The sequence below is a fragment of the Acinetobacter sp. 24-47-66 genome (assembly GCF_056779755.1).
This window is the reverse complement of sequence record NZ_JBWYIL010000001.1, coordinates 173,014-230,684: the sequence shown is the minus strand read 5'-3', so window position 1 is coordinate 230,684 and position 57,671 is coordinate 173,014. Positions and strand designations below refer to the sequence as shown.

At 38.4% G+C, this 57,671-nt stretch carries 49 protein-coding genes and 1 pseudogene (2 of these 50 only partly in view); 25 read left to right on the top strand and 25 right to left on the bottom strand.

The annotated features are described in order from the left end of the window. The 4 genes from AC1M84_RS01055 to AC1M84_RS01040 all read right to left on the bottom strand — a co-directional run. Window positions 1–412, bottom strand: partial view of an aromatic/alkene/methane monooxygenase hydroxylase/oxygenase subunit alpha gene (locus tag AC1M84_RS01055; protein WP_481594233.1) — the 5' end (the start) only. It extends 1,112 nt beyond the left edge of the window; 412 of the gene's 1,524 nt are visible here — the first part of the coding sequence; the start codon lies at window positions 410–412; its stop codon lies beyond the left edge, outside the window. Window positions 413–474: 62 nt separating this feature from the next. Next, window positions 475–741, bottom strand: a complete 267-nt coding sequence (locus AC1M84_RS01050) for an MmoB/DmpM family protein (protein ID WP_179998393.1) — start codon at window positions 739–741, stop codon at window positions 475–477. Window positions 742–752: 11 nt separating this feature from the next. Next, the gene (locus AC1M84_RS01045) at window positions 753–1,757 is read right to left on the bottom strand and encodes an aromatic/alkene monooxygenase hydroxylase subunit beta (RefSeq protein WP_481594232.1); all 1,005 of its coding nucleotides are present in this window, start codon (window positions 1,755–1,757) and stop codon (window positions 753–755) included. Between the two features lie 21 nt (window positions 1,758–1,778). Then, window positions 1,779–2,066: a phenol hydroxylase subunit gene (locus tag AC1M84_RS01040; protein ID WP_481588464.1), complete on the bottom strand. Its 288-nt coding sequence runs from the start codon at window positions 2,064–2,066 to the stop codon at window positions 1,779–1,781. Window positions 2,067–2,405: 339 nt separating this feature from the next. Here AC1M84_RS01040 and mobR point away from each other — a divergent pair, with 339 nt between their 5' ends. Next, a complete protein-coding gene (gene mobR / locus AC1M84_RS01035) occupies window positions 2,406–4,082 on the top strand; it encodes a phenol degradation transcriptional regulator MobR (RefSeq protein ID WP_481594231.1) in 1,677 nt (558 codons plus the stop codon). Window positions 4,083–4,114: 32 nt separating this feature from the next. Here mobR and AC1M84_RS01030 read toward each other — a convergent pair whose 3' ends face one another. From AC1M84_RS01030 to AC1M84_RS01015, 4 genes are all read right to left on the bottom strand, one after another. Further along, on the bottom strand, window positions 4,115–5,740 hold the full coding sequence (locus tag AC1M84_RS01030; RefSeq protein ID WP_481594230.1) for a sigma 54-interacting transcriptional regulator: 1,626 nt from the start codon (window positions 5,738–5,740) through the stop codon (window positions 4,115–4,117). Window positions 5,741–6,008: 268 nt separating this feature from the next. After that, entirely contained in the window at window positions 6,009–6,917 is a 909-nt protein-coding gene (locus AC1M84_RS01025) for an alpha/beta hydrolase (protein ID WP_481590052.1), read from the bottom strand. 12 nt (window positions 6,918–6,929) lie between these two features. Continuing rightward, window positions 6,930–8,591, bottom strand: coding sequence for a flavin-containing monooxygenase (locus AC1M84_RS01020; RefSeq protein ID WP_481594229.1), 1,662 nt, complete (start codon window positions 8,589–8,591; stop codon window positions 6,930–6,932). A 283-nt stretch (window positions 8,592–8,874) separates the two neighbouring features. Further along, window positions 8,875–10,101 carry an acetamidase/formamidase family protein gene (locus tag AC1M84_RS01015; protein ID WP_481594228.1) on the bottom strand — a complete coding sequence of 409 codons (1,227 nt, stop codon included), beginning with the start codon at window positions 10,099–10,101 and terminating at the stop codon, window positions 8,875–8,877. A 262-nt stretch (window positions 10,102–10,363) separates the two neighbouring features. On the opposite strand from AC1M84_RS01015, the gene ybgC reads away from it, so the two are divergent. The 6 genes from ybgC (at window position 10,364) to pal (ending at window position 15,138) form a co-directional block, all read left to right on the top strand. Continuing rightward, on the top strand, window positions 10,364–10,771 hold the full coding sequence (gene ybgC, locus AC1M84_RS01010) for a tol-pal system-associated acyl-CoA thioesterase (RefSeq protein WP_035265725.1): 408 nt from the start codon (window positions 10,364–10,366) through the stop codon (window positions 10,769–10,771). A 23-nt stretch (window positions 10,772–10,794) separates the two neighbouring features. After that, complete coding sequence (gene tolQ / locus AC1M84_RS01005) at window positions 10,795–11,493, top strand: protein TolQ (RefSeq protein ID WP_179998400.1); 699 nt, start codon at window positions 10,795–10,797, stop codon at window positions 11,491–11,493. Further along, entirely contained in the window at window positions 11,494–11,943 is a 450-nt protein-coding gene (gene tolR, locus AC1M84_RS01000; RefSeq protein WP_481594227.1) for a protein TolR, read from the top strand. Between the two features lie 3 nt (window positions 11,944–11,946). Beyond that, a complete protein-coding gene (tolA, locus tag AC1M84_RS00995) occupies window positions 11,947–13,116 on the top strand; it encodes a cell envelope integrity protein TolA (RefSeq protein ID WP_481594226.1) in 1,170 nt (389 codons plus the stop codon). A 137-nt stretch (window positions 13,117–13,253) separates the two neighbouring features. Beyond that, window positions 13,254–14,537, top strand: coding sequence for a Tol-Pal system beta propeller repeat protein TolB (gene tolB, locus AC1M84_RS00990; RefSeq protein ID WP_481594225.1), 1,284 nt, complete (start codon window positions 13,254–13,256; stop codon window positions 14,535–14,537). Window positions 14,538–14,565: 28 nt separating this feature from the next. Continuing rightward, window positions 14,566–15,138, top strand: a complete 573-nt coding sequence (pal, locus tag AC1M84_RS00985) for a peptidoglycan-associated lipoprotein Pal (protein WP_035265718.1) — start codon at window positions 14,566–14,568, stop codon at window positions 15,136–15,138. Window positions 15,139–15,185: 47 nt separating this feature from the next. Here pal and AC1M84_RS00980 read toward each other — a convergent pair whose 3' ends face one another. Beyond that, window positions 15,186–15,371 (bottom strand): NF038105 family protein, encoded by a 186-nt coding sequence (locus AC1M84_RS00980; protein ID WP_035265716.1) that lies wholly within the window; start codon window positions 15,369–15,371, stop codon window positions 15,186–15,188. Window positions 15,372–15,543: 172 nt separating this feature from the next. On the opposite strand from AC1M84_RS00980, the gene AC1M84_RS00975 reads away from it, so the two are divergent. The 5 genes from AC1M84_RS00975 to AC1M84_RS00955 all read left to right on the top strand — a co-directional run bounded on the left by AC1M84_RS00975 (window position 15,544) and on the right by AC1M84_RS00955 (window position 18,838). Continuing rightward, on the top strand, window positions 15,544–16,518 hold the full coding sequence (locus AC1M84_RS00975; protein ID WP_180027536.1) for a class 1 fructose-bisphosphatase: 975 nt from the start codon (window positions 15,544–15,546) through the stop codon (window positions 16,516–16,518). Between the two features lie 49 nt (window positions 16,519–16,567). Next, window positions 16,568–17,344 (top strand): TrmH family RNA methyltransferase, encoded by a 777-nt coding sequence (locus AC1M84_RS00970; protein WP_035265712.1) that lies wholly within the window; start codon window positions 16,568–16,570, stop codon window positions 17,342–17,344. A gap of 160 nt (window positions 17,345–17,504) precedes the next feature. Then, the gene (locus AC1M84_RS00965; RefSeq protein ID WP_481594347.1) at window positions 17,505–18,125 is read left to right on the top strand and encodes an RNA polymerase sigma factor; all 621 of its coding nucleotides are present in this window, start codon (window positions 17,505–17,507) and stop codon (window positions 18,123–18,125) included. Then, window positions 18,115–18,441 (top strand): hypothetical protein, encoded by a 327-nt coding sequence (locus tag AC1M84_RS00960; RefSeq protein WP_481594224.1) that lies wholly within the window; start codon window positions 18,115–18,117, stop codon window positions 18,439–18,441. Before AC1M84_RS00965 ends, AC1M84_RS00960 begins: the two co-directional genes overlap by 11 nt. Next, window positions 18,431–18,838, top strand: coding sequence for a DUF3106 domain-containing protein (locus tag AC1M84_RS00955; protein ID WP_092766069.1), 408 nt, complete (start codon window positions 18,431–18,433; stop codon window positions 18,836–18,838). The genes AC1M84_RS00960 and AC1M84_RS00955 overlap by 11 nt, the downstream gene beginning before the upstream one ends. Before the next feature lie 37 nt (window positions 18,839–18,875). Here the strand turns inward: AC1M84_RS00955 and rnk are convergent, their stop codons facing one another. Both rnk and glyA read right to left on the bottom strand, forming a co-directional pair. After that, entirely contained in the window at window positions 18,876–19,280 is a 405-nt protein-coding gene (rnk, locus tag AC1M84_RS00950) for a nucleoside diphosphate kinase regulator (RefSeq protein WP_481592890.1), read from the bottom strand. 144 nt (window positions 19,281–19,424) lie between these two features. After that, window positions 19,425–20,678 carry a serine hydroxymethyltransferase gene (glyA, locus tag AC1M84_RS00945; RefSeq protein WP_180027534.1) on the bottom strand — a complete coding sequence of 418 codons (1,254 nt, stop codon included), beginning with the start codon at window positions 20,676–20,678 and terminating at the stop codon, window positions 19,425–19,427. 403 nt (window positions 20,679–21,081) lie between these two features. Here glyA and AC1M84_RS00940 point away from each other — a divergent pair, with 403 nt between their 5' ends. Beyond that, window positions 21,082–21,783, top strand: a complete 702-nt coding sequence (locus AC1M84_RS00940) for a putative quorum-sensing-regulated virulence factor (RefSeq protein WP_035265703.1) — start codon at window positions 21,082–21,084, stop codon at window positions 21,781–21,783. 258 nt (window positions 21,784–22,041) lie between these two features. Further along, on the top strand, window positions 22,042–22,398 hold the full coding sequence (locus AC1M84_RS00935; RefSeq protein ID WP_035265701.1) for a hypothetical protein: 357 nt from the start codon (window positions 22,042–22,044) through the stop codon (window positions 22,396–22,398). Window positions 22,399–22,739: 341 nt separating this feature from the next. On the opposite strand, the gene AC1M84_RS00930 is transcribed toward AC1M84_RS00935, so the two are convergent. After that, the gene (locus AC1M84_RS00930) at window positions 22,740–23,741 is read right to left on the bottom strand and encodes a hypothetical protein (RefSeq protein ID WP_035265699.1); all 1,002 of its coding nucleotides are present in this window, start codon (window positions 23,739–23,741) and stop codon (window positions 22,740–22,742) included. Window positions 23,742–24,338: 597 nt separating this feature from the next. On the opposite strand from AC1M84_RS00930, the gene AC1M84_RS00925 reads away from it, so the two are divergent. Further along, the gene (locus AC1M84_RS00925) at window positions 24,339–25,070 is read left to right on the top strand and encodes a Fic family protein (protein ID WP_481592885.1); all 732 of its coding nucleotides are present in this window, start codon (window positions 24,339–24,341) and stop codon (window positions 25,068–25,070) included. A 573-nt stretch (window positions 25,071–25,643) separates the two neighbouring features. On the opposite strand, the pseudogene AC1M84_RS00920 reads toward AC1M84_RS00925, so the two are convergent. The 4 genes and pseudogenes from AC1M84_RS00920 to AC1M84_RS00905 all read right to left on the bottom strand — a co-directional run bounded on the left by AC1M84_RS00920 (window position 25,644) and on the right by AC1M84_RS00905 (window position 35,692). Further along, window positions 25,644–26,340: pseudogene (locus AC1M84_RS00920) on the bottom strand (IS5 family transposase). A 78-nt stretch (window positions 26,341–26,418) separates the two neighbouring features. Continuing rightward, on the bottom strand, window positions 26,419–27,819 hold the full coding sequence (locus tag AC1M84_RS00915) for a hypothetical protein (protein ID WP_481593112.1): 1,401 nt from the start codon (window positions 27,817–27,819) through the stop codon (window positions 26,419–26,421). An 11-nt stretch (window positions 27,820–27,830) separates the two neighbouring features. Continuing rightward, window positions 27,831–33,959: a DUF637 domain-containing protein gene (locus AC1M84_RS00910; protein ID WP_481594223.1), complete on the bottom strand. Its 6,129-nt coding sequence runs from the start codon at window positions 33,957–33,959 to the stop codon at window positions 27,831–27,833. 44 nt (window positions 33,960–34,003) lie between these two features. Continuing rightward, a complete protein-coding gene (locus AC1M84_RS00905) occupies window positions 34,004–35,692 on the bottom strand; it encodes a ShlB/FhaC/HecB family hemolysin secretion/activation protein (RefSeq protein WP_481594222.1) in 1,689 nt (562 codons plus the stop codon). A gap of 589 nt (window positions 35,693–36,281) precedes the next feature. Here AC1M84_RS00905 and AC1M84_RS00900 point away from each other — a divergent pair. The 6 genes from AC1M84_RS00900 to AC1M84_RS00875 all read left to right on the top strand — a co-directional run bounded on the left by AC1M84_RS00900 (window position 36,282) and on the right by AC1M84_RS00875 (window position 45,821). Then, window positions 36,282–37,118, top strand: coding sequence for a TIGR02391 family protein (locus AC1M84_RS00900; protein WP_481594221.1), 837 nt, complete (start codon window positions 36,282–36,284; stop codon window positions 37,116–37,118). A gap of 75 nt (window positions 37,119–37,193) precedes the next feature. After that, window positions 37,194–39,980, top strand: a complete 2,787-nt coding sequence (locus tag AC1M84_RS00895) for a type I restriction endonuclease subunit R (RefSeq protein WP_481594220.1) — start codon at window positions 37,194–37,196, stop codon at window positions 39,978–39,980. Then, window positions 39,977–41,680, top strand: coding sequence for a restriction endonuclease subunit S (locus tag AC1M84_RS00890; RefSeq protein ID WP_481594219.1), 1,704 nt, complete (start codon window positions 39,977–39,979; stop codon window positions 41,678–41,680). Before AC1M84_RS00895 ends, AC1M84_RS00890 begins: the two co-directional genes overlap by 4 nt. Further along, entirely contained in the window at window positions 41,670–43,424 is a 1,755-nt protein-coding gene (locus AC1M84_RS00885) for an AAA family ATPase (RefSeq protein WP_481594218.1), read from the top strand. Before AC1M84_RS00890 ends, AC1M84_RS00885 begins: the two co-directional genes overlap by 11 nt. After that, window positions 43,421–44,305, top strand: a complete 885-nt coding sequence (locus AC1M84_RS00880) for an HNH endonuclease family protein (protein ID WP_481594217.1) — start codon at window positions 43,421–43,423, stop codon at window positions 44,303–44,305. The genes AC1M84_RS00885 and AC1M84_RS00880 overlap by 4 nt, the downstream gene beginning before the upstream one ends. Window positions 44,306–44,363: 58 nt before the next feature. Further along, window positions 44,364–45,821, top strand: a complete 1,458-nt coding sequence (locus AC1M84_RS00875; RefSeq protein WP_481594216.1) for a class I SAM-dependent DNA methyltransferase — start codon at window positions 44,364–44,366, stop codon at window positions 45,819–45,821. A gap of 14 nt (window positions 45,822–45,835) precedes the next feature. Here the strand turns inward: AC1M84_RS00875 and AC1M84_RS00870 are convergent, their stop codons facing one another. Both AC1M84_RS00870 and AC1M84_RS00865 read right to left on the bottom strand, forming a co-directional pair. Beyond that, on the bottom strand, window positions 45,836–46,915 hold the full coding sequence (locus AC1M84_RS00870) for a 5-methylcytosine restriction system specificity protein McrC (protein ID WP_481594215.1): 1,080 nt from the start codon (window positions 46,913–46,915) through the stop codon (window positions 45,836–45,838). 5 nt (window positions 46,916–46,920) lie between these two features. Next, window positions 46,921–49,053, bottom strand: a complete 2,133-nt coding sequence (locus AC1M84_RS00865; RefSeq protein WP_481594214.1) for an McrB family protein — start codon at window positions 49,051–49,053, stop codon at window positions 46,921–46,923. Between the two features lie 175 nt (window positions 49,054–49,228). Here AC1M84_RS00865 and AC1M84_RS00860 point away from each other — a divergent pair, with 175 nt between their 5' ends. After that, the gene (locus AC1M84_RS00860; protein WP_481594213.1) at window positions 49,229–50,218 is read left to right on the top strand and encodes an HNH endonuclease; all 990 of its coding nucleotides are present in this window, start codon (window positions 49,229–49,231) and stop codon (window positions 50,216–50,218) included. Here AC1M84_RS00860 and AC1M84_RS00855 read toward each other — a convergent pair. The 5 genes from AC1M84_RS00855 to AC1M84_RS00835 all read right to left on the bottom strand — a co-directional run bounded on the left by AC1M84_RS00855 (window position 50,215) and on the right by AC1M84_RS00835 (window position 54,539). Beyond that, the gene (locus AC1M84_RS00855) at window positions 50,215–50,799 is read right to left on the bottom strand and encodes a class I SAM-dependent methyltransferase (protein ID WP_481594212.1); all 585 of its coding nucleotides are present in this window, start codon (window positions 50,797–50,799) and stop codon (window positions 50,215–50,217) included. The two genes, AC1M84_RS00860 and AC1M84_RS00855, sit on opposite strands and share 4 nt — an antisense overlap. Window positions 50,800–50,872: 73 nt before the next feature. Beyond that, a complete protein-coding gene (locus tag AC1M84_RS00850) occupies window positions 50,873–51,103 on the bottom strand; it encodes a helix-turn-helix transcriptional regulator (RefSeq protein WP_071321306.1) in 231 nt (76 codons plus the stop codon). 79 nt (window positions 51,104–51,182) lie between these two features. After that, on the bottom strand, window positions 51,183–52,067 hold the full coding sequence (locus tag AC1M84_RS00845) for a recombination directionality factor (protein WP_481594211.1): 885 nt from the start codon (window positions 52,065–52,067) through the stop codon (window positions 51,183–51,185). 190 nt (window positions 52,068–52,257) lie between these two features. Beyond that, complete coding sequence (locus tag AC1M84_RS00840; protein WP_481594210.1) at window positions 52,258–53,316, bottom strand: YqaJ viral recombinase family nuclease; 1,059 nt, start codon at window positions 53,314–53,316, stop codon at window positions 52,258–52,260. A gap of 188 nt (window positions 53,317–53,504) precedes the next feature. Then, a complete protein-coding gene (locus AC1M84_RS00835; RefSeq protein ID WP_481594209.1) occupies window positions 53,505–54,539 on the bottom strand; it encodes a DUF932 domain-containing protein in 1,035 nt (344 codons plus the stop codon). Window positions 54,540–55,172: 633 nt separating this feature from the next. On the opposite strand from AC1M84_RS00835, the gene AC1M84_RS00830 reads away from it, so the two are divergent. The 3 genes from AC1M84_RS00830 to AC1M84_RS00820 are packed head-to-tail and all read left to right on the top strand — an operon-like array spanning window position 55,173 to window position 56,974. Beyond that, window positions 55,173–55,526 carry a hypothetical protein gene (locus tag AC1M84_RS00830; protein ID WP_481594208.1) on the top strand — a complete coding sequence of 118 codons (354 nt, stop codon included), beginning with the start codon at window positions 55,173–55,175 and terminating at the stop codon, window positions 55,524–55,526. A gap of 42 nt (window positions 55,527–55,568) precedes the next feature. Next, window positions 55,569–56,207 carry a DUF805 domain-containing protein gene (locus AC1M84_RS00825; protein ID WP_481594207.1) on the top strand — a complete coding sequence of 213 codons (639 nt, stop codon included), beginning with the start codon at window positions 55,569–55,571 and terminating at the stop codon, window positions 56,205–56,207. A 38-nt stretch (window positions 56,208–56,245) separates the two neighbouring features. Next, the gene (locus AC1M84_RS00820) at window positions 56,246–56,974 is read left to right on the top strand and encodes a hypothetical protein (protein ID WP_481594206.1); all 729 of its coding nucleotides are present in this window, start codon (window positions 56,246–56,248) and stop codon (window positions 56,972–56,974) included. 57 nt (window positions 56,975–57,031) lie between these two features. Here AC1M84_RS00820 and AC1M84_RS00815 read toward each other — a convergent pair whose 3' ends face one another. Further along, window positions 57,032–57,304 carry a hypothetical protein gene (locus AC1M84_RS00815; RefSeq protein ID WP_481594205.1) on the bottom strand — a complete coding sequence of 91 codons (273 nt, stop codon included), beginning with the start codon at window positions 57,302–57,304 and terminating at the stop codon, window positions 57,032–57,034. A 98-nt stretch (window positions 57,305–57,402) separates the two neighbouring features. Then, window positions 57,403–57,671, bottom strand: partial view of a YagK/YfjJ domain-containing protein gene (locus tag AC1M84_RS00810; RefSeq protein ID WP_481594204.1) — the end only. The gene runs 610 nt beyond the window's last position; 269 of the gene's 879 nt are visible here — the last part of the coding sequence; its start codon lies beyond the right edge, outside the window; its stop codon occupies window positions 57,403–57,405.

The following is a 57,671-nucleotide window of genomic DNA, read 5'->3' as shown; positions in this document are numbered from 1 at the left end:
GCATTTGGGACGCAATACGTGCACCCACACCACTGAACTGACGTCCTACATGGGCATAACCTTGGAAGGCTTGATATTCCAATGGCGTTACAGCAGTTAAAAACAGTTTAATGGCATTTAAATAGCGTTCGTTGGTGACATTCAACTGACCATTATTTTGTGCAAAAGCATCAAAAATTGCGTAGAGCTTTTTCTCTTTTTCCGCTTGATATTTCCAGTAGGCATCCATGGTTAGGCGGAATGGATCTTCCCATTTCGACCAATCCGTAATTTTAATGCCTTCAAATTGTTCATAAGGAAATGCTTCTTTACGGTCTGCATAGGAAAATTCCCAGTCCAGATCACGCGTGAGTGCACGGTAACGGTCTTTGGCATTTAGTTTTTTACCAATTGCATTAATTTTAGAATTCATACCTAAGGTCCTTTATTCTTTTGATATACCGCTTCAATGCGGCACATTGACGCTTACTATTTTTAATTCCAGTGTAGACGGAACGTATCGTCATCTTCTTCAACGTTACCGCCCAACGTGATCATGTTGAGCTGTAAAGATTGAATATCCCATTCTTGGCCCAATTTTTCCGAAACCGTTTCCGCACGAACAATCAGCCCTTTCTCACTTTCTACGCGAATCATGGCAGGTAAATACTGGATGGTAGCGTCAGGATTATCTTCTTCAATCGCTTCAATGATGTAACGTGAGGTATCGTTATCTTGTAATGCCAAATACACTTTAGACATGCTGCTTCTCCTTAAGCCTGTGCCACTTGTTCGAGATCTATTCCAATTTTTTTACTTCGCTCCAGCAGTTTTTGTTCAGCCACATCTATTGCGTCACCAGCTAAAGCTTTTTCAGCCCAAGGTGTAAATGCTGCTTTGACTTGTGGTAGGTATTCCGCCAGCCATTGACTTAACAATTGTTTATTTTCAATTGATTCTGCTGCCGCTGTTTTGAGTACGCTGTCTGACCATTTACGTAGATCTGTTAAGGCTTCTTGCATAAACTCGGTAAGCATCGCGAGATCCCGAGCTTGGTGATCGGCTAACCATTGATCAAACTGGGTATAGACCAGTTCAGCCATAAAACTGTCTATCACTAGGTTTTGTAGTAAAAACAGTTTGAAATAGTCTTGTTCAGTCAGACTTTGTTCACACAGCTTACGTAGTCCTTGCCAAGCTGTATCGTTCATCCATGCCTGTTTTGCAGGAACGAGTGATTCCCCCGTTCCACCATCCAAGGCTAAACCTACACGAGAAATATATTGCGCCATGCCGAGCCGATCCATCGCCGCATAAATACATGCTTGGGTCAGTACCGTGCCATAACCATAAGCACTTCCTGACATCATGTGCAGGTTGGCGGTTTGCTCCAAATGACGGAATGGAATAAACAACGAAATCACTTTTTCACGGACTTCTTCAGAAATATGTACAGCCAGCTGACGTTTCTCAAAAAAGTTAAAATTAGCTTCGGCAGTATCTTGTAAACGGGCGCGATGTTGCACATATGTCCCATAATAAAACTGACGTGGATCCTTAAATGCATACCAGTCTTGCATCACAATAGCTGTATGCGTTTTATCATTCAGTGTTTTGTCAGGTTTCCATAATGGTCGGTAATGGAAGTTGGTTTCAGCCTGAATATCAAAACTGACTTCCTGATAGCGGGTTGCAGGTTTATTGCCAAAACGGCGTTCAATGTAGGCGTAACTCTGGCGTATTGGTTCAATAGTAGATGTTTTAATTTCAAGTGACATGGCTATCTCCTTAAGCTATTTCTAAAGATCTTCTTGATCTGGGATATATCGCTGTGCATTGACTAAAGTGACTTCAGTCCCATAGCGCCATTTTTCTTCTTCCTCATCATTTCTGGTTTTCTGTTCTTCAGTCATCTCGACGACTTGATTGGTCTCACAAAACTGTATAAAAGCTTCACGAGGTAGCACCAGTTCGACAAACAGACTTGGATCGTGAATAGCGAAATCAAATTCAACAAATTTAGCATCACGGTCACCCGTCACCCGGATATATTTGGTGAGTTGTGGCATCCCTATTTGATTTGTCATGACTAAGAATCCTTCTTGCTGGACAAACTTTCTTCCACATACATATATCAATTAGTGTGCCAACTTTTTAAGTTTTTGATTTTTATAAATTTTATTACATTAGGTGTCTTTTTTTGAAGTTTGATTTCATCAACTGATGAACACAATTAAAAAAAATTCATCAAATGATGAAAGACTATTTTCAACTCTTTTTTTTTTATAAATATCCATCTGGCATTTTCATGCACTTTATGTACAGTATGATGATATGTATAAATTTTGAGTTCGTTATTAGTACACAAGTAATGAAAAAGTGCTTCATAGGATATTGAGCACAGAATAAAATGAAGGACATTGCGCATGCAGCCATTTTTGAAGCCACAACAAGATATTCAGGACCTGATTGACCGGATTAAGTTCGATGCCGCTCATGGTCAGATTTGGTTTGAAGAAAATCGTATGTTGTTGCTACATACCGATATTTTTGGTTTTCTACGCAAAGACTTGCACGATATGCTGGGTTATGAGCCAGCCAAAAGGTTCTTTATTCGTTGTGGTTATCAGGCTGGTATGCGAGATGCCGAAGCCACTGCACAACTTCGTCCAGACCTCAATGAAACAGAGGCTTTTATGGCAGGACCACAAATGCATGGTATTCGTGGGATGGTACAGGTCGAAGTCAATACACTTCAGCTGAGCCATCGCAACCATGAGTTCTATGCCGACTTTAACTGGCGACATTCCTTTGAAGGTGAAGTTCACCTGAGCGAATTTGGTAAATCCGATGAACCTGCTTGCTGGCTACAACTTGGCTATGCTTGTGGATATAGCAGCTATGTCATGGGACAAACCATTATTTATCAGGAAACCCAATGTATTGCCCAAGGTCATGATCATTGTCGGATCATTGGTAAACCCTTAACTGAATGGGAAAATGCTGAAGAACTTGTTCAATTTATGTCTCCTGACCCTATATCGGACGAAATCATTGCATTACGCGCTGAATTGAATCAGCTAAAACACGATATTTATACTCGTGCCGAGGTCGACTACAGCATGTTTAATGCGGTCGGAGAATCTGCGGCTTACCGCAATGTCTGTGACCTCCTCAAAAAAGCGGCTGGCAGTAAAGTGGCCGTACTCCTGTCTGGGGAAACAGGTGTTGGTAAGGAGGCTTTTGCACGAGGTATTCACTATGCTAGTCCACGCAAAGATAAGCCTTTTATCGCAGTTAACTGTGCTTGTATCCCACACGACCTGATTGAAGCTGAGCTCTTTGGCGTAGAAAAGGGGGCTTTCACAGGAGCAGTCAGTCAACGAATAGGTAAATTTGAACGTGCCCATCAAGGTACGATTTTTCTGGATGAACTGGCTGAGTTATCCCCTCGTGCCCAAGCAGCCTTATTACGAATGCTGCAAGAAGGTGAATTTGAGCGTGTAGGCGATTATCAGACCCGAAAAGTCGATGTTAGAGTGGTAGCTGCTACCAATGAAGATCTAGAATTAGCTGTCAAAGAGGGTCGATTCCGTGCCGATCTGTATTTTCGCCTAAACATTTTTCCGGTACGTATTCCGCCATTACGCGAACGGCGGGAGGACATTCCCCTGCTGGTCAGTCATTTTCTTAAACGCTTTGAAAATATATATGACAAAAAATTTAAAGGACTGAGTGACAAAGCCAAACATTTCTTTATAAATTACAATTGGCCAGGCAATATCCGTGAATTAGAGAATGTGCTGGAACGCGCAGCACTACTCACAGATGATCAACAAGAGATTAAACTACGTGATTTATTTCCCGATGTTATAGCCGCTGAGACAAATAGCTATAGGGAAACATTCCCTTCCAAATCATTTAATTCACAAAAAATTGCAGAACTATTTACTCCTGACTTTTCATTGGAGCATTACGAACAGCAGATTATTGTACAAGCCATGCAACAGAGTCAGAACAATGTCTCCGAAGCAGCACGTTTACTCGGCATTAGCCGGGCAACATTGGATTATCGCTTAAAGAAATATAGGGCCTTATCCTAAGGCTCTATATTTCATACCCAAACACCCTCAACTTATATTACTGCGTGCTTTTTTAACCGGTATTCCAGTGCACTTCGTGTCATATTCAAATAACGTGCAGCTTTCGACACGTTGCCGCGATACTTTTGCAAAGCTGTTTGTAAAATTGTGGCTTCGACATATTCAATATCTAGCTGTTCTGAATTGTGCATCAGATTTTCAATGAACTGATCCAGATCACTATGAGTAGCAATGCCTTTGATGCCATTCACTTTCTGCTTATGCTGGCTAACAAAGCTCTGAATTACATTATCTTCCAACATCAGGTCTTCTAAGTCCAATGGCACATCATTGGACAATAGCACTGCCCGTTCCACAATATTTCGCAGTTCGCGGATATTCCCCGGCCACTCATAACTGTTGAAGAAAGCATAAACCCGGTCACTAAATCCGTTGAAGGTCTTCTCGTACTGCTTTTCAAAGAACCGAATATAATATTCCAGCAGTAAATTAATGTCTTCCCGACGCTCTTTCAATGATGGGATTAATACCGGATAAGTGGCAAGCCGGTAATATAAATCACTGCGGAAACGTCCTTCATCTACTGCTTTTTTCAGACTTTCATTACAAGCGACCACCACCCTGACATTGGTCTTGCGGGTCTTGGTATCCCCCACCCGTTCAAACTCTCCAGTTTGCAAAACACGAAGCAAAGACGCCTGCGCTTTAGGGGATAGCTCGATAATTTCGTCCAGGAAAATGGTGCCCCCATCTGCCCGTTCAAATTTACCAATGCGGTTTTCAGTCGCCCCGGTAAATGCGCCTTTATTACTACCAAACAATTCCGCTTCAATCAGTTGCTCTGGCAGACAGGCACAGTTAATTGCGACAAATTCTTTATCTTTACGGGCACTATTCTGATGGATACCACGCGCAAATGCTTCTTTCCCAACCCCTGTGCTGCCTTGTAGCAATACCGTAATATCCGACTCTGCTGCCTTGAGCAATAATTGGCACACCTTGGCAAAGGTCTTGGATTTTCCTATGGCATCAAAGTAGCTGTTGGAAAATAATGGTTTAATGGTTTCAATAAAATATTCAGATTTCAGTCCAAAATGACGGTCCTGCCCTTCATGGCTTTCAATCCGGCAACACTCATCTCCTTTGGCAACACAATGTGTTTCGACATAATGAAAGGGAGCATTTAAAAATTTTGAGGTATAACCACTGGAATAACCCGTCAACCACCAGCAGCAACAGTGTGTCGAGTAAGACCTGTTCTTAATTTGTGCATAGGCTTCATAGGAGTCATTCCATTTGAATATACCTTTAAACTTGTTTTGCTTGGGATTGAAATCCAGCGTCTCAATATCAACATTTACCATGCCACGAATCTTGGCCAGTTGAGGTCCGGCCACAAAAGCTGACAACTGATCATCTGCGCGCAGTTTGAGCGCTCGCACAGCATCTTCACTACCAATTTCATAACCCCAGCGATAGATAACTTTTTTAGCTAGATCAATCCCATATTCATCAATTAAAAAATGCTTCAGTGTATACAAACTATTCGCATTAAAGAGAAGTGATCGATCTCCATCGAACCAGATTTTACCGTCCTCACTTTCAAAAGAAATTTTACTAATAAAATCGCTAACCGATATATCCATATAATTTTTCATTGAGTATTACTCCATCCCTCAATTAATTTCAAATTTCCTGAACTGTTTGAATATATTATTATTTTTATAAATAAGCAGGCGTTTCTAGGTCAGTGTATAGATCGCCAATTTAGAAATACAGTGTCAAAGATGACAAAACTACAAAACACTACGTTTTGCTCCTTTGATTCATTCTTCAATCTCATCGAGCATATCAAGCACATATCGATAAGATTAATGCGGTTTGAATGTGAAAACCAGCCATTCACTGGCTGGTTTTGAATGGGAGTTATTTCTTTAAAAATCGAGCAATTTCCTCCCGAATCGTCTGGTGTTCAGGCACAACTGCAGATAGCCAGAAAATACCATGTACACCACCCCGAATACGCTTGATGGTGGTGGTTATACCTTGTTCAATTAAACGGAATCCATAATATTCCGCATCATCCCGCGATACTTCATATTCTGTGGTCACAATTAAAGTTTCTGGCGCAGCGGATAGATTGTCATACTGTAAAGGTGAATATTGAATAGACTGCCCATCTTGGATCTGATAATTTTTCCAGAACCAGTCCATATCCTGTTGCGAAATTAGATAACCATTTTCATCATTTCTTGAGGCAGAATCCATCTCAGGCTGTATCACTGGATATATTAAAATCTGTTTGGCAATCTTCATATCCTGTGATACAGCCCATAACGCAGATGTCGTTGCAAGATTCCCTCCTGCACTGTCACCTATGACTGAGATTTGATTCTCGTCACCGCCATATTCTTGAATATGTTGAAACACCCACTCCAATCCCTGTCTGGCATCTTCATGTGCGGCTGGAAACGGATGCTCAGGCGCCAAACGGTAATCCACTGACACCACAATATGTTGATTCATTTGCGCCAGCACATGGCAAGTTTCATCGGCTACAGCCAGCGAACCAGCGACAAAGCCACCTCCATGATAATACACCAGCACAGGGAGTGTTTTTCCTGCAAGTTCTGGCTGATAAATGCGCAGATAAGTTCCTGTGCGGTACTCAACATCGGTCGTTTTGGTTTTCACCTCGACCGGCTTTTGCATGTTGTGGAATGATTCAACTACTGCACGCACTTCATCTACCTGACTTTGATGAAAAGGTTTCACCCCTGCTTCTTGGATCTGACCGAGTAGAGTTGCAATTTCTTGAGTAATTGGCATATGAATTCTCCTGACCGATCAAGACACTTGTTGAAGTAAAGTACTGTTAGGATCGCCTGCTTTAAAATGAAAACCCTGATAACCTTTAGCAATCATCTCATCACAAATCGCACGATACTTCGGTGCTCCACCTAAATACACCAGGCAACGGCGTGGTTTTCCGGGAATATTGGCACCCATATACCAAGAATCCGTATTTGGCAGCAGACTTGCCTGAGCCAGCTCATTGGCATGATTCACCCATGCTTCTTCCGCTTGAGCATCTGCATCAACTTCAAGAAGCTGATGATCAATCATGTGTTGGATAATGCCTGTCGCAAGGTCAACATGATCTTCAATCGCTAAAGGCATGTTATATAGCACCGAAGGACTTTCTGGACCTGTCACAAGAAATAAATTCGGGAATCCACTCACGGTATGCCCCAAATAGGTACGTGGTCCTTCTTTCCATTTTTCAGTCAGTTTTTCATGGTTCTTGCCTTGGATCCCTAACGCAAATAATGGTCCAGTCATGGCATCAAAACCGGTCGCCAGAATCAAGACATCCACCTCATGCAACTGATCACCAACCACAACGCCATTCTCATCAATACGGGAAATTGGAGTTTGTTTAACGTCAATTAAATGCACATTGTCCTGGTTAAATACTTCGTAATATCCACTTTCCATGGGTGGTCGTTTAGTGCCATAGCAATAATCTCTCGGTGCCAACAATTCTGCTACTTCTGGCCTTTTCACACGAGCATGAATTTTTTGACGAATAAACTCGGATACAGTTTCATTGGCTTTCAGATCAAACAAGATATCCTGATAACTATCAATAAACAGACGGAAACCACCACGCTGGTAACGGTCTTCATAAACTTTTAAACGTTCTTCATCGGAAACTGCCAGTGCTGAAGGCTGTACTTCGTTATAAGGTACCCCCAGGAAATGATTGCGGGCATTATGTCTGATTAAAGTATATTTGGCCTTGTTCTCGAGATCTTCCTCTGCCTGAGTAGGCCCATTACCCAATGGAGTGGAGTAGTTTGGTGTACGCTGGAACACATATAACTCACCGACTTCTTTGGCAATTTCCGTAATAAGCTGGATACCCGTAGAACCAGTGCCAATTACACCAACACGTTTGCCTTTCAAGCTGATTGGTTGTTTTGGCCAGTTGCCGGTAATCAGTGTTGGACCTTTAAAGTTTTCTACACCTGGGAATTCCGGTTTTTTCGGCACGGACAATGTCCCTACACCAGAAATAAAGAAACGAGATTTAATGACTTCACCCTGATTGGTCGTTACTGTCCAATATTTTTCTTGTTCATTCCAGACCACAGACGTGACTTTGGTATTGAAGGTGATGTCCTTTCTCAGGTCAAAGCGATCTGCCACATGATTGAGATATCGTAGAATTTCTGGCTGGGCGGCAAATTTCTCGCTCCAGGTCCATTCTTGCTGTAATTTTTCATCAAATGAATAGGAATAATGCACACTCTCAATATCACAACGTGCACCGGGATAATTATTCCAGTACCAAGTTCCACCGACATCCGGTGCACTTTCAAACACGCGTACTGGAACTTTCATCTGATCACGCAGTTTGAATAAGGCATAAAGTCCAGTAAACCCTGCACCAACGACCGTCACCAAGGTGTCCACACCTTTTGTTAAAATACTTAAATTATCCATGAAACGTCTCCAGTGTTCTTAAATTATCCTTATGCTTAAATGTCCTATCTAAGCCACCAGATACTTCGCAAGGAGCATGCCAAAATTTAACTATATGTTTTTTATAAAAATATTTATTTTCTAAGTAAAAAAATTCATGTTTTCACTAAATTAACTCTAATTCTCACATATACATGAATTTATAAAGGAGTTGAGAATGAAGGGAGTTCATTCATTGCATCAAAGATATACTCCAGCAGTCAAAAAAAATCCTCCTTGATGGAGGATTTTTTATTTGAAAAATTTATTTCTGCTCGATGAACTCTTTGAAATCTGCTTTACGAATCATCGCATGGATGCCTTTAGTTTTATCTACAACTTGAGAAACTTCAAAATCAGTCGCAGCACTGAGATAAGCATATGCAATTTCTTCACTTATGCCATATTCATTCACTAAGAAATTAATTGCTTCACGCGAAGATTTGCGCATTGCTTCATCCAAATCTTCATCTAAACCAGGTGTAATCCAAAATTGATCATTTTCACCTAATGGCTGAGAAAGTTGCTTACCTGGAATATAATCTTTATCCGCTTTTAATACACTAATTTTAAATGTTGCACGCGCTGAACCTTCTAAAGCAGTTAGTGCAACTTCACCATCACCTTGAACAAAATGACTATCACCTGTGTAGAATAATGCACCTGGAACTTGAACAGGATAATAAGCGGTTGCCCCAGCCGTTAAATCATTAATATCAATATTTCCACCATAAAAAGAGGGTGGAACTGAGTGAACAGGTTCGCTGGTATTTGGTGCAACACCCATTGTTCCCATAAACGGATTTAAAGGAAAACGAATCGCTTTACCAGATTCTGTTTGAATCACCCCCTCCCATACACCCTCTTTATTTTGCGCAATGGGTGTAAATACTGAAACATTGCCATAAGCATCTGGATTTTCTGGCGAAGCATGATCATGTTTTTGTCGTTTAGGGAATTCAGGCAATGTACCTTTACCATGGCGGTTCGAAATAACACCATAAGGAACACGTGGTTCTATTTTCAATATTTCAACTTTAAGCACGTCTCCCGGCATTGCACCTTCAACGTAGATCGGACCAGTAATAATGTGTGGACCATCTTTATGGAAATCATGCTTTAAATTAGAGCGGGTGATCAATTTCGCTTCATCTAAAATGTGCTCTTTTTTAACACCTTTAGATGTAAAGTATTTTTCAGCATCACGCCCTTGATCCTCTAATAAACCTTCATGTGACACTGTATCAAAAGTCACATGACTCCCCGATGGAACCGTTAAAACTGGCTTAGCATCTTTATTCGGTAGATAACCCCATTGAATAGTATTGAGTGTGCTTGGAATATAATAGTGTCCAGCATATTCCCCTTTTTTTAGTAAAGTTGGCTTGCTTTCAATCTGTTTTAAAATTTTAAAATCTTCAGCCGAACTAAAAGTCGAAAAACTTAATATTGATGTAGCAATCGAAATCGATAAAGCTAACTTTTTTAACATGCACTCAAATCCAACTATAAATTTCATGTGAATTTATTTAAGCAATCCCTATGCCAAACAAGATTAAAATTCAATTAAATCTGCATTTTCATCTTAAAATATTTCGCCCAATCTACAGCTATTTTTGAAATCTTGTGCCATTGGTCTGTAAAAATGGAGTGCTAAACTTCAAGCCTTTCAAACATTGTATAAATCAGCGTTTCGCATTCTTTGTCAAGAATGTTGCAAAACACTGGACTATTTAAAGTAATGGAACACCTGTATGGCGAACAAATTTGAATTTCAAATCCGAGTGTATATTGAAGATACAGATGCAGGAGGCATTGTTTATCATGCCAATCATATTCGCTTTATGGAACGCGCACGTACAGAATGGTTACGCGCTTCAGGGATTTCACATTACTGGCATCAAAAAGATTACAACTTTGTCGTGCATAAATTAGCGCTTAAATATTCACGTCCAATATTAATGGATGACTTAATTACTGTTACAGCAAGTGTAGTTTCGTGTAAAGCAACGTCTTTTGTATTGCAACAAAATATTTATCGTGGTGAAATCATGCTAGCTTCAGGGGAAGTAGAATTGGCGTGTATTAGCGCTGAAATGAAACCGCTGAGAATTCCAAATGAAATCCGTGATCTAATCGAAAAAGAATTAGCCCACGCATAAAAATATGATTGGCACATGTAACTATGGCAACACAACTCGAATCTTCACTTCACGTCACAGATTTAATTCTTCAAGCGAGTCCAGTCGTACAACTGGTCATGCTGGTGTTGGTACTAGCTTCACTCTTTAGCTGGTACCTTATTGCCAAGTTACATATGACTTTTAAAAAAGCTCGCCAAGGTGATGATCATTTTCAAAAGATTTTTTGGTCTGGTGCTGAACTCAACACTTTATATAACAATGCACAAGTCAACTCTAAGCGTGAAGGCTTGGAAGATGTTTTTTATCTTGGTTTTGCAGAATTTCTCAAACTCAAAAAAACCAAAGCTGAAACAGCACAAGTCATTGATGGCACAGAGCGTATTCTTGGGGTGGGTTTAAGCCGAGATCAGAGCCGTATGGAACAAGGCCTCAGTGCACTTGCCAGTATTGGTTCAGTTGCGCCCTATGTTGGTTTATTTGGTACAGTTTGGGGCATTATGAATGCTTTTATCGGCTTAGCCCAAGTCGATCAAGTGACGCTAGCAACTGTCGCACCAGGTATCGCGGAAGCCCTCATTGCGACTGCTATTGGTTTATTTGCTGCGATTCCTGCAGTACTTGCATTCAACCACTATACGGCCAAAAGTGAAGAAATTTACTCAGATCGTTCCTTGTTTGCTGAAGAAATGGTGGCGCTTTTACAACGTCGTTCTGTGGGTTCTACACAGGAAGCTGAATAAATGGCCGTTCGTCGCTCAGGGCGTTTCCAACGCATCAAAAAGCCACTTAACAGTGACATGAATGTAGTTCCTTATATTGATGTCATGTTAGTACTTTTAGTGATTTTTATGGTGACCGCACCAATGATCACAAGTGGCATAAAAGTTGATTTACCTGAAGCAAACAGTGTACCGATTGAATCTAAGGATGCACCAGCTATGGTGACTTTAGATCAACAAGGACAATACTTTTTAGAATACAAGGGTAGCCAACCAAGTCCACTGAGCTTGCAGGAATTACAACAGAAACTTCGTGATGCACAACAAATTGCTGAACGTGAGAATAAACAATTTAGTGTCGTCATCAATGGTCATAATACTCGACCTTACGGTGAGGTGATGACGCTCATGTCTAACTTACAAGATGCAGGGATCAGTCAAGTTGGCTTGCTGACCAAACCGATTCAATAAGCTATGAAAGAATCTAACTCCCGCTTTTCAAAAGAAAAGAAAATTGCAATCGGATTCACTGTTGCGGTCCATGTGATTGCGATCACAGGCTTATTGTTTCTTGGATTGACTCAACCTCCTGAGCCAACTAAAACTGTTAAAACAATTTTAGTGAAACCTGAGGATCTAGTACCACCTGAACCCACGCCATTGGTTGAATCTGATCATTCAGATACAGCGCACCAGAACGTTCAAGAAAATGTTCAACAGACCAATGAGCCGATTCAAAATGCACCAGTGATTCCTGTTGCACCTGCTGTACCTCCTCCAGCTCAACCAAAAGTTGAAGAGCCAAAATCTGACCTTAAAGCTGAGCAAGCGGCTGCGGTTAAAGCTCAACAACAAGCCGAACGTAAAGCAGCGGCTGAAGCACAACGACAAGCAACTCAAGAAGCGAATCGTAAAGCTAAAGCTGAGGCCGATGCTAGAGCTAAACAAGAGGCCGCCCAAAAAGCCAAAGTAGCAGAGCAAAACGCAAAACAGGAACAACAACAAAAGGCGAAAGCTGATGCGGCTTTAAAAGCGAAACAAGAAGCTGATGGAAAAGCTAAAGCTGAGGCAACTCAAGCCAAAGCTAAGCAAGAAGCTGATCGGAAAGCTAAGGCGGAGGCCGATGCTAAAGCCAAACAAGAAGCCGACCGGAAAGCTAAAGCGGAAGCAGATGCAAAAGCCAAACAGGATGCTGATCGTAAAGCTAAGGCTGCAGCTGATGCCAAAGCTAAAGCGGAAGCTGATGCGAAAGCTCGTCAGGAAGCACAAAGAAAAGCGGATGCCGAAGCCAGAGAACGTGCCGAAGCTGAAGCTCGAGAATCTGCCGCTGAAAAAGCTAGACAAGAAGCAGCCAATAAAAAAGCTGAATCTAAACGCATCGCTTCTTCAGCAAAAAGAGACTTTGAGCAAAAAATTAAAGGTGCTTGGAGAATGCCAATAGGCTCTTCAGGTCAAAAAGCGACAGCACGCGTGACATTATCTGACAGTGGTTCTGTGACTTCAGTCATCGTCAATGCATCAGATCCAGATGTCAAAGCCAGTGTTGAACAGGCTGTTCGTGCAGCAGCACCATATCCGATGCCATCCGATCCTGATGCAAGGCGTGAAGCTCGTAGTTTCACTTCTTCATTCACCGTGAAATAATAAAAAACCTTTCGATTCGTCGAAAGGTTTTTTCATGAATTGCGGATAATTACACGCTTTATATAGATTCGGTACGGAGCTATATGCTAAAAAGCTAGAATATTCGAAAAATTAGTATCTTGAGTACGTGACCTATCATGAAAATGATCTCAAAACATCTTCTCGGTTTAGCAATTTTGGCAGCATTTAGCCCTGCTCTCATTACAACCTCTTATGCACAGCTTCATCTTGAAATTGCTAAAGCACCTGAAGAAGCGCCAAAAATTGCTATCGTGCCATTCGTAGGTGATCAACGCTTATACCCTGTTGTAGAGCAAGATTTAAACCGTTCAGGTCGCTTTACCAGTTCATCTAAAAATTTACCTGCAACAGCAACCATCAATCAAGCCAATGGTGCTGCTTGGCAATCTGCAGGCGTACCTTATGTTGTGAATGGTGAAGTTAAAGCCAATCCTGATGGTTCATTAGCTGTTCATTACCAACTCTATGATGTCCAAAAACAACAATATTTGCTCAATGAACTATTAACTGTACCACCATCACGCATTCGATCTGCAGCACATATGATCAGTGATGCGATTTACCAAGCATTAACAGGTATTCCTGGTGACTTTAGTGGTCGCATCGCTTATGTTTTGCGAAATCCTGCGACTCCTGATAATCGCTACACTTTACAAATCGCAGATACGGACGGCGAACAACCACGCACTGTATTGAGTTCGCGCGATCCAATTTTATCCCCTGCTTGGACGCCTGATGGCAAAAAAATCGCTTATGTTTCATTCGAAACCAAACGTCCAGCGATCTATGTTCAAGATTTAGCGACTGGACAACGTGAAAAATTAGCTGGCTTCCGTGGCTTAAACGGTGCGCCAAGTTTTTCCCCAGATGGTAAAAGCATGTTGTTCACTGCATCAATGCATGACAACCCTGAAATTTATCAAATGGATTTAAATACGCGCCAAGTGAAGCGTATGACAAATAATACAGCAATTGATACAGAAGCTCGCTATACCCCAGATGGTAAAGGTTTTATCTTTACCTCAGACCGTGGTGGTTCAGCACAGATCTATCATTACACGTTTGCTGATGGTTCAACAAAACGTTTGACTTTCCGCGGAGCATTCAACGCACGTGGAAGTTTAAGTGCCGATGGTAAATATGTTGCTTTAGTACATCGCCCTTCAGGCAGCAACTATAAGGTAGCAATTCAAGAAATCTCAACTGGAATCACGAACATTTTAACGCCAACCAGTTTAGATGAATCACCAAGCTTTTCACCAAATGGTCAAATGGTCGTGTATGCGACACGTGAAGGCAGCCGTGGATTGTTATCGATTATGTCTACAGACGGTCGCTTCCGCATGAATTTACCTAGCGAACAAGGTGAAGTTCGTGAACCTGCTTGGGCACCTAAATAATCGAATTTAATCTTTCAAGGAGATGAACATGAACGCGATTAAAACGTTTGCTCTTCCACTCATTGCTGTAAGTTTAGTAATGACGGGTTGCGCAAGCCGTAAACCAGCAACTACAGATACCACTACGATGACACCACCATCAACGTCCACCTCTGTAAATACGACTGGTCTCAGTGAAGATGCAGCATTAAATGCTCAAAACTTAACGGGTGCTTCTGCTAAAGGGGTAACTGAAGCCAATAAAGCTTTCTTGGCTAAACGTGTTGTTCACTTTGATTATGACAGCAGTGAGCTATCTACTGAGGACTATCAAACCCTCCAAGCACATGCACAATTTTTATTGGCAAATGCAAACTCTAAAATCGCATTAACTGGTCATACCGATGAACGTGGAACGCGTGAATACAATATGGCTTTGGGTGAGCGACGTGCCAAAGCAGTTGAAAGTTATCTAGTTACAAATGGTGTAAATCCAAACCAACTCGAAGCTGTGAGTTATGGTAAAGAAATGCCAATTAATACAGGTAACAATGAAGCTGCGTGGAAAGAAAACCGTCGTGTAGAACTCAATTATGAAGCAGTGCCACCACTTCTTCGCTAATGAATGCAATAAAAGCGCTCAATTCGAGCGCTTTTTTTATATCAGGTTTAAGACCTTTGCGAGTCTGGCATGGGCACTTGCATAGACTCAATCATGTCATGCTTATTAAACTCTTTATATTCAGGTTTAGCCTCGTACTGTTTCCATGCTTCCTTGGAACTCTCTGAACTAATTTCGTTTAAGTCGATTGCCTCACCTGGCGTTGGAGTTGCTTCAAACTTTTGAATGCTCATTTTAAAGCTCCTTTTAAAATCATCCTCCTATCAACATACCATGTTCTAAAACTCTGGCAAGTGCAAAATCACCACAAATAACGCAGGATAATTTCTATTTTGCACTGAACTCATCTAAAATAGCCCAAGATCCAAATTTTATTCTTTTAAAGCTTTTAGGAGCGTCCTTGTAATGTCATACCTCACCTTGTCACAATATCTTGCACAACAACAAGGAAATCTAACGCCTGAACTCTCTAATGTAATTGAAACCATTGCTGAAACGTGTAAAACCATCGATTCAGCATTGCAAAAGGGTGCCTTAGCAGGTGTATTAGGTAGTGCTGGTAATGAAAACGTACAAGGTGAAGCGCAAAAAAAATTAGATGTTATTTCAAATGACTATTTAATTGATGCGCTAAAGAACAACGAAAATGTAGGCGGTTTAGCTTCTGAAGAACTCGATGAGTTTACCCCAGCACAAGAGAATGGTAAGTATTTAGTTTTATTCGACCCACTAGATGGCTCAAGTAATATCGATATCAATATGTGTGTTGGCACTATCTTCTCTATCCTACCTGCCAAAAATTCAGTGACACAAGCAGAAGATTTCCTTCAAGCAGGTACTGAACAAGTCGCAGCTGGTTATGTGTTATATGGCCCATCAACTATGATGGCATTAACCGTTGGTGCAGGTACTGTTTTCTTTACATTTGATCCGGAGTCAAAAACATTCCTGTTGACGACTGAAAATATCCAAGTGGATGCCGATACAAAAGAATACGCCATTAATGCTTCAAACCAACGTCATTGGGAAGAACCTGTTCAACGCTATATTGGTGAACTACAAGCGGGTAAAACATCTGTACGTGAAAAAGATTTTAACATGCGTTGGGTTGCCTGCATGGTCGGTGATATCCACCGTATTCTTTGCCGTAGTGGGATCTTCTTATATCCTTACGATACCAAAGATCCTAAAAAAGCTGGTCGTTTACGTCTTATGTATGAAGCAAATCCAATGAGTATGCTCATGGAACAAGCAGGCGGTGCTTCGACAACAGGTCGCGTGCGTATTATGGAAATCCAACCGACTGAACTTCACCAACGTGTACCAGTCGTCATTGGTTCAAAAAATGAAGTTGAGCTTGTTACTGCTTATCATCAATAATTTACAATTGAGAGCCTATTGATTTAGGCTCTCATGGAAGTCAAACTGAATGGCCATTATCTTTTTAGAATCTAAAGACAACCCGAAAATTAAACATTTACGTGGTTTAATTGATCAAAATAGTTACCGTAAAAAGCAAGGCCAAACTGTTCTAGAAGGCACACATTTGTGCTTAGCTTGGTTAGAAAAAAATCGTAAGCTGAATTCGATTTTTACCACTGAAAAAGCAATGGAACACGCCGATTTTGACGAAATCGCACAACACTATACAGGTTCAGTGTTTGTTATTAGTGAATCACTCTATAAAGACATTAGCACGCTAGGAACCACCTTAGCATGTTTAGCGATTGTAGATTTACCAACTCAACGTGATGCTCTAGATTATACTCAAGACACTTTAATTCTTGAAAATGTTCAAGATCCAGGCAATGTGGGTACATTACTTCGTTCAGCTGCGGCTGCAGGTATTGAACAAATTGTTTGCACCAAAGGTTCAGCATCTTTGTGGTCTCCTCGCGTATTACGAGCAGGAATGGGTGCGCACTTTTCATTAAAAACCTATGAAAACGTTGCGCTTGAAGATGTGCTGTCTCAATTCAAAATTCCCGTGTATGTCACGAGCTCACATGAATCAGAAAGTTTATATGCAAAAGACTTAACTCAAGCTTGCGTATGGGTACTGGGCAATGAAGGTCAAGGCGTTTCGGAATATGCCCTAGCACATGCTTCAGCAATTACCATTCCCCAACCGGGTGGTCAAGAATCATTAAACGTTGCAGTTGCCGGATCGATTTGTTTCTTTGAAATGGTACGCCAACGGATATGATTCGTTAAAATATATTAACGAAACCACTGAAAATAAAAAAATCTATTAAACTGCTAAAAAATAGTTGCTTAGATTGTCAACCTACCATTATGTTTTGACGTTATATAAATAACGATTAGAAAATAATGGTGGGTACCCAATGACGGGATTTTCCATCTCTATGGATTTAGCACCAAAAAAAGTCAAGCCTGAAGATTCGAGTGTTCTTTTGAATACGGCCGAACAACGTCTTAAATATTTTATGCAAGACGTCACTGGGCGTGCATTGGTGATGATGGAAAGTGCAACTCAAGGACACAATGGCATTGCCATGGATTTAGTCCAAGAAGCTTTTATAGCTTTGCATAAATCTTATGCTGATAAATCCACTGCAGAGTGGTATCCCCTTTTCTATACCATTTTAAATAACAAACTTCAGGATTGGCGTCGTAAAGAATCTCGACGGGCTTTTCCATTCTCGTTATTTAAAAAAAATAACCACGATGAAGATGATGACGAAACCATCAATATTGTGGATGAATCAACACCTAATCCGCTGCAATTTCTTGCACAAGAGATGGCTGTTGAGGAGATTCAAAATGCAATTTCTAAGTTACCTGTTCGCCAACAACAAGCATTTATGTTGAGAGCATGGGAAGGGTTTGATACACAAACCACAGCCGAAATCATGAATTGTTCAGAAGGCAGTGTAAAGACCCATTACCATCGAGCTATACAGGGCTTAAGATCTGCTTTGTCTCACTTAAACCCAAATGACGGGGGATCATCGGATGAATCATGATGAATTTACGAAACAAGTGACTGAAAAATTGAATGTACTGGCATCACAACATCGCAATAAAACGGTCGTGATGGAGCATGTACTTGATGAGATTAAAGACAAACCGTTATTTTCTCAGTTCATGACTTGGAAAGTTACTGGTTTTGCATTAGCAGCCGCAATCACAGGATTCGTGGTACTTCCTAATGCGTTTGATTTGGAAGAAGCTCCAAGCCCACAACAAGTGATTGTCACCCCTAAACTTTCTCCGCAAATGATGGAAGATCTAGAAATGTTATCTGTTTTTGGTGAGGATAAATCAGCTCATGGCAGCTAAAGGCTTAGCAATTGCACTCTGCACATTAGGTTTTTTACAAACCAGTTTTGCAGGCTATGAACGTTTTTGGATCTTCTCGAAAGACAATAATTCTGAACTTAATGAATCTTGGGAATCTCTTTCTGAAGATGAACAAAAAGCACTGATTAAACGCTATCAAAATTTGAAAGAAATTCCTGAAGAGCAAAGTGTTGTTCTACAGCAAAGAATGGATTGGTTTACTAAACTGCCTGAACAAGAAAAAATACAAATGCGCGAAACTTGGCAACAGATGAGCTCAAGTGAACGAAATGATTTGCGTAAAAAAATGATGAACGCGACGACTGCCGAGCAGCGCAAGGAAATACGCGAAACTTATTTAAATAAATATATGCAACAAACCACCATGAAACAATAAAAGTTTAAAGCCTCTATAAGAGGCTTTATTTTTTTAATTAAAGATATATACCCTCACGTTCAGGCTGATAGAGCACTTTATCAATTTTTACTTTCATTGTTTGCCCATCAGGCTGAGGCCATTCAATTTCCTGTCCTTCCGCCAAACCTAAGATTGCTGCGCCAATGGGTGCAATCACATTAACCTGCCCCTTTTCACCTTTAAAGTCATGGGGATATACCAGCACAATCTCTGTAGGTTCAGTCGATGGTGCAACCGTTATCAGCACTTTAGCATTCATCGTCACTACATTGGCAGGGATATCTTTAGGCTGTACTACTTCAGCACGAGCCAACTCGTTTTCTAAATGTTCCATCGTTGAAGTCAACTGTGGTTGATGCTCCAACATGGTTTCTAAACGATTTAAATCTTGTTCAGAAATAATAATATTTGGATGGCTCATTTTCTGCTCCAATTCAAATGTATAACGACAATTGAATAATTAATAGATACATCAGTTATATCAGAACTATTGAAAAATGACAGATTTGACATTCCAATATTCAATAAAAAAGCCCCCTTGAGGGGGCTTTTCTCAAGTCGAAGATTATTTTGCGTAAACTGGGAATTTAGCGCATACAGTCTCAACTTTAGCTTTCACAGAATTGATGACAGCTTCGTCGCCTTTAGAATCTAAAATATCCGCGATCCAACCTGCAAGTTCACGTACTTCTGCTTCACCGAAACCACGAGTTGTTACAGCTGGAGTACCGATACGGATACCAGACGTCACAAACGGAGAACGTGGATCGTTTGGTACAGAGTTTTTGTTCACAGTAATGTGAGCAGCACCTAACCAAGCATCAGCGTCTTTACCAGTAATGTCTTGTTTGATGAGAGACAACAAGAACAAGTGGTTTTTCGTACCGCCTGAAACAACGTCATAACCGCGTTCGATTAACACTTCAGCCATTGCTTGCGCGTTTTTCACAACTTGTTGTTGGTATGCCTTGTATTCAGGAGCCATTGCTTCTTTGAAGCAGATCGCTTTAGCCGCTACAGCGTGAACTAAAGGACCACCTTGGTTACCTGGGAATACAGCAGATTGAAGTTTTTTCTCAATTTCTTCGTTTGCTTTTGCAAGGATTAAACCAGAACGTGGACCACGAAGTGTTTTGTGAGTCGTCGTTGTAGTTACGTCAGCAATTTGAACTGGGCTTGGATAAACACCAGCAGCAACAAGACCAGCAACGTGAGCCATATCTACAAATAGATAAGCGCCTACTTTGTCCGCGATTTCACGGAAACGCTGCCAATCAACGATTTGGCTATAAGCAGAGAAACCTGCAACAATCATACGTGGCTTGTGTTCTACAGCTAAACGTTCTACTTCTTCGTAATCGATTTCACCTGTTTCTGGATTTAAACCGTATTGGATCGCATTATATGTTTTACCAGAGAAGCTAACTTTAGCACCGTGAGTCAAATGACCACCGTGAGCTAAGCTCATACCTAAAACAGTATCGCCTGGGTTAAGAAGCGCTAGATAAACTGCAGAGTTTGCTTGAGAACCAGCATGAGGCTGAACGTTCGCGTAATCAGCACCAAAGAGTTCTTTAGCACGGTCAATTGCCAATTGTTCAATCACGTCTACATATTCACAACCGCCATAGTAGCGTTTGCCTGGGTAGCCTTCTGCATATTTGTTAGTGAGTTTTGAACCTTGAGCTTCCATTACTGCTGGAGAGCAATAGTTTTCTGAAGCGATTAACTCAATATGAGCTTCCTGACGAGCATCTTCACTCGTAATAGCTTGAGCTAATTCTGGATCAAAGTCAGCAATAGAGATATTGGCAAACATTAGCGAGGTCCTATTAATGTAGGGCTTTTAAGCCGTGCTAAGATTGGCGCGTATTGTAACATGAACTTGTTAAATTTCGAGAATGAAGTTTAAACAGTTTGCAATTAAATTTGATTAATTCCTGTGTGTTCACTCTATTACTATTAAAAACAAATATCTGAATTAAGACTATTCTTTTTAAATTCAGCCATTTTTGAAAATTGCCTTTAACAACCTACAGCCTAAACTTGCAACGTTAATATGATCGAGCATGAAGATTACTTAAAATGGGCACCTCATCTAAATAATTCCCATGATTCGTTCAATTCAGCATAATTTATACAATTCACTGACTTTATTACTGTGAGCTCAGATTTGAAAATGTTAAATTAATTACATCTTTATCATTTACTTGGACATTTGCATGCAAGCCATTATCTTGGATACTGAAACCCATACATTGAACGGTTTGCCCATAGAAATTGCATATGCTCCTATTCAGATTGAACAAGGCAAATTAAGTCTTGATCGCGAAAAAATCTTTGACCAACTATATAGTATTGGTGACGAAAAAATTTCCTATGCTGCAATGGCGGTACATCATATTCTTGAAAGTGATTTAGTAGATCAGCCCAACTTCGGTACCTTCGAATTACCTCAAGAAACGACGTATATTATTGGTCATAATATTGATTATGATATTCGAGCTGTTCAGCAATGCGGCGTAGACACAAGTCATATTAAAGCCATCTGTACACTCGCTCTTTCTCGACTAGTTTGGCCTCATGCAGAAGCACACAACATTTCTGCTTTAATTTATATGATTAGTAAAGGCAGTAGCAAAGCTAGAGAGATGTTAAAAGGTGCCCATCGTGCTGATGCTGATATTATTTTGACTGCAAATATCTTAATGCACATTATTCATCATTTGGGTATTCAAAACATTGAAGAACTCTATGAAGTATCTGAAGATGCACGTATTCCTCGTACAATTAACTTCGGTAAACATCGTGGGACAGCCATTGTAGATCTTCCAAGTGATTATGTTTCATGGTTACTAAGACAAGAAGACTTGGATCCCTATTTGAAAAAAGCCTTAGAAAAAACTTTAATTGATACGCTTTAAGCAATATTTCATGACTCTCACTTTGAACCTAAACCTCAAAGTGAGAAATTAACTATTTTTTTAATACTTTTAAACGATTAAACTAAAATTTACACCAATAATTAAAATAATATAATCACATGATAATTAAATATTTTTTATTATTTTTATTCATTCAACACTGCCCACCTCATCCGCTATTAGACTAAGGCGAAGTAGAACATCTTTGTCATAAATATATTAATACGATCATACAACAACGGTATAAATAGGTGCCTTATGTCTAAACTCAGCCAAATTCTAGAATTTGATCCTTTAGATAATCCTATGTATCTTAAAAAAGTCGGAAATTGGGTTCTCACCTTCTTGCATGCCCATGACCAGGTGGAGAAAATCCAGCTCGCCATTACCAATGTTATTCCGCGTCAAGCAGATGGCTCATTGCAGCCTCGACGTATTATCATTGAGCAAGCTGATCAAGATCATCAATGGCAAATCAATCACATAGAATGTTTTGATAGCCTTGAAAATAAAGAAGTCCTGCTCAATGCTTCAGAACAAACGGGTGGATCGATCATTCAAGACCTGCTCAGTGAATTTCGAAAATATGATGTTGAAGTCATGTTTAAAGCATAATTCCGATATGAAAAAGCCCGCTTTACGCGGGCTTTATGTTGGAAGGCTAGTGTTAGATTTATTGTTCAACTGAACTGAACTAACTGTCATTGATCCGTCCAACTCGTCAGTAGCGTTGAATATTTACAACCTACTGTGATTTTTAATTTAATACTTTCAATATGTGATGTGAAGTCACTTTAACACTTTTCAACAACTGTATAAAAAAAATACAATTGAATTTTTTTATTTATAGATAAGAATTTATAGATAAGAATAAGTTTCGCGAATATGAACAAAGTTTTAATTCAAAAAAGTCGACCGAAATGGGTCGACTTTTAATTCTAATTTTAAGCTCAGAATTAAGCCAAATGACGTGAACGATTATTTGAATGATTTACACCAAAACGTCCAGCAAAAATCGTCACAATCAATCCAATCAATAAACCAATGAATGACCATAAAGCAGCTTTTGCAGCAGCTTTAGTCGCATTAGCTGCTTTTTCACGTGCTTGATCTTTTAGTTCAGCATATTTTAATTTAGCAGATTGAATATTCGCCTCTAAATCATTAAAGAATTTATCCTGCTGTATAAGGAAATTATTGACAGCTTGATTCGCTTCTTGCGGAGTTAGAGATGAATTTTTCGCTAAAGCAGCACTGACTTCATTCTTATTAATAGAAGCAGTTACAGATTGTGCACGAGTTTTTAATTGTTCTGATAACTTTTGAATAATAGCATCACTGTTATCTGGATGAATCACCAACTCTTTTGCAGCAACCTTAATTTGCTCTTTTGCCCATTCACCCTGCGCTTTTAAGAATTCGGGTTGCAATTCCTCGATTCCTGTTTTGCGTAATGCCTCAGACATCTTTTCATCACTATTTTCAAGCTTTGGTAAAGGAACCAATTCCTCAAAAGCTTGAACTCCGATCTGAGTTAAATTAACGCCACCTCGACCAATTTCTGATGCTACACTACCCGCAGCACTACTGACTGAACTAATCGCACTACCAGTAATTTTTGCCGCGCCGCTAATGGTCATTGCACCAAACCAGATACCTAACAGCAATGAAAGTGACCAGACAATAAAGCCATGGATTGCACCATCAGCTTGAGCCAAGTGACCTGCAACAAATCCACCAATAGCTAACGATACTAACAATGAAATAATTGTCCATACGCTTACTGCTATCCCTGAGCCATTTGTAATATCAGTGGTAGATTGTGGATCTAGGAGCGCAAATCCTAATGCAACGCCAAGTAATGAGAGTAAAATTGAAATAGCTAATACAACAATAACGCCAGCGAAAATACTCGCCCACGAAATTCGATTTTGGATCAGAACTTTTTCTTCGTACATTGTTGTGCCTCTTATTTGAATTATTCATAATTTATGTGATTTATACGGCAATGCCGCAATTCAAATTTAAAATAGGCCATGTGAATTTTATGTGACAAATTTTGCATTTTTATGTTTATTTTGAGACTAAATATATTGTTATTTGTCAGTATTGGAGCATCTCACGATTCAATCGACTCAGATTAACAATTCAGATTACGCACTAAATTTTGATAAAAATTTACTAAAAATATTTTATTTGACGGACTATGTTTTGTTTGAAAGACATAAAAGAAATGGTGCGCTCAGCGCGCACCAAACTCAGGAACTATCATATTGTTTTATATTAATAAAAATTAAATACCGTTGAGCTTTACCGTAAAAAATACCGTAAAAAAATCTCTTAACTTATTCTAGAGAAGTTAGATTCCCTAAGATGACATGAATTTAGATCAAGGCATAAGCCACGGACTTTTGTTCAAATTTTGCTTGAGAATTTGAAATTGTATACTGAGTTTAACACGTAAATTCTCAATATAAAGTGCAACAATATAACATCACATTTTATATTTATTTTTTTCATGTATCATTTAATGGTGCAACTTCAGGGTTAAGGTTATGTTTGAAAATATTGATGCTTTAAAAATGAGATTAGATCAGCATCGTCCTCTTTCCTCTGCAATTGTAAAAAATCTACAAGAAGACCTTATTGTTCGTTGGACATATCACTCAAATGCAATAGAAGGCAATACACTTACATTGCTAGAGACCAAAGTCGTTTTGGAAGGCATAACTGTTGGTGGAAAAGCTTTACGAGAACATTTCGAGGCAATCAACCATAGAAATGCTATCTACTATGTTGAAGACATTATTCGCAAAGAAGAGCCTTTTTCTGAATGGCAGATTCGTAATATCCATCAACTTATTCTAAAAAATATTGATGATGACAATGCTGGACGTTATCGCCAACAAAACGTATTAATTTCAGGTGCTACGACTACCCCACCCGACTATACATTATTGAATGATAAGATGGCTCAACTTGTTGATTGGTACAACTCCGAAGCACATAAGTTACACCCCATTGAACGTGCAGCTAAAGTACATGCTGATTTTGTTGGAATTCATCCATTCATTGATGGAAATGGGCGTACATCACGTCTTTTGATGAACCTTGAATTGCTTAAAGCAGGATATCCTCCTTGTGTTATTACGGTCGAAGATCGCTTAGCCTACTATGAAGCTTTGGATCAGTGGATGGCCTATGGCAAAACTGAGGCTTTCATTCAGTTGGTTGCTGAAGCTGTGCTAGAGGCGTTTAAACCATATCAGGTTGTTCTAAGGATATAGATCAACTTGTAAAGTATCTTGATGTCTAACGCTACAGCCTTAGCATCTATAATCATTTGTAAAGTTAACCCTATAGCTGGTTAATAATCAGCACGATCTGTACTTACCTAAAGTACATCATAGTACGCATCTTGATTTTAATAGATCAAAAATTCAAGAAGCCATTCGACAAAATTAGACTATACTCACTTCTTATAAATGTTAACGCTATTCAACTATTTAAATCAGGAAATAGATATATCAATAAAAATCATAGTTTATTATCAGATTTTAATTAAAGTAATATCCACAATTTTTTACTATCTTTAAAAGAAAAAATGATTACTAAATATTTAACGACTTTATGTAACATTATCACTAAAAACAAGTCTGATTTATTTTAATCAATTTACTCATTAAATCTTCTCACCCTCATTTTCATCGTTGGGTGTCATTTTATCCACATAAACTGTGTACAAGTATTTGCAATAAAAATTGTGATGTGATTTGTCTAAATTTTTAATAGGAGCTGTTGACATTTCATAATGGTAGCGAAATAAAGATACAAACCAAGGCAACAGAATTTTCATAGCTTTACTTTAGCTTTTCATAGCGTGTACCAATTCCTCTATAGTGCTATAATCTAACAAAGGCATTTTCAACTAAATGCCTGATTTTATATAAATACCAATCCATATGGTCATTATTTGAAAAAGTATTGAATTTTTTTGGGGGGATATTGGCTTCCGTCCCCCCGTCTTTTCTATCTGTTCTCTCAAGGATTCAGAGTAATAACCCTTTTATCCGCACATAGAATTTCTGTTCCTCAGATCTAGGCTGTCAACTAATTTCGGTGCTACTTTTACATCATTGGCCGAGCCATCCTCTATCAAAAACTGAACTGGGTTACCATGAGAATCAACTGCTAAATGAATTTTAGAACTGTTTCCACTGATCTTTTTGAAATAGTCTGATCCTTGATTCCAGTAGCATGTTGATGAGCCCTCACATGGCTATCATCAATAAACACCCACTCTAGGTCATCATAAGATGAAACTAACTAAAGTATTTTTAATAATTTATTGTATTTCGACCATCGAGAAAATTTCTTGAATATAGAATTTGGCTTGCCGAAGGCAGCGGGTAAATCCCGCCTTGGGCAGCCTGTACGGATTCAATAAAGAATATCTTTAATACAATTTAGAAGATCTTTTTTGAGATTAATACGAAAATTACGGAAAATAGTTTCTAACTTAGACCAGTATTGGTCAGTCAACATTGTACGAGTCATAGTGAGAAGTAGTTATGGATTGCCGATTAAATTCTATTTTCTCACTATTATCAGCACAGTAAATGACAAAAAATACTATTATTTTGCCTCAAATGAACTAAAGATTGGATCAGAGATTTGCTTAGATTCGCTCAGTTCATTACACCAATAGTCCATAAAAGTTAGCTTAACGAAATAACTATCGAAGATAATTACTTTAATCGCTAAACGAAATAAATTGAACTCCTGTTGGTCTGTTTGATCTAAATAGACCTCTGAATACTCTTCAAAATGTACAATTTTACTTTCTACTATCTGCCATTCTGATACTGCTTGCGGATTGCTTTCAATCAATTTTTGAATAGTAGATTCAGCATACTCCTGACGATCTTCTTTTTCTCGGTTTGGTCTATCCCATGCGCCAATAAAAAACTCTTTCTCAATAGGTGAATCATAACTATCTGGTTTGTAAAAAAACTCTATTTCTTGCACATCGCCATGACTATAGATGTCCTCAGCACTATAACCAAGTGCAACAGGATCAAAAGGTCGTAATAGCCACGCTTGTGATAATTGAATAGACCATTGCTCAGTTTCTAGTTTTTTTAATTCACTCAAATATGTGTATATATTTTTTGGGGGAATTTCTGCCTGCGTATAAGTATCAGAGATCAAATTGAAATGAGGTACACGAAATACATCTGTATAGTTTGTTTGTAAAGGAATATGAACAACTGTGTGTTCTGATAAACCTTTTAAAAATCTGTAATCAATATTAATTACATAACTTTTTTCAGCAGACCAAAATGCATCATAACCCAAATAACGCTTCACTATTTCACGCTGACCGTCTATTTGGTCATTTTTTTCAAAGACATCTTTTAAGTTTTCAGACAGTTGGATATAGACTGCATGATCAGACAATTTTTCGACTAAATATGCTGGAGTAGATAACAGGCATTCTAAACCAAATAGATCAACATATGGCTTACCAAATACAACTCCCCAATACATATCTGGTAGCCAGTGCTTAAGCTGATGTGTATAGGGTGTAATATTACTCCATCCCTCAATAACTCTAGGATCTGGATCTTTATGCCGATTCACATCAATAACGGCTAAATCCCCGTTAAATTGGAGAGTGGTAATCTTAAGATAATTTATTAATTTTTTTTGATCTATTTGTTCAAGCTCAGGACTAATATACTCAGTGCTATGTGTAATTCCATGTCGTGATGGAGAAAACTGTATCTGACAACGCGGTTTTTTTAAACGCTGACATGACAGTTGGTCTGCAGCTCCACCGCGATCATTAGGAATCAAATTTTCTATTGTCTCTGGTGCAAAAGGGATTTTTAAGGGTGACCAAAAACCACATTTTTCTGGCAACATTTCTGGAAAGTAATCACAATAATGCTTTACACGTCTAAAAAAGTCTTTGGGTTCAGTCAACATATTGGGTGTATATATTTGAGCGTGAATTTGACGTTTGAATTTCATTACATAATCTCTCAATATGGATGAACTGTCTGAGTTTTTGAATTAAATCTCTGTATTCGACCGCCATTAGCCATAATATTATCCCTTACTGTTTTAGTTACAACAGTATCCATATTAACAACAAGTTCAATAGGTTTTTTAGTTGCCACATACCCACGTAATTGTTGGGTATCCGAAAGATACTTTACATTTTTAAACTCAACTAATGTATTACCATTGCCAAATGCATCTGGAATAATATTTATCTGTCCATCTCTTTCTGTTTTGACAGTAATCATTTGTCGATCAGTATTACGCTTTACTCCTAACTTGCTTGCAGCGCTTGTTTCAAATTCCTTTCCACTCAACCTATTACGTGTAATAACATCAACTTTATTTTGGTAAACTGTTTGGACATAGGAACGGTCTTTTTTTAATTGATCCAGCTCATTCTTTGCAAGGTTAAGTGAATCTCCTTTACCCGGTTTTAAGTCAGTTCCAACAAGTAAATCTAATGCCGCTAAAGCACGATCAAATGGAGAAGTGCTTCTACCGAATACTGTCAATAAATCATCGGCAATGCCTATTAGTTCATCTGCACTTTGTTCTTTTAAAGATTTTACAAGATCACTTTTTGTATACTGTAGACCTTTCTTTCTTGCAGCATTGAACTCGTCCAATGTCTTAACTAACACTTTACCCGTAGTAGTCGCTAATTTAACTAAAGAATTATTTTGAATCGCAGTATCAGCACTATTTGCAGCTGTATTTACATCATATCCTGCATATGCAGCTACAGTACCAGAAACTAGTTTACCTATATTTCGAATCTTTAGTTTTTCATTGTCCGTATATTCAATGCCATTAGCAGGATCAGGCATTAACCCTGCAACTATTTCACCTACACCCGCCCCGATTGCCCCAGCCTCACAACTTGCTTTTGTTGCAGCTGCTGCCGCACAACCTACTGCAGCATGAGCAATTTTATGAATTGTGTATTCAAAAGCACTAGGATCAACTTTATCTAGACTTGTACCAATTTGACTTGCTAGCTCTCCCTGTAATGCCCCTGCTAAACCAGCTAATAAAGCAGCCTGTAAATTATCTTCGAGATTTCCACCTTTGATAGCAGTTTGTACTAAAGTGGAGCCAACAGAAGTAGCAAAGTTATTCATTAAGCGATCGGGAAAATAAGCACTATCAGGCTTAAGATTTAAAGCTGTACTTACTTGGCTCAACAAACCTGCTGTTACAATACTTGTGGCTAGACCTCTTACCGACTCTTTACTGCCCAACTCATTTAAAGTCTTAGCAATATCTCCACCATTATTAATCAGGCTAACACTCGCTTGTGTTGCTAAAGTTGTAATTGCTGCCTGACTCATCGCTACAGCAGATCCCCCCAAAGTAGATGCTGTCCCCCCTAATGCCCCTACTGCTGAAGCTCCAGCGCCTGCAGTCGCTGCTACCACAATAATTGCAATGATTGCGGCGCCAGCTCCTGTCAAACCTTGCTGCTTATAATTCCAATTCTCCTGAGCAAGTTTTACTGCTTCCCAATTCACATCTTTACGAGCAATAAGACCTTTCAGATATTCATTACCAGGTTGATTGGATAGCTTGATCACTTCAGCACGAACATCATTATTCTGACCAGTAATCACTGGAACTTGTACAGTCAGTCCACCTTTCGCAATAAACGTTGGTGCAACTGGCCCATTAAAACTTGGAAGTTTTGCAGTTTCCGTAATCGAACCCTTATCTTGCATAGACTGCCAAACAACACTGTTACTTTCTTTTTTCAAAGTTTCTGCGACGGTTTTGGAAGCTCCTTCCAGAGTAATATTTCCACCCGCTTCAATATTTGCCCCCTCCAAATAGTTAAATACTGTTCCTTTGAGACGAGTATCAAATCCAGATTTAGTTCCTATATAGTTGGCATTTAATTCTGAAGGTAATTCTGATTTTACATTTCTCGTCTTTGTGGTATGTGAGTTATTCAGTTTGACACCAAGAAATGAGCTTTTCTTAGTAATATCTGTTGTACTAAGTGTTACATCATCAGCAGTTAAGAAGTTTAGATCCCCTCCAGCCTGAATATTAATTTTTCCATCAATAGCATTTAGTTGACTAGAATACATATCAATACTCGTGCGATTCTGACCTGTCATCGAAGCTGTATTCTTTTCTTGACTTTTAATATTAATATTTTTTGCATCAATATCGACAGACAAGCCTCCACTTTTCTCATCGGTCTGCGTTGTTGTAATCGTTTTCTTTTTTCCGTACCATTTTCTTTTTGTTTCAGTTTTCTGAGATTTATTAAAACTATTATTAATCGCCACATCGAAAATTATATTTTTATAAGCTTCAATATTTACATCATTTTCTGAGGTAATCGATACTCCTTGTAAAACTAAATTATCTGTAGCCTGCTTACCCGTAGCTTTTATAGAAACCCCTTTAGTTCCATTAATAATTGTAGGGCTTACTGGGCTATACCAACGATAATTATTATCAGAGGGTTTCCCTTGTTCATACGAGTCTTGATTAGCATCAATAACTATACTGCCTTTAATAACACCTTTTTTTACACTGTTTTCAATAGGGTTATTATATTTTCCTTGAATATTATACCCATCACCATCCAAGGTTCCCGCAGCTTCAAGGCTGACCTTTCCATCTTTCGCATCAATAGATGAACCGCTAATACTTAAACCTTTATTTGATACAACCTGAATATTGCCTTTTTCACTAATAAATTCTGAACCAGTATGTACCTCTCCATTAACATAACCAACATTAAATAACTCTAACATTTCAGAATAAAAGTCTTTTTCTTCTCGTATTCGAATAGCTTTTGAAACATAATTCGGATATTGTTTTGTTCCTATAATTGAAATTTTTTCTACTTCCTTCCAAACAGCCTCACCTCCGGCTACTAGTTCACCAGATTCAACTCTTTTACCTAATGTAGTTAATTCCTGCATTAAAAACGCCATAAAATCTTTATAATCATCTGATTCAAAAAGTAATTTTTCCTGGTTAATTAAATTATTTATTCTTGCTTTGTATTCATCAGTATGTTGATTAGTAATAGTATTCCGAACTCCATCAACAATTAAATCTCCACCAGTTGATACAATTGATAAATCTTTCGAAGCAGTTAATTTTGATCCCTGTAATTCAACCTTGTCCCCTTGCAAGTTAATTCCACCACCTGCAGTATTGAGCTTGACCACTTGTTCAGAACCCTTACCTTGTGTGCCACCATAACCCACTAATTTTAATAAGCCGTTCTTTGCAATTAATTCAATATCGCCTACTGCCGATAGCTTAATAATCTTCGGATCAATGGTTAAACCATTTGCCCCTCTAGTCTGAATACTTAAGTCACCATTCAGGCTATTCAAATTGGTATCTTTTTTTAATAAGTCACTTCCTGTGGCATTGAATACTAGGCCCGGCTTAACAGATAAATTTGTGGTTTCTAATAAAATAGCACCACCTGTCATTTCGGCATTCTGCATTATTTGGTTGCCCGTGGCAGTAAGTGACAAGACTCCTTTTGCTGTTAAGTTGGTTTTAGCTGATGGGTGCCACACAGTAGCTGTCGGCGTATAATCTGCATTCAGATATAGGGTTCGTTTTGAATTGACTGCTAAATGTTGATCTGAGTTTGCTGTGATATTTTTAAGAGCCAAAATATCCTTGGCGTAAATTTCAGTATTTCCCTTCGACTGCAGCTTACTGTCTGCAACATTAAGCATACCTGCCTCACTGTTTAGATGTAGCTGGTTTACAGTTGAGGTCAAATCAGTATTCTTAATATCAATATTACCCTTTTTAGTTCCTATTGATACAGATTGGCCTTTGAGCTGATTGCTAAGAATAGTGTCATATCCATTATCTCCACCACCAACTACCACATCAATATTAGAATCCAGATTTACACCATTTTGTCCAAGGATCTTTAAATCACCTTTGGCTGTCGTTAAATCTGCTGAATTAACGCTGACTGTACCTTTTTCTGCACTGGCAAGTACAATCCCTTGAGCTGCGTCAATCACGGTCTTATCTGTAATCTGTTCATCACGATCGGCATGGGACATGGGCACCGTGGTTTGAACCGAATTCAAGTTGACATTTTCATGGGCGATGATCGATGTATGGCCCGTAGTTGAGTTAACTTTCAGACTTTGTGCCTGAATACTGCCCTGTAATGAGGCTAAATTGACATCTTTGACAGCATTTAAAGATGTACCTTGTGCTAGAGACATAGCATTATGAGTAGTTAAGTCAATGCCCTGATCTGACTTTACTGTCGTGTTCAAATTTAAAGTATCAGACTGGGTGACAATACCATTGGCTGCATGGAGCGCCGTACCCGCAAGCTCTATACCCTGCTTTGCTTCAAGTTGTAGTTTTCCTGAAATCTTAGCTAAGGGTTTCGCTTTATTATCCCAAGTCAGATTTTTGCCACTGTAGACATTGATATCTTTTAAACGTGTAGCATTATTGACCAGGTTAAAGCTTAAGTTTTTAAGACTGACATCACCTGTACCATAGATATTTAAGTCTTTACCGGCATAAAGTGTTCCACCATCTACTTGAAGCAGATGTGCCTCTTCAGCTGACTGGATATTGATTGAACCACTCGTGGCTTGTAACGTATTTCCTATTAGTTTCAAGTCTTTATTGGCAGTTAAGTTTAAATCTTTCGCAGCAATCAGTCTTGCTGTGCTGTTACTCAACAGACTCTCATTGGCATTAATATTGGCAGAGCCTCGGTTACTACGTAGCTCTGAATTTGCTGCCAGACTGATCCCTTTAGCATCGATATATAAGTCGCCATTTGTACTGAGGTTGTTGATTTTGGTACCAGTGGCTAAGTTTAGATTACCTTGAGCTCCAATAATCAGTGCTGCTGAGTTGAGGGTTGTGGCATCATAATTTAGCGTAATATCTTTTGCATTCAGATTTAAATTATTGCCTGAATCAATATTAATTAAACCATAACTATTTACTGATCCACTTATAGCAATATCTGCAGCAGCTCCTGTTCCGGTGCTAGCAACGCTGACTAAACCATTCTTTTTATCTGTAGTTGAAATTGTTCCACTATGAACAATTTTACCAGTATTGGTCACCACTATATTATTTACAGCTTGGAGTGTACCTGCATTCGTGACACCTAAGCCCTTTTCATTCCCCATCAGGAAGATGTTATTGGCATACATCCCGCCCAAACTTTTAATATCCACCGCCAATGCAGGTGCTGCGACTGTTGAGGTTTTACTGTCAATGCTCTCAAGGTTGGCTGAGATTGTATTTGCACCTGTGATGACATTAATATCTTGATTTGCATGCATTTTTGCATTCAAGTCTAACGCACGTGCATAAATATCTACATAATCGGCATTATTGTTGTTCCCACCTAAACCTAAAGTTGAGCCTGTGTTGGCTGTAACCGTCACCTTACCTTGGTCTACAACAAATTGCTTTAGGCTTCCATCCGCATTTAGCTGTGCCTTGCCTGTGGTAAAAATGGCCTTATTGGCATTAATGAAACCGCCACCTTTAATATTAATACCGGCTGGGTTAGCTATAATGACATCTGCACGTTGACCAGCAATCTCAAGATTTCCTTCAAAACGTGTTGCTGCAGTTGAATTGATTTCATTTAAAATAAGCCGTGCTTCACCTTTAGCTAAAAATGGGTTTGCCCCTACATTCCCAACAGTGATGGAACCAGCACCTGTACGGCTGTTATTCAGGACTACACCATTACTTAGCACATCCATTTGTTTATAGATATTATGGGAGACACCATTTACTGGGGTTTGAATGTTGACTACCGGTACATTTTGACCTTGGCTATTCTTTCCCACGCCCACGACTGGTCTGTTCGCTACATTAGCCGCCGGATCTGCTTGAATCTGTGAATATACAGGTGCTACAGACATCCATAAACTCATGCTGGCCACCAAACTTTTCACTACCCAATGCTGCTGTAAAATTTGACTATCGTGAGTCCCTGGAGAGATTGCTATTTTTGCACTCTCTCCAGCAGCTTTGGTTTTACTTTTACTATTTTCCCCTACAACGATGAACATATTGCGGGCTTTGCTGAAAATGATGCGATAAAGATTTTTATTCATTGAAAGTACTTCTATTTTTTAAATAATTTTTTAAATTAAAAGCTTTAAAAAGAATAATTCAGGCTAAAGCCCGTAATAAACTCTTTTTTTATACTCTGTGGAGTAACCAGTCCGTGTCCAACAAAAGCATCCAGATATAGCCCCTGGTAGTAGCTACGTATTCCCGTAACTCCCCCTGCTAAATAACGCTGCCCCGCGATACTGTGCTTCCCAGTAACCCACCCCTGATCTATCCCTAGATAGACTTGGCTGTTCAAGGGAGTATTGATATTTATTTCTTGCTGCAGAAAATGACCATTATCTCCAGATAACATGATTTCACCATCGAAGCCACGAACACTATAGCGACCACCAATATAGAGACGGTCTTGGGGCACCAAGACCTTGGGCGTATATTGCCCTTTCCAATTTATGCGGTATTGAGCTGCCTGATTGAATAAATTAAAAGGATAATTTATTCGCAAATCAGCACTCCAGAGTGGTGCACGTGAGTAACCTTCAACCGGAAGTGGATTTCCAAAAATGTCGGTAATTTCTTCTTCTGGCGCAGCAAGTGAATTAAAAGCGCCCACCCCTCTTCGATAATCTAATCCGACATCGACTAAGGTATTGCCAATATAGTGCTTATGCTGAATACCCGCATGCCAGCCAGCTGTACGTCGATGCTGAACACCGATTTCAATATCTTCAATATAGTTGCGGTTTTGTTTTTGATAAAATTTGCCATATACGGAAGTTTTATATTGGGTTCCGCGTAACAACATTTTAGACAAGGTGATATTAGCCTGCTGACTTTCACCACTGTATAAAATCGGACTCTCATAACCCGCAACATACTGATCGTATTCATACCAGTTGTAAGTTGCACTCAAGTCAAAAGTCTGGAACGGTAATTGATAGCTAGCAAAGTAACTTTTATTACGGTCTTGATCAAAATCATCAAGTGAATGGCTGAAATTAAGATACAGCCTGTCATTCATTCGGGCAGGATTATTCAGGGTCAGTCCAATGTTACCAATATATTGGCCAGTGCTTTTATTACCCGAATCATCTACAGACACGCTAACATTAAGTTTTTTATAAGGTTGCGTGCTAATCAAAATATTACTGTGCCCTACTGCTGTTTCTTCTGTAGCGGGCTCTATTTGAATATCAACCTCTAATCCAGATACTTTTTTTAAATTTTCTAATGCTTGGTCTAATAAACGAATATTAAGAATATCGCCTTCTGTAAAAGGAAGGGCTGTCTTTAACTGCAGAACTGAAATATCAGGCCCATTATGACTGATCTTAGCTATACGTCCTGGCACCAATTCAAATCTTAATATCCCTTGAGTCATATCCTGTTCAGGCACCACAATTTGAGTCGTGACAAAACCTTTCTTGATCAATTCATTCTGAGCGAATCTCATCACATTCTGTAAACTCTTAGTACCTATACACTGCCCTATAATTTGACCATTTTTTTTATTGAGTAATTTAGTCAAAAAAACAAAAGCATCTGTCGCCTTAGGTTTCAAATCATCTACGTCTATAACTATTCTTTGAATATCAAAACAAGGGATTTCATCAATAATTAGTGATTTCTGTTTAGCTAAATTATAAGTTTTAGGTTTAATATTAGTTTGTGTATCTAGCTGCTGTTTTAAATCTTTTAACCGCTGGTCTTGCCTAATCAATTCGGGTAAAAAAATCTCTTCAGGAAATAAAGACTTTACACTAGAAGCACTCACATTTTGACTAGCAACACACACAGTATTTAAAGTAAAAAAACAACTCAAACTTAGATAAAAAAATTTTCTCATTTTTAACGATTATTATTATAAAATTAAACATTGTGACGAAATCTACTTTATTTATCCATAATCCTCAATACCACACATCTTTACTTTTTTTACTTTTTTGTTAATTTAGCTTCGTTGCACCATTTTTAGAGAGTATGACACTTATCGAAAATTCAATTACAATTAATTCCTCACCCTAAGTCTCTGTTACTTGAACAACGCACATCGACTGCTGCGAATCTGTTAGATGCATAGTGTAATTCTTCCGTACTTATATGGGGAGTTATTAGAACAGCTATATCAAATATATATTTTATTGTTTTTGATATTTTTTAATTTAGATTTTAAAAATTTACAGCTTCAATTAATTTTTTAATCGGAATTTTATTATTTTACAATGTAGTTAGCGTAGAGGTGGTGGCAATTGAACTCACCCGAAATCTTTAATGAAATCTTGCAATTAAAAAATTTGAAGTACTAGATTTTTACCCCAATTTACCCCATCATCTTTTCGAACAAAAATTCTCTATTTATAAAAATGTTTAAAACAGAAAATTACTATCGTGTCGATTATTTAGGTGAAGAAGGCATTACAGAAACATGTCTATTAAGCCTGCACAATTTGATCCAAACTCATGCAGATCTAAGTTACGCTCTATTGCTGACAAGTGAACAATCTCATGCCTTTATCATGAAAGATCTAACCGAAAATTATTATGTCATTCGCTCTGGCTTTACATCGGGTTATTTCGGAGAAGGACCTAAAGGTCTAGCAATAGCTCTGTCTCTTTTAAAGAGGCATCATATTGAAACTGAAGAAATTCTAGTATCCACAAAACTCCTTAATAAATTGAATAGCTCATCATTGAGTGATCAGGACATCGAATTTATTTTTCAGCAAAAAATCATTCGTCCTATTCGTCTGCATGATTATATTTATCCTTTCGAAAATGAAGCAGCCCACACTGTTAATTCAAAGCGTTACTACCCTTTAGAACTACCCTACTCGATTATTGATGACAGAATTTTTGACTTAGCGTTACTGTTTAAGCAAGATCCCGACTCTGCTTTAACAAAAGCGTATAAACGTCTTGAAGATATTGTTCGTACACGTACAGGTATCCGTGAGCATAGCACCAAGCTATTTGCACAAATCTTTCAAGGTGAAAATGCCATCCTCACTTGGGACGTACCTGATAATGCAGAAATCAAAGGCCGAGTAAATTTATTTACGGGTGCATACATGGCATTCAGGAATGCTCGTGCCCATCGAGAAAAAGATGAAAACATAATTCATCAGTATCGAGAGTTTTTATTAATTAATGAACTCTATTTACTCGAGCAAGAGGCTATTTTGATTCAACCCAAAGAATAAGTCTAAAGTGTGAGTTCAACTTCCATAACTTTATAAGTATACTTTTTTTAATATAGATACTTATAAAGGGTAAACATGTCTCCAGAAGATAAAGCTCGGGTTATCATTGATCAAAAACTAGAATCTTCTGGGTGGCTTGTTGTCGATAAAAAAGATTTCAACCCCGGTGCAGCTCCAGGTATCGCTGTTCGCGAATTTCAAACTAAAACTGGTCCTGCGGATTACATTCTCTTTGTAAATCGTACTCCTGTTGGAGTTATCGAAGCCAAGCGCGACGAAGAAGGTGAAAATATCACCACACATGAACGCCAAACAAAAAGGTATGCAACATCAGGTTTGAAATCAAAAAAACCATACGATGACCTCCCCTTCCTTTTCCAAGCAACATCACAAATTACACGCTTTACAGATAGACGAGATCCTGAGCCGCGCTCACGTGAGATTTTTTGGTTTTATAGACCTGAATTTTTAAACGAGCTATTTAAAAAAGAGAAGACTTTACGTCAACGGCTTCAGGAAATGCCGGCTTTGAATATTGACAACCTGCGGGACTGTCAAATTGATGCTATTACAGGACTAGAAAAGTCATTAGCGGTACAACAGCCTCGTTCACTTATTCACATGGCAACTGGTGCTGGTAAGACATTTACTGCGATTTCCTCGGTCTATCGTCTGCTCAAATTTGCAAAAGCCAAACGTATTTTATTCTTAGTTGATACGCGAAACTTAGGAAAGCAAGCTCACCAAGAATTTATGGCATTTACGCCACCTGACGATAAACGTAAGTTCACTGAACTTTATAATGTTCAACGCCTCATGTCTTCTACCTTAGATAGCAAAGCGGATGTATGCATTTCTACAATCCAACGCATGTATTCGATTTTGTCTGGTGAAAAACTGGATGAGCAAGATGAAGATATTAACTTAAATGAATTGAATACATTAGAAGAAAATACACGCTTGTCTAAAAAGCATATTCAGTACAACCCTAATGTGCCTATCGAGTCATTTGATTTCATTATCATTGATGAGTGTCATCGCAGTATTTACAATTTATGGAAACAAGTTCTTGACTACTTTGATGCATTCTTGATCGGCTTAAGTGCGACACCGGATAAACGTACCTATGGCTTCTTTAATGAAAATATTGTTGCTCAATATAGTTATGAGCAATCTGTGATTGATGGTGTCAATGTTGGCTACGACATCTATGAAATCGAAACAGAAATTACAAAAAAAGGTCAGACCATTCGTGCAAAGCAATTCATTGATCGCCGTAGTCGCCAAACCCGAGCTAAACGTTTAGTTGAGGCTGATCAAGATATTGTCTACACCCATAAAGACTTAGATAAAGATGTGGTCAATCCAAGTCAAATTCGCAACATCATTCGAGAAATGAAGCGAGCTGTAAGCCAAGAAATTTTCCCAGACCGTCAAGAAGTCCCAAAGACGTTAATCTTTGCAAAATCGGATAGTCATGCAGACGACATTATTAATATCGTGCGTGAAGAGTACGGTAAGGGCAATGAATTTTGTGAAAAAGTAACTTATAGCGCCAAAGATCCTGATGGTGTACTCAGTGATTTCCGTAACGAATATAACCCTCGTATTGCCGTGACCGTGGATATGATTGCCACGGGTACAGATGTAAAACCATTAGAAGTTTTACTGTTTATGCGAGATGTTCGTTCTAAGGGCTATTACGAACAAATGAAAGGTCGTGGTGTTCGTAGTTTAGATGAAGATGGCTTAAAGAAAGTTTCACAAAGCGCGAGTGGTGCCAAAACTCGATTTGTTATCATCGATGCTGTGGGTGTAGAAAAATCTCAAAAAACTGAAAGTCGTCAATTAGAGCGCAAACCAACCACAACTTTAAAACAACTCATGGATGGCATCATTATTGGTGATGTAGACGAAGATACTGCTTTAAGTTTGGCAAACCGACTGATTCGACTCAATAAAAATTTAGATGCAGAAACGCAAGCTAAAATTAGCCAGCTTACCGATGGCAAAAGTCTAAAACAAATTACTGAATCGATTTTGGATGCGGTTGATCCTGATACGATTAATCAAGCGATTATCACAGATGCCACGTCTCAAGGTCTGGTTATTGAGGAAGATTCAATCTCAGAACAGCAGTACTTAGACAAAATGAGTGAGCTCCTTGAGCAGGCTTACCGTGTATTTGATGATCCTGAACTTAGAAATTTACTGATTGAAAAGAAAGATGCTGAACAGATTATTGATACTGTAAACATTGATCAAGTCATTCACCGTGGTTTCTCTGCAAATGTAGAACAGAAAGCTCAAGAAGATATCGCAAAGTTCGAAGCCTATTTAAAAGAGCACCGCGAAGACATTGAAGCGTTAAGTTTCTTTTATGATCAACCCTATCAACGCCGTGAACTGACTTTAAGCATGATTCAAGAGCTTCATGATAAACTCAGCCGTCCTCCGCTATTACTGACCACTGAACGTCTTTGGTCTGCTTATGAAAGAGTAAAAGGCAGTCAAGTCAAAGGTGTAAATACTCAGCGTAAATTAACGGATTTATTATCTTTAGTTCGTTTTGCTTCTGGTTTAGATCAAGAGCTTTCTCCATTTAGTGAGGAAGTCGATAAACGTTTCCAAAAGTGGGTGTTTAGACATAATGCTCAGAATGCAACAGCATTTACTGAGGAGCAAATGACTTGGCTGCGTTTAATGAAAGATCATATTGCGAATAGTTGTCAGCTAACACCGAATGATTTTAAGTTAGGTTCGTTGGCGAGTCATGGTGGGGCATTTAAAGCGGCAGAAGTTTTTGGTCGAGAGAAACTGATGCCATTAATGAAAGAATTAAATGAAGAGTTAGTGGCATGACAAATTTACCAACATCTTGGTGTGAAATTGAATTCGATGAAGGCTTCGACTCTCTATCACCAAATACAAATAAGATAAAACAAAAATCTTACCTTAGTGTTGGCGAAATTCCAGTTATAGACCAAGGTGAAAATTTCATTAGTGGTTATACCAATGACCCCGATAGTTTAGTACAAATCTCAAGTCCTTTAATTGGATTCGGCGATCACACCCGAAGATTTAAATTCATCAATTTTCCTTTTGCTGTTGGTGCAGATGGATTAAAACTTATAAAACCTATAAACAATTTATTAGATGCTAAATTTGCATATTACCAATTATTACATACCAAAATTGAAGATCGCGGATATAGCCGTCATTACCAATATTTACGTAAATCAAAATTTAGTTTAGCTCCATTTAATGAGCAAATCCGTATCACTGATAAAATCGATGAATTATTTAGCGAACTGGATAATGGCATTGAAGAGCTTGAAACTGCTCAGAAGAAATTAGAGCTTTATCGTCAGTCGCTATTAAAGTCAGCTGTTGATGGCGAACTCAGTAAAGAATGGCGTGAAACTCAAACTGAAATTTCTGAAACTGGTGAACAGCTATTAGCTCGTATCTTAAAAGAACGCCGTGAACGCTGGGAACAAGAGAAACTTAAAGAGTTTGCAGAAAAAGGAAAAAATCCGCCAAAAAATTGGCAGGATAAATACCCTGAGCCTGTTCAACCTGATACAGAAAATCTACCTCAATTACCTGAAGGTTGGGTGTGGGCTACATTATCTCAAGTTGGTTGGTTAGACCGCGGAAAATCGCAACATAGACCACGTAATGCTCCTCATCTTTACGGTGGGGATTATCCATTTATTCAAACGAGTGATATTCGTTATGCTGACACATTTATTGAAAGCTATGAAAAAACTTACAGCGAAGCAGGTTTAGCTCAAAGTAGATTATGGCCAGTAGGTACGATGTGCATTACTATTGCGGCAAATATTGGGCATACTGCCATCATGAGTTTTGAAGGATGTTTCCCCGATAGCCTCGTAGGATTTTTAACAACATGTAACGATGTATCAGTACGATATATTGAATTTTTTATGCGCACCGCTCAGAGAAAATTAGAAGATGAAGCCCCAGCAACTGCACAAAAAAATATTAATTTAGATATTTTATCAAAAGTTGTACTTCCATTACCTCCTTTTAAAGAACAACTACATCTTGTTGAAGTATTAGATAATCAATTAGAAAAATTGCAATTTCAAAATGAAGCCATTAAAAACTCTATAGAATCTATTTCCAAGCAAAAGCTGAATATTTTAAAGCAAGCTTTTACAGGAAGACTTGTACCTCAAGATCCTAATGATGAACCTGCTCAAGTCCTGTTACAACGCATTCAACAGCAACGTGAAGCAGAAGCTTTAGTAAAAAAATCATCTACCAAAAAACGCTCGACCTCAAAAGCTAAAAAGGAAGTTGGTATGTCTCAGACTATTCTCGAAATTTTACAACAGCAGTCAGATTGGATTTCAGGACAAGAATTAGCAACAGCTTTTGGATTAAATGGAAACAGTAAAATTGAAGAAATTGAACAGTTTTACGAACAGCTTCGCACGCTGAGCCTAGATGACAAAATCATGGTAAAGCCAGATAAACAAAATCGTAAAGAACAAGATCTGATTAAGCTCAAGGATAAGACTGATGCGTCTTGATTACTTAAAGATTGGTAGTGCTAAGGATAGCCCTACCCATCAATTTAAAAATTTAAAAGATGTCTGTATCGACTTCGATGAACATCAATCCATCACTGTTGTTATCGGTTGGAATGGAACAGGTAAATCTAATGTATTAGAAGCACTTGCTATTATATTTAGAGATTTAATCCGAAAAGAAAAAATGCCAGCCTTTGCCTTTGAGCTGAAATATGAGATCGGTTCAGGCATAAACAAGAAATATGTCACTATTCAAGCTGATCCTGATTTGGAAAAAGAGCAATATATTTTTTCGTACATCCCACTTCAAACAGTTTTAGAACCATTAAACAAAAATCAATCCCCAATAAATTTAGTCGAGCTAAAACAACCTGATTTATTCTCAGAAAAAGCGATTTCTAACATTGAAAGTGAAAATGAGGCGTCCGAAGTACCTAAGCCGATAAACGTCTCTTTTACAAAATTTACAGCTGAGAATAGTGAGTTTTTACCTAAATTTGTATTTAGCTATTATTCTGGTTTAAGTACTAGAATGCAGGACATTTTTACACCTTATATCGAACAATATGACAAAAAGCTAAGAGGTGGTAAAACTTCGGAGGAAGTTGGGTTTAAACGTATGTTCTATGCCCTACCTATTCACAGTCAATTTGTCCTCTTAGCTTTTTTATTTAAACAAGATGAAACGATTAAATCTTTTTTGGAAAATCAGTTAGGTATTGATGCCGAATCTGGCATCGAATCAATTCTTTTTGAATTACGCCAACCCTCTTGGACAAATAAAAAGGATGATGGTGATCCAAGACTTTGGGATGCCAAAGGCGTAGTTAAAGAGTTCCTTAGTGAACTGTACGATATTTCGTTAGCGCCAATTAAAATTACCAAAAGTTCAAAAAGTAGCTTATGGAATAAGAAAACTCGTGAATATCAATATTTATTTCTCAAAGATATGTCATCTTTTCAAAAACTCATGGAGCATAAAGAACCACGGATTCTATTTCGTGATTTAGAAAGTACTTATGTCTCTGAGTTAATTGAAGCTGTACACATACGCGTTAAATTAAAAAAGAATAATGGTACTGTCACTTTTAAAGAATTAAGTGAAGGCGAACAACAACTACTGACAGTTTTAGGCTTACTACGTTTTACCAATGAAGAAGAAAGTCTTTATTTACTCGATGAACCTGATACACATCTAAATCCTAAATGGTCAGTTGAATATCTAAATTATTTAGAAGCATTCATGAAAAGTGAGGCGAATGGTTTAAAAACCAATAGTCATATTGTACTCACGACGCATAATCCGATTGCTATTGCAGAACTTAAAAAAGAACAAATTCAGATTTTGCATCGTGATGAAGATAAGCAGATTTATGCGACTGAACCTGATTTAGACCCGAAAGGTATGGGCTATGCTGGGATCATCACTAGCGATATGTTCGGATTAGGGAGTTCTCTAGACAAAAAAACTAATGAACTATTAATTGAGTATCAAAAGTTGGTCATTAAACCAAGAATAGATAAAACACCTGAGGATAAAGAACGTCAAAAGGAATTACGAGAGTATCTAGAAAAATTAGATTTTAATTTTGATTTTAAAGATCGGATTAAACAAGAATTTATGCGAGCTCGTTTCGACTTAATGCATGGAACGACTTATGTAGATGAGCCCATTGTTACCGATGAAAATAAACAAAAAGCTTTAGATGCTTTGGTTAAAAGCCTTATGTCGAGTGAAGAATGAACTTTATAGATCACACCTCACCCCCAACAGATAGAAATTTTCATAATCCAAGTGATACTTCCACAACCTATACATATCGCTTATTACAAGTTGCGAATATATTTGGCCCTTTTCCTAAAAGAGCTCTGACTCCCAAAGAAAAACTAATTAAAGATGCCCATTGGAAAGATCTAAAGTCTTGGTTGAGCTTGAAGAGCTCTGGAAAATGTTGGTTTTGTGAATCCAAAGATTTGAGATCAACTTCTGATGTTGAACATTTTCGTCCAAAAAATCAAGTAAAGATAGGCAAGAAAAAATTAAAATATCCGAGCTCCCATGTAAGATATGGTGAAGACTTTGAAGGCTATTGGTGGTTAAGTTATGACTGGACTAATTACAGATTATCTTGTCAGCGGTGTAATCGATTAGACACTGATTCTTCAACAAGGATCGTTCATGGTAAAGGAAACTCTTTCCCTTTGGTTGATGAAAATCAACGTTGTTGGGATTTGACTCAAAATCATCTAACAGAGAAACCATTGTTACTTGATCCATGTGTCCAATCAGATACAACTCTTCTTTTACATACTCTGTCTGGGGAAATTAAGCCTTTTACATCGAATACTAAGGCAATTGAATATAAAAGAGCATCGTTTTCTATTAGATTGTTAGGGCTAAATGCCTATGGCGTAGTAGAAAAGAAAAGAGAAATAAAAGCAGATATCGAAATTATATTAGACAAGTACATGGGTAAAAATAATGTAGATGCGGACTTTGAGAGATTTATTGAAAAAAATCTAAATCCATCACGAGAATATTATACCTTTGTAAAAGGTATAATCTTGCAATTTCGTGAAGACATACCTTGGTTAGAAAGTAAACTAACATCAATGGGCTTATAGGTCTTACACTAGTATTGATGTATTCTTGACCGAGATTTTTAGAACTGATTACATTGTAATGAATGCGACTACTTTAATTTCCAAAATTTGGAATTTCTGCCATACCTTACGTGATGATGGTGTGGGCTATGGTGATTACCTAGAACAACTGACATTCTTACTTTTCTTAAAAATGGCTCATGAACAAAAAACACTAAATCCATTTGAGTCAGTTGATGTGGGTATTCCAGCTGGTTACGACTGGGAAAGTCTGATCAGCCTAAAAGGTGCCGAGTTAGAAACGCATTATCTTAAAGTGTTAAATAAACTTGGTACTATGTCTGGCATGTTAGGTGCCATTTTTTTTAAAGCACAAAATAAAATTCAAGATCCTGCAAAACTGCATCGTTTAGTATCACTCATCAATGAAGATACATGGAGTGGGATTGGTGCTGATGTAAAGGGCGACATGTACGAAGGCCTTTTGCAAAAAAATGCAGAAGATACCAAAAGTGGTGCTGGTCAGTACTTTACCCCTCGCCCAGTGATTGATGCAATTGTTGAATGTGTACGCCCAAAACCAATGAAAACCATTGCAGATCCTGCATGTGGTACAGGCGGTTTTTTCCTTGGTGCCCATAAATATTTGCTGTCTCAAAAGCTAGATAATAAACAAGCTGAATTCTTAAAAGAAAAAACTTTCTTTGGTAATGAAATCGTCGCAAGTACACGCCGTTTATGTTTGATGAACTTGTATCTACATAATGTTGGACATCTTACAGATGAACCACATATTGCTCGTGCTGATGCTTTAATTAGTGAACCTGCTGTAAAAGTAGATTATGTATTAGCCAATCCTCCTTTTGGTAAAAAAAGCAGCATGACTTTGACCAATGAGGAAGGTGAAGAAGATAAAGAATCTCTGACTTACGAGCGTCCTGATTTTTGGGTGACCACATCAAATAAACAATTAAACTTCTTACAACATATTGTCAGTATGCTGAAAGCAGATGGTAAAGCAGCTGTTGTTTTACCCGATAACGTACTTTTTGAAGGCGGTGTCGGTGAACGTGTACGTAAGAAGTTATTAACTGGATGTGATGTTCATACGATTTTGCGTTTGCCTACTGGTATCTTCTATGCAAATGGTGTGAAAGCAAATGTGATTTTCTTTGATAACAAGCCTAAATCAGAACAAATCCAAACTAAAGGTATTTGGTTCTACGACCTTAGAACCAATAAACGCTTTACACTTAAAACTCGTCAACTTCGTAAAGCTGATTTGGATGACTTCATCAAGTGTTATAATCCTGAAAATCGTTTTGAACGCCAAGAAACAGAACGCTTCAAGTATTTTAGCTATGATGAAATTATTGCTCGTGACAAAACGAGCTTAGATATCTTCTGGCTAAAGGACAATAACTTAGATAACCTTGATGACTTACCTGCACCAGATGTACTGCAACAAGAAATCATCGAGCATTTAGAAGCTGCTTTGGAGTCTTTTAAATCGGTTGCTATAAGTTTAAAAGATTAAAAACAAATCAAAAGCTAGGCTAATTCTATTAGCCTAGCTTTAACCTCTATTGCAGACGCTGTTAAATCAATAGTTTGGAACTCCAACCCATAGCCCTGAATTTTTACTTTTTCCGATATATCTACTCCAACGCTCGGATGAAGTAATATCCCTCTTTGAAATACTGGATATCCATTTTCTTCTTGGGACCTTAGGTATGTGTAAATTTGATAGATATACCCATTCCTAAATTTTTCTTTACCAAATCGATTAGATACTAAAACGTTATTAAATTTAGTATCAATCATGGTCGCCTGTCCTGTCTGTGTATTTCTTAAAATAATATCAGCCTCCATCTGAGGTAGCATATCTGTAATCAATGCATCAGTATCAAACTTCCATTGCAATTTTTTATTATGACTAACTGTCCACACCTTAGCTGATAAGTTCTTAGAGTAAAAACCATAAACCGCTTTTTCAAACAATTTTCTTAACCATTCCTCACTCATTTCTTCTAAATTTGGAAGTAAATGATTTCCTTTTTGCATTGTTGGTATTTTCAATTCATTTAACAGCTGACACGTTTGAAGAAGTGCCTGTTCAGAATAATCAAAATGACCAAACCGATCTGATTTTAGATCATAGTTTTGAATGAATGGACAAGTAACTCCCAGCCCTTCAAGAATATTAATATTCTGAACAATCCTTCCTTTCAATCCATCTATGCCCTTTAAAAAAAGTGCATTTTTCAAAGTCCTGAGTACATACTGATATCTTGGGATATCTAGAGTAAGCTCGTCATAAGAACAATTGACTTGTCCCCTCTGCATCAACATCTTACTTTCAGTTGTTAAAAAATTAATACTGCCTCGTACACGAGTTAAATTTTCACTCCTAGTGACATAATTACTCGACAGCCCCTTAGCTATATTCCTATCAAACTGATCGCACAATAACTCTAAGATAATGGTGTATAAGTCATCAGGGTTCTCTTCAACATTCAAAAATTTATCTTCAGAAGTCTTATAGACTTCCGAAGCATAAAGAATTAACAACCAAACATTTTTTATAGGGATTCCATACTTAGTGATGTAATGGTAATGGATATCTAACATGTTACTTAGATGTCCTTTAATGCATTACATAAATTTGAAACTTGAGGTGTATTATCAGGCCAATAATCTAATAACAATGGCTTAACTTCTGATTCAACAACATCTTCAAGCCATTCTTGTAGATCATCAAATACTTGAGCTGGTGTAAAGAAACTATGGCCAACGCAGAATGGTTTACCTAAACGAGGATCTTCCTGAATTACTCCATTTAACTGCTCAATATTAAGGCGCAGTTTTTGGAGTTGACCTTCAGTTACTTGTTCAACATTTTCTTTAACAACTTTCATCCAGACATCATTAAAAGTTGGTTCTAATTCTTCAAAGGCAAAACGTCTACGAAAAGCTAAATCCAGCTTAGCCAATGAACGATCTGCGATATTCATCGTTCCCAATACATAAACATTTTCTGGCACATAAATTTTTTCATTTTTATCTTTCTTATAAATCAACTCTAGTGAATGCTGATGAGCCCTTTTTGAGTTTTCAATGAGCGTTAGCATTTCACCAAAAATTTGAGAAGGATTACCCCTGTTAATTTCCTCAATCAAAATAACAAATTTTTGCGCAGGGTTATGGCGTGCACGATGGATCAATTCTAGGAAGGGACCATCAACAAGGTTTAGTTCTCCTTTAGAGTTAGGTCTCCATCCCCTAATGAAATCCTCATATGACGTTGTCGGGTGGAACTGGATATGAATGAAGTTTTCTTTGTACTGCCCAACAAGATACTCTGATAATTGCTGTGCTAGCCAAGTCTTTCCAGTGCCTGTTGCACCTTGAAAAATAACATTCTTTTTTGATTCAATTCTACGAACAATTTGTTCAAGCTTTTCTTCAGACATAAAACATCGATTATCAAGAATATCTTTGAGTGATATCTTTGGTTCATCAATGATTGGAGACTCTGTCATATTCTCTTCTTCATCTAGAAAATTAGGGTCATATGCTTTAATGCTGAGTTCGGGAAAACTTTTGACCGAAGAATTATCTTTTTCAAAGATTGTTTTAAGTTTAGCGATCAATTCTAAATAATTTTTGCCATCTATCGTTTTCTTAAAACCACTGTATGGAATTTGGAGCTTTAATTCTTCTTCAATGAACTTACGCGAACTACCGTCTAAACTTAGATAATCCCATGGGCGTATCCAAAACAACGCCATCGTAATGTTCCATCCAATTCCTTTTTGTTTTAGAAGGTTGTTATAAGAATCTATAAAAACTTGGTTTGCTTGAACTGTGTCTTCACCATCAGCAAACGCAATTGACGATTCAAAGAAATCCCATAAATTTTGTATGTCATTTGGTTGCTGAAATTCTTCAAAAGAGAAGAACCAAGACTTCATGTTATTTAAGAGTGGAATACCATCAAAATCACTAGGTAGTGTTGATTCTACAGATAAGGCATGGGCCAAATCTGCAGCAATTGCTTGCCTATTTGAATCCTTCATTTGTCTATTCATCATGCCAATGACAGTAAATGGACAAATATCATTAAGCTCTTTGTTCAATAAATAGGATAAGTTATTTTTTGCTGCAATGGTCTTAACTTTTTCAACTAGAATTTTTCTATCATGCTTAAATTCTAACAACTGATTTGATAAATCAACCAAGAATGGTGCCCAAGTAATTTCTTTTTTAAGAGTATCTCCAAAACGACTCTTCCAATAAGGTTCATTTCGAAAGAAATCAAAATTTTGCTTTTGGTTATCAAAAGTAAAATCTATTAGCTGTCTAGCGTAATTAGACTCATATTTGACTTGCCATAATGTAGTCCTACTTGTATAGAAATACCATTCTTTTGGCTCTTTCAGTACAGACCAGTCGACATCAACAAAGTGACCATCATTTCGATTTGCTGTTACGGTTCCTATGGCTTTTATGGCCATAACAGAAACGAAATTACCTTTACTATCGAATGGCAAATCTTTTTTGCGAACATATGATGATTTGATGGCAATTTTATCACCAACCTTCATCAAATTAACTTTATCTGTTAACTCATTTTCATAGCCATTTTCCCAAATTCCCTGTTCAATAAAGCGATCAAACTGATCTGCATTACGTCCAAACGTTGCCCCTACAAACCAATATGTTAAAGCAGATTTATCTAATTTCTGGTGAATTTCTTCGAAAGACATTTTTTGCTACTAATTTTATAAAATTTAAGTGATTATATATTTATACGGTTCAATAATTACCTCTTTAACACTTAAGTATTACTGGACTTGACTAGTCATATAACATTAAATTTAATTCATAATGAAAACTTATACATCCGATACCAGCCTAACGAATAACTTCAGATCTATTTTTTTGATCGGTGCCAATACTGCAACATATAAGTTTGCTCTAGCAAAATCATTGCTTGAATTAAATAATCAAACTTTTGTGAGCTTAGATGACCTATCCTCTATTTTCGCCAAACATCTCATTGAACATATTCAAACTGGAAAACGTCAAATTCAAGGAAAAGGGACTGCGAAACTTTTAAATGTACTGTACCTCTACACCCAAGAGCAAATTTCAGAAGAATTGATGCTCAACGTTACAAGAACTGAGGGCTTTAAATGTGTACTTGATGCTTTCCACAATTTACCTAAAAAACAACAAGCTTCTAAATTTTTTGAAAAAACAATTCAGGATAAAAAACAAGGCATCACGCTTACCGATAATCTATTTCACCTTTTAGCAACAGAAGATTCAGAAAACTTTCATAATGAAATTGAAGGTCGCTGGAATTTAGTAGAGTCAGCTTGGAGTGAAGAGTCGCTAATCCATGTTCAGTACGATACAGCTACCGAAGATCTTTACTATCTAAAGCCCGTTTCTAATAATTCTTTCCTGCATTCACATTTACGCACCAACCTCACAGGTGTCAGAAAACCACTAAATGGTTATCAAAAAAGTAAATGCTTTTACTGTCTCAAATCGATATCAATTCAATCAGGCCAAGACACTACTTGCGATGTAGACCATGTTATTCCAATGTCCATTCAGTATGGTTCAACATATGACTTACAACTCAATGAAGTTTGGAATCTGGTCCTAGCATGTAGAGAATGTAATCGATGGGATCATGGTGGAAAAGCAGGTAATATCCCTCATCTCCAATTTCTTCTTAGATTGCATCAAAGAAATGAATACCTTATTGAAAGTAATCACCCTCTTAAAGAAAACATCATCTTAAGAACTGGAAAAAAACCTGATCAACGTTTAGATTTTTTGACAAAGCGCTTTGATTTTGCAAAAGGTATCAAGAGTACCTCTTGGATTCCCAAAGAAGTTTTTGACATATCCTTCTAGCTCAACTTTCTTAAAAGTAAGTTCAACCACTTTTCCTGTCGATCAGGTCGCTTATCTACTGTAATCCATTGCTGGATCTGTTGAACATTATCAAACTGCTCAAGTAAAGCCTCCGCTTGTTCTTCATTCAAATCTGTAAATTGCCGACCATCCTTTTCTCGATCACTATCCCCATATTTGAAAGACATATAAAGCACACCATTTGGCTTGAGCGTACTCAGCAGTTTTCCAATCACCTCTTTTAAACGAGTACGCTCACAATGCAACAACGATGCGCACGCCCAAATTCCATCATAAGTTTCATAGTCATCAACCTCATAAAAGCTCTTCCACTTAATAGGAATACCTGTAAGTAGAGATGCTTTTTTAACGAGTTCTTCGGAATAGTCTATTGCATCGACCTGATAGCCTTTATTTTTAAAAGCCAGAGTATCTCGTCCTGAGCCACAGCCAACGTCAAGAATCTTGGCACCTTCCTGCAGCTCAGCTAAAAATGGTTGGTATAAGCTTTCCATATCCACATGTATCGTGGCTTGTGTAAATTCATCCGCATATTGGTTGTAATAATCTATTGTTTTCATATTTAAGGCTTAGGCTAAAGACCGAACTCAGTCTACTAAAAAACAAAAAAATAAGGGAGCGAAAGCTCCCTTTCTATTCACGGCTTGCCAACTTACTTTCAATCCACTGATGGATCTCGTAAGCTGACCAACCGATACGGTTTTGGGTAATTTTGACTTTCTTTGGAAAAGTCGGATCGTAGTAGGGTGAATTCTCATCCATCATTTCATAGATGGTGGAACGTCCAACGCCAACTAGCTCTACGACCTGCTTGATACTAATCAGTTGGTTCATTTGGAATGTTTGTCCTACAAATGTACTCATGGTGTTTACTCCGATCTCATGATGTCGAGCAACTCGCTCATGAGATACGGCAATCCCGTAAGGTTTTACCCTGTCCGATTCAATTCAACGCAGTCACTGAGCCTTTTAAACCCTGTTGAATATTAAAAGACTCATTTTGAACAACTGACTGCTGTTGCTCCTCTGTCTGATAAAACTCCTCTACTACATCCAATCCTTCCTCTAGATCCATTTCAAACTTCGCATTGGCAAAGCCTTGTCGTGCCATCTGATCGAGTGCCTCTTGATTGAATCCTGCTTGTTTACTTTGCTGATCAATCTCACGCGCTGTGTGAATCGCAGACTGCAAATCCACTCCCTCCCTTAAAGTTAAATCCACGTAATAGACAGGCTGACGATAACTTTGAGTTGTACTCTTACCTCGTAATGTCAGTTGCAATGGTAGACACGAAAGCAAACCATTTGATGCTGCATGGTAGTAGCTCAACCGTGCAGCCAATGTCCGAATGCTGTTAAAACCTGTGGTTCTAAAAATGAATGTGCCGAATTCATCCGACTCATCTAAATTCACATGCAAACGACCATAAGGCTTGCAATGCCCGCCCTGAGCTAATGGACACAAATCAGGTGAAGGACACGGATGCTGTTCAACGCCTTGATTGGTTAAACGCTGACAGGTCTGACCATCACCCACACAGACAGGTCTCCCAGTCTGACGGTCAAACAAGGTGTACTCTGCGCGTAAGTTCAAATCAGGATCATTGAAAATCATGCGGACAGGGATTGAACGGAGTTTCTGATTCGGAGCATTCGCTCGAAGCTGTTCATCTAATGGATGCTTTATCCATCCGTCTTTATTTTGGATTTGAGAGGTAATAGTAAATTGGTCATCTTTCTCAGGTAGTCGTTTGCCATTCTTTTCCACGACTCTCCCAATACTGATACGCCCAAGTGTAGGCGGTGTAATTGCTAGACCTTTAATCATTTTAATACTCCAATTAAATCTTTAAGGCGTTGGGTTCTTATATGTAAGTTTCAACGACTGCTAGAAAGTAGACATAATTACTAAAAAGCGAGTGTTGACTGCAAAAATCGCGACCGATTTGCTCTCTACACATGTTGTAGAGAGCGGGGAGCGATTTTTGTGCATTTTTAATGAGATGAATAAGGTGGGCTTAATCGATATAGATGTTGAAGCGACGACTGCCCTGTCTTTTTAGTGGATATTGCTCAATGAGATCAGGCTGATGTTTGAGCAATGCTTTGGTATCTAAACTGACACTGTCATTGGCTTTCTTCCAAACCACCGAACCACGACTAAACGTGGCACGCTCCGCTTCCTTCATCATCATTTGGATTTGATGTTTAAGCGCATCGAAGCATTCTTGTTTATGCTGAATCTCTTCTTTCAATTTGATCAGCTTATCGAACATGAGATTAGCTGTTTCATTCTGTGATAGATCTTCAACGGTCAGCGGCACATGGATTGGATACAACTGCTGAATGGCTTTGGCTGCCGATTCACTTGCATCTACTGAAGGGGGTGTATCCTTTTCCACACATTCCCAGAAGTAACGTTCTGCATTGATGATGTGTTCAATTACAGATTCAGAACGAGTCACTTTAAAGATTTTGGTTTCATGCCCACAAAGCAATACACACACATGGGCTGCCTGTTTTCCTGTCACTGCCAATTGGTGCTGTACCTGACAAAGTACATAGAGTGGCACACCATCACGCCACAGCTTCGCCCCGTGTTCCCCTGCTGTTTTACATTCAAGAATTTGGACTTCATCACTTCCTACAACAGCGTAGTCCAAATTTGCCAACATGAAATGCTTATCAGGATCGGGGTGCTGTAAAACTGCATTGACTCGACGTACCTTATTATTGGTGTGCATGCTGTAATACTCAGCCACCAATGGTTCAAGCTGTTTGCCCCAGTACAGTGGTGCAACACCTGTGCTTTCATCTTCAACGGACTGAGTTTGTCGACCTGTTTTAATCAGCCACAGTTCTAGCATCGACATGTATGGGTTTAATCCACAGGCTGTCGCTGCATCACTACTGCCAATCCCTTGCTTACGGACTTCAAGCCAATCTTGATACGCCATATCTTTGGTATTGACCAAGCGTTTTGCAGAGTTAGCTCGCTTGGTTGTGGTTAATGGTTTTAATGCTGTTTGAACACCTGCCTGTACAGATTGATTAGAAATCGGTGCGATTTGATTCATGCTTCTATCCTTATAAATTTCAGTTTTTGTAAAAAAGAAACGCATAAAAAAGCCATACCTGACACGAGGTCAGGTATGGCGATATGTATGCTGATTCAGATTGTTGATTGTGAGTTGAAAGTAGGGAGAGTTACGTGTGTGCTGTACTCAGCGATTGTTGAGACTTGCGGGGTTACGATTACATGAGCTTAGGCTATCAAGCACAGAGCTTGTTCTAGTCCACGTTGTTTAAGACCTGCACCTGCACCAAACCATGCTGAGTCAAGACGATGATCTGTACTCATAGCTCGACGTTCATGATCAACGAATTCCGTGATCGAACACAGTAAGCCATAAGCTGTACCTTTAGCAGATGAAAGATCTGCTCCTCGTCCCTGACCATTAAACATGTCGAGTGCTTTAGTCATGGCTCTTCCATTGGGTTCAGTTTTGTTTTGCTGTGGTGGATTACTTGCCACCTGACGGTAGAACTGAATGATGTTCTCTTCAGGATCGTTCATTGACATGGTGCTATTGTTGAATACAGCATCAAAGTAAGCCTTTGCTTCCTGTTGACTGACTTTACGCTGCGAGAGCTGTTTCATTTCATACATGTGTTCATCCCATGCACGGACTGAAATACCCAATTGTTGTTTCACCTTCTCTGCATCGAACTTAGTACTGTGCGGTACTTTCACGACACCTGCACTAGCCGTTGCACCTTTCAGAGCAATCGCAAGCGTGTTGTTACACACGACTCGAATACTGGTAAATTGTGCTGTGGTTGCTAAGGTACCATCACACGCAGAAGCAAGCAGAATATAGCCATTGCTGACATCCTTCCCTTTCAATGCTGTACTTTGACCTGTACGAGCTAAAGCCCAGAACTTTTTACCGCCTTTCAGTACGCCTGCTGTTTCAAGCTCAAAGCCTGATTGTTCTGTCAGATCACGGTAGAACTCCAGAATTTCTTTAGGCTGTACTTCCTGATAACGCTGACTGACCACAGATAACGGTGCATGTGTATCTGAACGATATAACACACGTTGTTCTTCAAAGGGCATGATGATGCTTTGACCACGTTCATTTTTAGCCATGTAACTGACATTGGATGATTCGATACGCCAATCCATCCCTGCTTGTTGAGCCCAAACCTCGAGTGGCTGATTTGGACTGAGTTGATTACCTAAGCCATGCCAAGGGGTTTCGCCCACATAGGCCATTTGTTCTAATTGATGTGTCATGATTTTAACCTCTATATTTGTGCAATCTTCAGCTGCATAAAAAAAGGCCTGCTGGGGAAGCAGACCAAACTTGGACATGTAGATATTCAATCACTGTGAAATCTACAAAAGATTCATTTAGATGTTATATATCTCTATTTTTTTATAATTGATGGATACATTTGTTTAAAATTCAGCTTAAAGTTTAGCTCGGTCAAATTGACCTAAACCCTTTCAACGATTATGATTCTAGCGCTGGCCTACATTGCCAGTCGGTTTTAGCAGACCGTAGATCCAAGCAAGAAATGGCTCAGGTTATTTCTTGGGAATCCTCTCGTCTCCCTTTTTTCTTAATGGTAGGACGGAAGGGGGACACCTACGGGTGTGCTGGTTCCTTGGATCCCAGTCTGCTAACCCCTTTTCGTTCTGCCACCATTAATTAGCAGTAATGCGGTAGAACTTCTTAATTCCAAGGAGTCAACCATGACCAGTTTTTCTTATTTATATCCCTCGCCTTCATTGCAGCGAATAAATACCCAACGCTTTTGTATGGGTGTGTATTCACGCAAATCATAATAATTACATTCACCCACATTTTTTTGGTGATTACTTTTTAACTTAGCCTTCTTTTAAAGTAGGTATGAGTGTTTTGTCATGAAAAAATTTTGCTTTTTGATGCTCATCTTCGTTGGGATAAGTGCATGTCATTCAGATTCATCTTCACCTGTATCTGTACGTCTTGACCTCATGCCGAATCAATTCCATATCCCCAACAATCCCTATACCCCTGCTTATTTCAATTCCGTGATTATTCAAGCAACTAAAGATCAAGTCACTATAGAAAACATTGTCATTAATCGTGGGCAATGTCCTTTATCATCATGGAGAAAACGCATGTCCACACTGACGTTTGGGCAAAGCTATCAAAGTGTGATCGATTGCAACATTGAGCAAGTCAGAGAAGTCACCGTTAAGACCAATCAAGGTGAATTTACTTTTAATTTTTAACACGCTTTTACATCAATATTTATAAATAATGAGGACATAATAATGAAAGGTAAAATTTTAGATTTTTCAGTACAAGATCAAACAGGTCTAATTTTGGGTGATAATCAACAACGCTATACATTCGACATTCACGAATGGAAGGATTCTCTCGCTCCAGTACGTGGACTATCGGTAGATTTCGACGTCAACTCAGAACAACAAGCAACCGTCATTTATCTGGATCTCCATCAGCAACAACCGAGCCATGCATCTCAAACCCTTGGTTCCGACTCAAATAATACGCTTCAACAAGATGAATCTAGTCAGTCAAACCCATCGTTGTTGGCTAAATTTGAAAAGTCTGAAAATCATTATCGTCAAGCCATTATCGCTTGCTTTAAAAAGTTTGCTGATTTTAAAGGCCGTGCACGTCGTCGTGAGTTTTGGTATTTCGAACTCTTTTGTGTATTGCTCAGTCTTGTGCTTAGTCTGTTTAGCGATAGCTTAGCCACTTTGGCAATGCTCATCACTTTCATTCCAAATCTTGCTGTTAGTGTAAGACGTTTGCATGACATCGGTCGTTCTGGCTGGTGGATGCTCTTGGTCTTTATTCCCATCATTGGCATCTTGTGGCTTTTATTTTGGGCAACTCAAGAAGGCACTACAGGTTCAAATCAATATGGTGAATCACCTAAAAACTAAAACACGGTTCTTTATATTACTAATTCAAGGATTTAAGCATGAAAAAAAGAATTTTATTCCCTAGTTTGATCGTCTGTTTGGCATTATTCGGTTGCCAACAAAAAGATACAACGAATGATCAAGTAGACACACAGGCACAACAAAATAGTGAGCCTACACCACCATCGGGAATCAAACATTCTAAATTAGGAATAATGGCAATCGAAAGCTATGCTCAAGCTGAGCTACAAACATTGCTTGATTCTGAATTTCCCAATACTTATACCGCTTTACCTCTTCTCAATGTGCAATATCTTCGTCGAGATGATCAAGGTCTTTATCTCTATTCAAGCAGTTTAAGATTTAAAGAAAATAGTTCAGGGCAAATTCTGGGTTGTGATCAATCTGAAATATCGTGGAATATTGACACCAATGACATTGGTATCGGACTTCAAGGTAGCTGCTTTAATGCTGTAGATGATCAGACTGAATATTCAGGAGATCATTCATCACAAACTATTCCCAAAGAATCACCTATTAAAATTAGCCTTGAGCCTAATCCTGCTCATAACTTTATGTCGATTCTCAAAATTCAGTCTGTGGTGGATGAAGTAACGGTACAAGACGTTCATTTAAATCGTGGAAACTGTCCGCTTTACGCAAAAATGAATAGTCCTCGCAAAGTCACTTTTGGCAACTGGATTTTAGTGGATGCCAATTGCAATAAAAATAAAATTATTGAAGTGACGATTTCAACAGATCAAGGTGACTGGATCTTTAAGCCTTAAGAAAACCAAAGTCACGTTCACAACATGGGAGTGGTATTACTCCCATGTTTTTTTAATTTAATAAAACTTTTGTCCACAATCTTGGCAATGAAAATAAGACTGTGTCACTGCTGTAGATTGACTCCCCAATACATTATCTAACAGCCCACCTACAACAATGCCTGCAATACCTCCAACTAATGGTGAGATCGGTAAGCTTTTGGAGAGGGTCGCTCCGATTGTGGCAAATGATGCAGAGGATGAGAAAATATTCTGAGAAGGATGATTTGACGGTTGTGGCATGATACGGACAACATGCTCCGAATGGCAGTATGGACAGTTAATTTGCATAAAATATACCTCTATAAAAGAAAAAGGCTTATCAGGGATCAGCCTAAAAAGAGAAGATGTTTCTCATCTAGATGATATATATTCATAATGTTTTTTAATTAACGTTGAGACATGCCAAAGGTTCGCATCTTTTTACTGGTCTTTACTCTCAAATATTGATCTTTATCAGGTCGTGCTAAATAAGAAAGCGTTGAACGCATCTTCTTGGCTTGATAAGGAACATTACTAAAAATAACACCAACACCTAAAACATCTTGTTCTTCATATTGCTTTAAGTATCTACGATCATGGCAATTGAAATAATTACCATCACCTGGCGTAATCTCTTCCCATAATTCACCTATAGCTTTGGCAATAGGCCATGCAT

Excerpts from the sequence above, each read along its gene's own strand:
- AC1M84_RS00930 (WP_035265699.1), bottom strand. The coding sequence starts at position 23,741 with ATGTACGAAGAAAAAGTTCTGATCCAAAATCGAATTTCGTGGGCGAGT.
- tolA (WP_481594226.1), top strand. The coding sequence starts at position 11,947 with ATGAAAGAATCTAACTCCCGCTTTTCAAAAGAAAAGAAAATTGCAATC.
- AC1M84_RS01015 (WP_481594228.1), bottom strand. The coding sequence starts at position 10,101 with ATGTTAAAAAAGTTAGCTTTATCGATTTCGATTGCTACATCAATATTA.
- AC1M84_RS00885 (WP_481594218.1), top strand. The coding sequence starts at position 41,670 with ATGCGTCTTGATTACTTAAAGATTGGTAGTGCTAAGGATAGCCCTACC.
- AC1M84_RS00910 (WP_481594223.1), bottom strand. The coding sequence starts at position 33,959 with ATGAATAAAAATCTTTATCGCATCATTTTCAGCAAAGCCCGCAATATG.
- tolQ (WP_179998400.1), top strand. The coding sequence starts at position 10,795 with ATGGCAACACAACTCGAATCTTCACTTCACGTCACAGATTTAATTCTT.
- AC1M84_RS00940 (WP_035265703.1), top strand. The coding sequence starts at position 21,082 with ATGCAAGCCATTATCTTGGATACTGAAACCCATACATTGAACGGTTTG.
- AC1M84_RS00880 (WP_481594217.1), top strand. The coding sequence starts at position 43,421 with ATGAACTTTATAGATCACACCTCACCCCCAACAGATAGAAATTTTCAT.
- AC1M84_RS00865 (WP_481594214.1), bottom strand. The coding sequence starts at position 49,053 with ATGTCTTTCGAAGAAATTCACCAGAAATTAGATAAATCTGCTTTAACA.
- AC1M84_RS00855 (WP_481594212.1), bottom strand. The coding sequence starts at position 50,799 with ATGAAAACAATAGATTATTACAACCAATATGCGGATGAATTTACACAA.
- AC1M84_RS00975 (WP_180027536.1), top strand. The coding sequence starts at position 15,544 with ATGTCATACCTCACCTTGTCACAATATCTTGCACAACAACAAGGAAAT.
- AC1M84_RS00955 (WP_092766069.1), top strand. The coding sequence starts at position 18,431 with ATGGCAGCTAAAGGCTTAGCAATTGCACTCTGCACATTAGGTTTTTTA.
- AC1M84_RS00970 (WP_035265712.1), top strand. The coding sequence starts at position 16,568 with ATGGCCATTATCTTTTTAGAATCTAAAGACAACCCGAAAATTAAACAT.
- rnk (WP_481592890.1), bottom strand. The coding sequence starts at position 19,280 with ATGAGCCATCCAAATATTATTATTTCTGAACAAGATTTAAATCGTTTA.
- AC1M84_RS01020 (WP_481594229.1), bottom strand. The coding sequence starts at position 8,591 with ATGGATAATTTAAGTATTTTAACAAAAGGTGTGGACACCTTGGTGACG.
- ybgC (WP_035265725.1), top strand. The coding sequence starts at position 10,364 with ATGGCGAACAAATTTGAATTTCAAATCCGAGTGTATATTGAAGATACA.
- tolB (WP_481594225.1), top strand. The coding sequence starts at position 13,254 with ATGAAAATGATCTCAAAACATCTTCTCGGTTTAGCAATTTTGGCAGCA.
- AC1M84_RS00830 (WP_481594208.1), top strand. The coding sequence starts at position 55,173 with ATGAAAAAATTTTGCTTTTTGATGCTCATCTTCGTTGGGATAAGTGCA.
- AC1M84_RS00895 (WP_481594220.1), top strand. The coding sequence starts at position 37,194 with ATGTCTCCAGAAGATAAAGCTCGGGTTATCATTGATCAAAAACTAGAA.
- AC1M84_RS00890 (WP_481594219.1), top strand. The coding sequence starts at position 39,977 with ATGACAAATTTACCAACATCTTGGTGTGAAATTGAATTCGATGAAGGC.
- AC1M84_RS01030 (WP_481594230.1), bottom strand. The coding sequence starts at position 5,740 with ATGAAAAATTATATGGATATATCGGTTAGCGATTTTATTAGTAAAATT.
- AC1M84_RS00915 (WP_481593112.1), bottom strand. The coding sequence starts at position 27,819 with ATGAAATTCAAACGTCAAATTCACGCTCAAATATATACACCCAATATG.
- AC1M84_RS01045 (WP_481594232.1), bottom strand. The coding sequence starts at position 1,757 with ATGTCACTTGAAATTAAAACATCTACTATTGAACCAATACGCCAGAGT.
- AC1M84_RS00840 (WP_481594210.1), bottom strand. The coding sequence starts at position 53,316 with ATGAATCAAATCGCACCGATTTCTAATCAATCTGTACAGGCAGGTGTT.
- AC1M84_RS01050 (WP_179998393.1), bottom strand. The coding sequence starts at position 741 with ATGTCTAAAGTGTATTTGGCATTACAAGATAACGATACCTCACGTTAC.
- AC1M84_RS00900 (WP_481594221.1), top strand. The coding sequence starts at position 36,282 with ATGTTTAAAACAGAAAATTACTATCGTGTCGATTATTTAGGTGAAGAA.
- AC1M84_RS00870 (WP_481594215.1), bottom strand. The coding sequence starts at position 46,915 with ATGTTAGATATCCATTACCATTACATCACTAAGTATGGAATCCCTATA.
- pal (WP_035265718.1), top strand. The coding sequence starts at position 14,566 with ATGAACGCGATTAAAACGTTTGCTCTTCCACTCATTGCTGTAAGTTTA.
- AC1M84_RS00960 (WP_481594224.1), top strand. The coding sequence starts at position 18,115 with ATGAATCATGATGAATTTACGAAACAAGTGACTGAAAAATTGAATGTA.
- mobR (WP_481594231.1), top strand. The coding sequence starts at position 2,406 with ATGCAGCCATTTTTGAAGCCACAACAAGATATTCAGGACCTGATTGAC.
- tolR (WP_481594227.1), top strand. The coding sequence starts at position 11,494 with ATGGCCGTTCGTCGCTCAGGGCGTTTCCAACGCATCAAAAAGCCACTT.
- glyA (WP_180027534.1), bottom strand. The coding sequence starts at position 20,678 with ATGTTTGCCAATATCTCTATTGCTGACTTTGATCCAGAATTAGCTCAA.
- AC1M84_RS00815 (WP_481594205.1), bottom strand. The coding sequence starts at position 57,304 with ATGCAAATTAACTGTCCATACTGCCATTCGGAGCATGTTGTCCGTATC.
- AC1M84_RS00935 (WP_035265701.1), top strand. The coding sequence starts at position 22,042 with ATGTCTAAACTCAGCCAAATTCTAGAATTTGATCCTTTAGATAATCCT.
- AC1M84_RS00850 (WP_071321306.1), bottom strand. The coding sequence starts at position 51,103 with ATGAGTACATTTGTAGGACAAACATTCCAAATGAACCAACTGATTAGT.
- AC1M84_RS00965 (WP_481594347.1), top strand. The coding sequence starts at position 17,505 with ATGGATTTAGCACCAAAAAAAGTCAAGCCTGAAGATTCGAGTGTTCTT.
- AC1M84_RS00835 (WP_481594209.1), bottom strand. The coding sequence starts at position 54,539 with ATGACACATCAATTAGAACAAATGGCCTATGTGGGCGAAACCCCTTGG.
- AC1M84_RS01040 (WP_481588464.1), bottom strand. The coding sequence starts at position 2,066 with ATGACAAATCAAATAGGGATGCCACAACTCACCAAATATATCCGGGTG.
- AC1M84_RS00925 (WP_481592885.1), top strand. The coding sequence starts at position 24,339 with ATGTTTGAAAATATTGATGCTTTAAAAATGAGATTAGATCAGCATCGT.
- AC1M84_RS00980 (WP_035265716.1), bottom strand. The coding sequence starts at position 15,371 with ATGAGCATTCAAAAGTTTGAAGCAACTCCAACGCCAGGTGAGGCAATC.
- AC1M84_RS00820 (WP_481594206.1), top strand. The coding sequence starts at position 56,246 with ATGAAAAAAAGAATTTTATTCCCTAGTTTGATCGTCTGTTTGGCATTA.
- AC1M84_RS00845 (WP_481594211.1), bottom strand. The coding sequence starts at position 52,067 with ATGATTAAAGGTCTAGCAATTACACCGCCTACACTTGGGCGTATCAGT.
- AC1M84_RS00825 (WP_481594207.1), top strand. The coding sequence starts at position 55,569 with ATGAAAGGTAAAATTTTAGATTTTTCAGTACAAGATCAAACAGGTCTA.
- AC1M84_RS00875 (WP_481594216.1), top strand. The coding sequence starts at position 44,364 with ATGAATGCGACTACTTTAATTTCCAAAATTTGGAATTTCTGCCATACC.